Here is a 53,973-nt window from a genome sequence, read left to right on the forward strand (position 1 = left end):
GAGCCAACAATAGCAACTGCCTCGGAAGTTTCCATCCAGTGGAAGCAACGCGCCAATTCGCCGATTGAGGCGCACCTCTCAGTGCGAGGGCAACTTTTCGCAATACTACAACAAGGCATTGCACCCGGGTGGTCACGCCTCGCCGTCAAGGATGGCCCGCTGGCGAAAGTGCTTGAGATTGACATGCCCAGATTTTACTAACACCAATTGAAGACATTCCATGGATCATGAACGGGAGTTTCTCCATGGAAACCTCATTGGAGTTTCTCACAACCAGGAAGCCTGCCGTCGATCCGCTGGCTTATCTGACCGCCACGCTCACTGCCATCGTCAACAGCCACAGGCAGAGCCAGATCGACGTGCTGATGCCGTGGAATTATTCGCGGCGGATAAACGGCTGAAGTCTGCTTTCGGTCCAAACCAAACTACGCTATGCACCTTCGTATTCAGAGTATGCTTGTACCGATGCCAAAGACGGCCGTCCTCCCATCATAAAAAAATCAAGGTAGGTCTTGTTTGGAAGCCTAAGCAGAACCACTGACTCCGATGCATTCGCGACTGCTTCTTCCGTGTAGGCTATAGAAGCTTTTTCAAGAAGGGCCTTCGCCTCGTCAACTGACAAGCCAGGTTCAAACCCATCGAATCTGATGACGCGTCGTGAAGCATATTTCATCTTCCCGAGCTTTGGGACTGGCACCCCGCCTGACGCCATCCACATCCGGATACCAACACGACGAACTTCTACTTGCTCTCCCCGAACCCAAAGCTCGACTTGTAGGTTGTCGTGATAGTCGAACAGGCTGTCAAATGTAACCGCGTCGCCGCTAAAGTCCCACCAACTTGGGGGGCCAAGGGCGCGTCCAACGGAGTAAAACGTGGCATCCGGACGAACCACCTGAGACGGCGATCTTTTGAGCAGAGCGAGTATCGAAAACGACGGGAGCGAATGGTTCCTGATCATCGGGCTTGGATAGCAAACTCCGTTGTCAGCGACAATGTCGCCTTCTGGCGCGTCATGCCGTCAATGTTGGAGCGGTAGCTTTCGGAACGGCCTAACGCGCTTGGTCAATGTGCGAGGAAAACACCGCTTACGGATATCGGCTTACGCTGGGGAACGTTCGTCATCAGTCGCAGTTCGAACAACAGACGCAGCGGCCCTTCCATCCATCAGCACTTCACCGAACCCTGCTGCGTTCAACACTACTCCGCAATCCCTCGACTAGGCCCGCTTCGGCGGGCTTCTCTTTGGAGTGTCGTCTATTCCAGATTCCGTTTCAGTGCTTTCAGGAGCGCGTCTAGCTCGGCGTTCGAGCCATGTGCCAGCATGAGGTTGTCGGCAACCTCTATGATAGCCGTCAGCACCTCGGTCTCTTCCCATCCGGCTTTCACCGCAGCCTCGATTATCTCCTGCAGCGGGATCTCGATCGCCATCTGGCAGAACAGGTGGCGGTTCTCGTCGCCAGCCGGGACGGTGGGTGATGGTATGCCGCTCACAGAGGGGAAATAAAGTGCCGCACGGTGTCGGCAACCCGGCAGGCCTCCATTGGCCATTCCGTCGGCGAAGACTACTGCTCCAGCTGATTTCTCAGTCCAAGCTGACTTCCGCATCTACGACGGGCCATCCACTCCCCTATTCTTCTGGAGCACGGACGTCGGCACCTTCCCTTTGCCAAAGATCTTTTCGAGATACAGGCGCTCCCGGATCAAGGTGGCCTCCTTCTCGTACTCCTTGCGCCGTGCTTCGCTTGCTTCTCGCTTCTGGCGCCGCGCCTCTTGAAATGCCGCCTGCTGGATGTCACGCTCCTTGCGCTTCCGATCGCGCGCCACAATTTTAGCAGCCTTCAGAACGTCCTGATCGGTAGTCTCCAGGGGTTGCCGCTTCGACCATTTGACGTTGCCGGTCGCTGTGCGGCTGTCGATAAAAGCTTGAATGTCGGCCAGCCGGTAGCGTCGACTCTCGCGCTTGCCGCCTATCCCCACATTGACGTAGCTGATGTCGCCGTGCAGCGCGAGGGCGTGAAGCTGGGCAGTCGAGATGGCGAGGAGCTCGGCCGCAGCGGATGGCCTGAGAAGTTGGAACGGCTCTGATTGTCGGTTATAGAGCTCATCGATCACTCGCAATGTCGGCCCAGATGAGGATCGTGCCCTTTCCATCCATACCGTTCTGGCATCACAGCTTCTCCCGGCGCGAGAGTATCTCGTCGATCATGTTGCCCGCGTCGTACGGCAGGTCGGAGAAGGCAGCATCTAGGGCTAAACGATCCCAGATGACCCGTCCGTCAATCTTGCGCGGCTTTGGCATCCGCTTGTCAGAGACCATCTCGTCGAACTTCGTGGTGCCGACGCCGACGTAACGCGCGGCTTCCTCGCGGGACATTCCGCGCGGCGGGTAGGACAGGCTGTCGGCCATCTTCCTCATTCGCTTACCTTCGAACATTGGGCGGCAGCTTGCTTTTGCCTGATCTTTTCACGGAACCTCGCTCCCATTCCTGATGAGCTTTCAACCGCTCCGATATTCATGGCGCGGTCCAGATCGTCCCGATACCAAAACTTACGCCTCGTCGTGTCAACCACCCGAGGCTGTGGATATGTCGTACCGACGCGCTCGAGGAAATCCTCAACATGGCGCTCGCCGCAGTAGGCAGCGGCCATGTCTGCCATCATGCGTGGTGGCCAGGTGTCAGGCGGAAAAGTCGGAGGTCGTCGCTTGCTCATGCCGACGTGGTGGCTATCGACGTCACGCGGAAAGGGTTGGCGCGTTCGACTCACGTTGAATGCGTTCTTGAAGCGCGTCGGCGACGGCCTTCAGGAAGTCCTTGCGGCGCTGGTCCAGTGTCACCTCGGCATCAAGCGTCAATGGCCCGCGGATCTTTTCCATGAACCCTGAATGATCGAAGCGATCGGAAGCCACATTCACTTCGACCTCATCCATGAAATGAGCAAGAAGAGGCGCCAGGTCGATGTCAGGATCCTTCTGGAACTGGATTGCCATCTGCTGAGCGAGTTTGCGCATCTGTGTGTATGGGCCGAATTCGACAGTCATCTAAATCTCCTGCGGTCTGACGTGAGGGAATTAGATAGGTACGCTCTTCTCCCGCGGCGATAAGTCATTTCGCGATCAGTAACGAGAAGCCCCTTATCGCTAGTGGCAGACCAGGAGCCGACGGCTAACGAGGCGGTAGCCAGGCAGGACCGAGCTTGTCGAAACCAGACGGTCGCTCGAACGCGGGCTTTCCAACCGGTTTCACAACGGGTGGGCAGTCACATGTAAACCGATTTCCATGTCCATCGATCAGATAGCCTTTACAGTCTGGACATATCACGCCGTCTCCGATCGCCTCGGACCATATCGCTCGCCCTCACCCTGCCCGAGCAACGTGCCACGATGCAGGCGGGAGTCAAACTAGAGGGCAAAATCGTCTGGAAGCTTTCCGCTTGAGTCGTCGTCTCCCCAGCTTTCACTTCCGTACCTCAGTCCGTTCCGCGTTGCGGCCGGCGCCTCTGTGACGACGGGGAGAACAGTCATCACGAGGGTTCGCATATCAATCTGGACAACCGATCCGGTCGCTTTCGCAGCACGGAAGATGCGCTCGATGTCAGCCTGGCGGAAAGCGGCGCGCGTCATCAATGGCCCTCTGGATCTCGCTTCAGCCCTTTGAACGCAATCTTGCCGGCTTCTGTCAACCAAACTGCGGCAGGCGCCGGGCTACCGTTAGTGTCGGGCTTGAAATCAATAAGGCCTCGGAGCCAGAGCCGGTGCGCAGTGTTGTGACCGAATTCCGTGAACAGGTCCACGTCCATCGGGTCATCGATGCCGTGGTCGCCAAGTTCCGCCAGCACTTTGCGTTCGCGTTTTCCTAACGGCGTCTTCACAAACAGCTTTTCCCACTCCTCATGGTTCTCGGATCGAAGTGTCCGCATATTAGGTTTCACTTGTACCTCAGCGGGTACCGCGACATTCCGAGGCTTTCTGCCGCCTGATCGATCTTGCTGTGCCCTCTTGGCATCCCACTAAGCCCAAGCCGCTTCCCCCTCCTCTCGGGTGGGCTTAGCTTTAATGGCTGAGATGATCGGAGGATCGAATGGTGACACTGTGATCGAGCCATCGCGCTCCAATCGCACCGAGACGCCCTTCTCCAGCGCAATGTCGGCGGCCATCCGGATCGCCGGCTTACTCCATGCGAATCGCTGTTCCATTACGCCGTCATCGTCCAGTCCTGACCATCCTCACTTTCGACGGGCCAATCTAGCATTGCTGCCTCGATTTCAGCGACTAGCCATATCTTCCGGGGATTCCATTTGCGTGGGGAGGGAGCGAACCGTCAGCGACCATCTTGTCGACCGTGTTGGGAGACACGCTTATAGCCAGAGCTACCTCGCTACGGTTAAGCCCTATCCGCGGGACGGCCCTATGATCTGATCTCATCGTGAACTTCGACGCTCCGTCTGTGTCGGTCATCAACGGTGCCGATTATAGTTCAGCGCCAGCAACAGAATCGCCAGCGCCGCGTAAAAAGCCAAATGGATTTTCGGCCAGTTCATTATTCGAAGTCCGGGCAATCGCCGTGCTGGTACAGGATCACCGGCGGCCCATATTCCCCGATCGCCGGATCAGCTTCCCGGCTCCATGCGACGACGCCCGCATATTGATCTGCCATCAACCGCGCCTCGCGCTTTGCCCGCTCTTCCGTGTCCACCTGGCGCGGATCGAATGCCGGCACCAAATCCCCCTCATCGTTCCTTTGAAACGCTGCCAGCACGATCAGCTTCGCTTTCGTGGACATAGGCTCACCTTTTCCCCTTCCGCGCCGTCGCTTTCCGCGCGCCCCGTCGCACGTTAAATGCGAGATCCAAGGCAAGATTCATATGTTCTAGCACAAGGGCGGCGTTCTCCGGAGACGGATCTTTCCGGTAGCCATCATGGATGTCGTCCCAGCGGATGCCCTCGGCAGCATCGATCCGAGCCTGTCGCCTGGCGAGGGCACGGACGAATTCTAACAGCGCTGGGTCCGGAACCTTCTCGTTCGTCATCGCTCGTCCTCAAAAGCCGCACCCGCGTGGCGTTCCGCGAAAGCGAATCGGGTGTGTCAGAGCATGTCGCATGTTGCAATCCATGTTGCACGGATTCGCCGTGAACGCAGGGGATTTGCTGTAAATCAACGAAACCTGCCGGAAGGCAAACGCGACATGATTTTCGCAATTTCGGCAGGTAAATCGTTGAATTTGCTGGTGATCCCAGATGGATTCGAACCATCGGCCTCAGGATTAGGAATCCTGCGCTCTATCCTGCTGAGCTATGGGACCACGTGAGGAATTCCATACAAAAGGCGAGGCGTTTAGCCAAGCCTTTTCCTCTCCTTCATTCCGTCAACCGCTGTTCGGCGAGCCGAACCCAGTATGAAATGCCGTAGGAAATCGCTTCGTCGTCGAAATCGTAATGCGGATTGTGGAGCGCTGCCGTATCGCCGTTGCCGATGAAGATGAAGGCGCCGGGGCGGCGTTTCAGCATGAAAGCGAAATCTTCGCCGGCCATGGTCGGCTCGACATTGGTGTCGACATTCGAGGCGCCCACCACTTCCGTCGCGACGCCGATCGCATGCTCCGTTTCGAGGTCATGATTGAAGGTAACCGGGCACTGGCGGTAATAATCGATCTCCGCCTCGGCGCCGTGGGCACTGACGATACCCTCGACGATCTGGCGGATGCGGTTTTCGGCAAGGTCGCGGGTCGCCTCGCTGAGCGTCCGGACCGTGCCCCAGAGCGTCGCCTGGTCGGGAATGATGTTATAGGCCGTGCCGGCGTCGAAGCGGGTCACCGAAATGACGACCGAATGGACCGGGTCTGCGTTGCGGGCGGCGATCGCCTGCAGGCTGCCGACGAGCTGCGAGCCGATAAAGATCGGGTCGATGGTCTTGTGCGGCTGGGCGGCATGGCCGCCTCGGCCTTTGATGGTGATGGTGAAGCGGTCGGGTGCTGCCATGATGCCGCCCTTGCGGATGGCGAACTGGCCGAGCGGAATGCCGGGCATGTTGTGCATGCCGTAGACTTCCTCGATGCCGAAACGCTCCATCATGCCGTCGTCGACCATCGCCAGCGCGCCGGCGCCGCCCTCTTCGGCCGGCTGGAAGATCAGCGCCACGGTGCCGTTGAAATTGCGGGTTTCCGCGAGGTATTTCGCCGCACCGAGGAGCATCGACGTGTGGCCGTCGTGGCCGCAGGCGTGCATCTTGCCGGGGACCTTCGAAGCCCAGGGTTTGCCGGTGATTTCGGTGAGCGGCAGGGCGTCCATGTCGGCGCGGAGCCCGATCGTGCGGCCACCTGGGCCTTTGCCGCGAATGATGCCGACGACGCCGGTGCGGCCGATGCCGGGCACCACTTCGTCGACGCCGAATTCCTTCAGCTTCTGTTCCACGAAGGAGGCGGTGTTCTCGACCTCGTAAAGAATCTCAGGATTTTCATGAAGATATCGTCGCCACTCGCTGACTTCGCCCTGAAGTTCGGCGGCTCGGTTCAAAATCGGCATAATGTTCCCTGTTGCTGGCTGGTCACGCGGTTATGACAAGTCCTCCCGGCCGGAGTGTGCCTGTCATGATTGACGTAATCAATCTTCTTTGCCATTGCTTGGCCACATACGCCGCATATGCGCCGCACTCGTTAAAGCCGTAACAACGAGGGAAACCCTTGCCGACTTCAAGCCTCCGATCCGTGTCTGCCACCCGGTTGATTTCTGCCGTGACGGCCATTGGGCTTTTCGTATCCGCGGGCAGCGCAGCCGCCAATCCGAAGATCGTTGTCGATGCGAAGACCGGCAAGGTGATTGCCCATGAGGACGCCTTCCTGAAATGGTATCCGGCGTCGCTGACCAAGCTGATGACCGCTTACGTTGCCTTCAAGGCCCTGAAGAGCGGCAAGCTCTCGCTCGAGACGCCGGTGGTGATGAGCAAGTGGGCGACCGACCAGCCGGCGAGCAAGATGTATTTCACGCCCGGCACGACGATGACGATGGACAACGCGCTGAAGATGATGCTCGTGAAATCGGCCAACGACATGGCGGTTGCGGTAGCCGAGGCCGTCGGGGGCACTCAGGAGCAGTTCGTGGCGATGATGAATGCCCAGGCCAAGGCGCTCGGCATGACTTCGACCCAGTACATCAATCCGCACGGCCTGCCGGGCAGGGGCCAGTTCTCGACCGCCCGCGACCTGGCGCTGCTGACGCTGAGGCTCAAGCAGGATTTCCCGGAATACCAAAGCTATTTCTCGCTTGAGGGCATCGATACCGGCTCCAAGCAATATCCCAATTTCAACACGCTGATCGGCCGGTTCGACGGCGCCGACGGCATGAAGACCGGCTTCATCTGTGCCTCCGGGTTCAACCAGATCGGCTCCGCGACGCGGGATGGCCGCTCGGTGATTTCCGTGGTGCTGGGTTCGGACAGCCTCGCCGGCCGAGCCGACGACACCGCCAACCTGCTGCAACAGGGACTGACCTCGACGACGGCCGGGGGCGTGGCGCTGCCGGCGCTCGCGCCTTATGGCGACACGGCTGAGGTCAACGACGTCAGCGCCGAGATCTGCAATCCGAAGGCCGCAAAAGTGCGCAGCGAAACGCGTGACGATGCAGGCCGCACCATCCAGCATTCGCCCTATATCCATGAAATGGCACGGCCGCCGGTCTATACGCTGCTCGCCCTGCTTTCCGGCGGCGAGGCTCCGCCACCGCCGCCGAAGGGCGCCAAGAAGGCAGCGGTTGCCGCCAATGCCCTCAATGTGCCGATCCCGCAGCCACGTCCGACATTCTGAACGAGAATAGATCATGTCCTCTGCCCGCAGCCGGATTCCCGTCTCCATCCTCACCGGGTTTCTCGGCGCAGGAAAATCGACCCTGCTGAACCGCATCCTGAAGGATCCGGGCACCAGCGATACGGCCGTGATTATCAACGAGTTCGGCGAGGTCGGGATCGACAACTTCCTGGTCGAAGCGTCCGGCGATGCGCTGCTGGAGATTGCCAATGGCTGCCTCTGCTGCACGGTGCGCGGCGAACTGGTGGATTCGCTCGCTTCGATCATGGATGGCATCCAGACCGGCCGTCTGAGGCCGATCCGCCGCATCGTCATCGAAACGACGGGCCTTGCGGATCCTGCGCCGGTCATGCAGTCGGTGATGGGCAATCCGGTTATCGCCCAGAATTTCGAGCTCGACGGCGTCATCACCGTGGTCGATGCGGTGAACGGCGTCTCCACGCTCGACCGTCATCAGGAGGCGGTGAAGCAGGTGGCGGTGGCCGACCGGCTGATCATCTCCAAACAGTCAATGGCGGACGCTTCCCAGTTGGCGGCGCTGAAAAGCCGGCTCGCCGCGCTCAATCCGCGGGCGCTGGTCGTCGATGGAGACAGCGGGGAGGCCGGCACGGCTGCCATTCTGGTGAACGGCCTCTACGACCCGGCCACGAAGATCGCCGACGTGGATCGCTGGCTGCACGACGAGATGGCGAATGACACCGAAGAGCATCATCATCACGATCATGGTCACGACCACCACGATGATCATCACCATGGCCACGAGCACCACGGGCATGGCCATCACCACCATCATCATGACGTGAACCGCCACGGCGACGACATCCGCTCCTTCTCGATCATCCACGAGAGGCCGATCGATCCGATGGCGATCGAGATGTTCATCGACCTGCTGCGCTCGGCGCATGGTGAGAAGCTGCTCCGGATGAAGGCGATCGTGGCACTATCGGATAATCCGGATCGTCCGCTGGTGCTGCATGGGGTGCAGAGCGTCTTCCATCCGCCGCAGCGCCTGCCGAAATGGCCCGACGGCTCCGACCGGCGCACCCGCATGGTGCTGATCACGCAAGGGTTGGAAGAAGCTTTCGTCTCGGATCTTTTTGCGGCATTTACGGGCCAGCCCCGCGTCGACCGACCGGATCGCGCGGCGCTGGAGGACAATCCGCTCGCCGTTCCCGGCCTTCGGATGTAGGCCCGCTCAACCCTTGCGGATCAGAAACCGGTGCCCCGTCTCGGTCTTTTCCGAGCGGATCAGTTCGTGGCCTTCCTGATTGCAGAAATGTGGAATGTCGATGCCGGCGAGAGGATCGGTGGTTTCGATCGCAAGTTCCGTGCCGCTTGGCATGTCTTTCAGCCGGCGCCGCGTCTTCAGCACGGGCAGAGGACACTTCAGGCCTCTCAGATCGTAGAGGCCTGCGGTCTCAAAGCTCATTCCTGGCTCCAGAACTTCCAGAACGGCTTTTTCTTTTCCTCGCTGATCGGCGGTGCCGCATAGGCGAGCGGGTTCTGAGCCGGGATCGGAACCGTGGCGGTCGTGCCCTGCGCCGTGGTGACAGTGGGGACTGTGCCGGTGCTCTGTGCGCCCGCTGCCGGCAGGCGGTCCTGCTTCATGCGGTCGGCGGCGGAACCGGCACGGAAGGTGACGGGCGAGGCGGAGGCAAGCACGGTATTGGCCGGCTTGTTCTGGGAGGCCATCCGCTTTTCCATCATCTGCTGGAATTCCGACTGGCTCAGCAGCTTGCCGGCTTCGAGCGAGGTTCCGGTCGGCGCATAGGCGATATCGCGGCCCTTGCGCTTGTCGGCGACGACTGCCTTGCGCTCGGCTTCGGTCGGCTCGTACCAGACCTTACCGTCGAACTTCTCCAGCGCCTTCGCGTAAGTCACCTGATAGGTCTTTTCGTAGGAGGTGAGCGCAGCCGAGAGGGCCGGCGGAGTGGACATGGGTGGGCAGGCTGCGGCGGGAGCGAAGGTGCCGTTGCTATCGGCCTGCTGGTTGAAGACATACTTCTTGTCGCAGACGTTGACTTCCGGCGGACGCTTGGTGACCTCGAAATGATCGTAGCCGGTCTTCAGCATTTTCCAGAAGTCGAAATTCTGGCTGTCGCGGTGGCGCGCCATGTTTTCGGCGGTCATGCGGAAGGGAAGCGCCTGCAACTGCACCGAGGTCTGGCCGCCCTTGAAGGCGTCACGCGCGAAGGCGTAGATTTCCAGGACCTGTTCGTCGGTCATCGAATAGCAGCCGGAGGACGAACAGGCGCCGTGGATCATCAGGTTCGATCCGCTGCGGCCGTTTGCGGCATCGTAGCGGTTCGGGAAGCCGGTGTTGATGGCGAGGTAATATTTGGAATTCGGGTTCAGGTGCGCCGGCGTCAGGTTATAGAAGCCTTCCGGAGCCTGCCGGTCGCCTTCCTTGACCTTGGGGCCGAGCTTCCCGGACCAGGCGCAGATGTCGTAGCTCTTGATCACCTCGAAGCGGTTGTCGGCCCTCGCCTTCCAGACCTCCAGCTTGCCCTCTTCCTTGAGGATGCGGATCATGATCGGCGAATTGCGCGGCATGTCCTTCTTCTGCATCTCGGCGAGAATGCTCGAAGGCAGGGGCTGCTCGACCTTGTTCTTGACGCTCTTCAGGTCGACGCTCGCGGAATCGAGCGTATCGTTGCAGCCCGTCAGGGCTGTTGCCACGAGGAGGGCGAAAGCGATGTGTTTCAGGCGCATCGAGACGGACCACATAGACTTGGAACGACGAACGAATTCGGTACAGGGCTTCTAGGAATAAAGCGGTAATCTTTACATATTCTTAACCGCTTGCGCCGGCCTGTCCAGCAAAACCGCCCAGGCCCCAATGTTATCAGCAATATGGCCAAATTTGGCTATTTGAGCGGCGGACAGCCGGAGATCACAGATTACGGCCGATATCGAGGAATTTCTGCCGGCGTGCAGCCCGCACTTCCTCGCCCGAAAGCCTGCCGAGATCTTCCAGCGCCGAAGCGATGACTTTGCCCGTCGCGGTGATGACGGCCTCGGGCTCGCGATGCGCCCCGCCGACCGGCTCCGGGATGATGTCGTCGATGATGCCGAGACCCTTCAGGTCTTCGGCGGTGATCTTCATGTTGGTCGCAGCCTCGCGGGCGCGGGTCGAATCGCGCCAGAGGATCGATGCCGCGCCTTCCGGGGAGATGACCGAATAGATCGAATGTTCGAGCATATAGACGCGGTTGCCGGTGGCAATCGCGATCGCGCCGCCGGAGCCGCCTTCGCCGATCACGACCGAAACCATCGGCACCTTCAGGCCCAAGCACATTTCAGTCGAGCGCGCGATGGCCTCTGCCTGGCCGCGTTCCTCGGCGCCGACGCCGGGATAGGCGCCTGCAGTGTCGATGAGGGTGATGACCGGCAGGTGGAAACGATCGGCCATTTCCATGACGCGGATTGCCTTGCGATAGCCTTCCGGACGCGCGCTGCCGAAATTGTGCTTGAGACGCGTCTTGGTGTCATGGCCCTTTTCCTGGCCGATGACCGCGACGGGCATGCCGTTGAAGCGGGCGAGGCCGGCCTGGATGGCGGCGTCCTCGCCGAAATTGCGGTCGCCGGCGAGCGGCGTGAAATCGGTGAACAAGTGGGCGGAGTAATCGAGGAAATGCGGTCGCTGCGGATGGCGCGCGACCTGCGTTTTCTCCCAGGCGCCAAGCTTGGAATAGATTTCCCTTGTGGCTTCCCTGACCCGGGTCTCCAACCTGCCGATTTCCTCGGACGTATCGATGCTTTCGTCCTCGGAGGCGAGCTTTTTGAGCTCGTGAATCTTGCCTTCGAGGTCCGAGATTGGCTTTTCGAAATCGAGATAAGTCTGCATGAGAGCCGGTTTCCGGTTGTTTTATCTCAGGAACACGGAGTTCCCATTTTGTGTTTGGGGCCTCTAATCCCGGTTTTTGGCCTGTTTTGCAAGAGGGTGGTGTGTTTGAACCAGCTCTCGCAGCCTTTCTTCCAGTACATGCGTGTAGATTTGAGTGGTGGAAATGTCGGAATGGCCGAGCAGTTCCTGCACAACGCGAAGGTCTGCCCCGTTCTGGAGGAGGTGGCTTGCGAAGGCATGGCGCATCACATGGGGAGATATCGCGGCAGCCCTAAGTCCGGCGCGCGCCGCCAGACCCTTGAGGTCGCGGGCAAACACCTGCCTCGGCAGATAGCCCCCTTTGCCGGCCGAAGGAAACAGCCACGGGCTGTCGCCGATCTTTGCGAGTGCCAGCCGCCGGACCTCGCCATAGGATGCGACGGCCGCGATCGCCGAACGGGAAAGCGGCACGAGGCGCTCCTTGTTGCCCTTGCCGCGGATGATCAGGAAACGGCCCTCCTGGTCGAGAACCTTGATCGGCAGCGATACCAGTTCGCTGACGCGCATGCCGGTCGCGTAGAGCAGTTCGAGCAGCGCCAGCATTCTGAGACGCCCGAGCTGGTCCGGCCCGGGTTCGCCGGCCTCCTTGGCAGCGAGGTCAAGCAGGCGCGTCACCTCGTCCTCGCTCATGATCTTCGGCAGCGAACGGCCTTTTTTCGGCGCGTCCAGGATCGCGGTCGGGTCATCGCCGCGCAGGCCCTCGGCATAGAGGAATTTGTAGAACTGCCGCATCGCCGACAGTTTTCTTGCCTGGGACGAAGCGGCAAAACCCTGGGCGCCGAGATGGGCGAGATAGGCGGAGAGACTGGCGCTTTCAGTCGTCAGGGCCGAGGTGTTTCTTGCAATGAGGAAGGACTGAAGATCTTCGAGGTCGCGTTCGTAAGAGGTGAGCGTGTTGCCGGCGGCTCCCCGCTCGGCGCTCATCATTTCGAGAAAGGCTTCGATATGAGCTCGGGAAAGATCGGCCATGTTCCCTGCCGTTATTGTTTCGGCGCTGCCGGGTTCAACCTCTCGGAAGGAATGCGCACCGTCACATCGCGCTCGTGCGGGTCCACCAGCATGACGAGAGCCACCATGCTTCCATAAACGATGCCTGCGATCGCCGCCAGCACGAAGAGGAAACGGAAAAGGGTGGGCATTCACGACTCCTAGGGTTGCGTCGCAATATATCGATAAAGGTTTACATATCGGCAAGAACAAACAATCCCCCGCATTCTTTGAGGGTCGCGACGGCTTGACGCTGCCGATGCATTTGTCGATACCGTTTTCTCGAAACGGACTTAACGATGACAGAAGCCGCAACCTCCGCCGCACCCGCCCTCAGCGAAAAGGCGCGCGCCGTTCTCGGCAAGCGCAACCTGATCTTCGTCGGGCTTATGGGGGCGGGCAAATCGGCGATCGGCCGGCTGGTGGCGCAGAGCCTTTCGATTCCCTTCATCGATACGGATGCGGAGATCGAGAAGGTTTCCCGCATGACCATCAGCGAACTTTTTGCGGCTTACGGCGAAACGGAGTTCCGGGCATTGGAAACCAGGGTCATCGAGCGGCTGCTGAGGGGCGGCCCGCGCGTGGTTTCGACCGGCGGCGGCGCCTTCATCAATGAGAACACCCGCCACCAGATCAAGATCGGCGGCATTTCTATTTGGCTGAAAGCAGACCTCGACGTTTTGTGGGAACGGGTGAACAAACGCGACCACCGGCCGTTGCTGAAGACCGAGAACCCCAAGCAGACGCTCGAAAATCTGATGATCCAGCGTTATCCGATCTATGCCGAGGCCGATGTAACGGTGCGGTCCGAAAATGTCCGCAAGGACGTAGTGGTCAACGAGGTGCTCTCCGCGGTGGCCAATCTGTCCGGCGAAGATGAATTGCCCAGCGAAGGTGAATTGCAATGAACATGTCTTCCCGATCCGAGGGCCGTAACGCGGAGCGTTTGGTGCACGTGCCGCTCGGCGAACGGGCCTATGACATCCTGATCGGCCCCGGCCTGATCACGCGTGCCGGCGGCGAGATCACCGCGCGGCTGAAGGGCCGCAAGGCAGCCATCGTCACCGACGAGCACGTCGCGCCGCTTTATCTCGAAGCGCTGATGGACAGCCTGCAGACGGACGGGATCGAAGCCGTGTCGCTGACGCTTCCGGCCGGCGAAAAGACCAAGAGTTTCGAACATCTGGCAACGGTCACCGACATGGTGCTGTCGGCCCGTATCGAACGCAACGACGCGGTGATAGCGCTCGGCGGCGGCGTGATCGGCGATCTTGCCGGTTTTGCGGCCGGCATCGTGCGGCGCGGCGTACGCTTCGTGCAGATCCCGACCTCGCTTCTGGCGCAGGTCGATTCGTCGGTCGGCGGCAAGACCGGTATCAACACCCGCCACGGCAAGAACCTGCTCGGCGTCTTCCATCAGCCGGACCTCGTTCTCGCCGATACCGCGGTGCTTGATTCGCTCTCCCAGCGCGAATTCCGGGCCGGTTATGCGGAAGTAGCGAAATACGGACTGATCGACCAGCCGGATTTCTTCGCGTGGCTCGAAAAGAACTGGAAAGCCGTATTTGCCGGCGGTCCGGAGCGGATGGAGGCGATTGCGATCAGCTGCCAGGCGAAATCCGACGTGGTGGTCGAGGACGAGCGCGAGACCGGCCGGCGGGCGTTGCTCAATCTCGGCCACACGTTCGGCCATGCGCTGGAAGCGGCGACCGAATATGACAGCCGCCGCCTGGTGCACGGCGAGGGCGTGGCGATCGGCATGGTGCTGGCACATCAGTTCTCGGCGCGCCTGAACCTTGCAAGCCCGGACGACGCGGCGCGGGTGACGGCCCATCTCAAGGCCGTCGGCCTGCCGGCGTCGATGAGCGATATTCCCGGAAAACTGCCGCCGACCGAAAAGCTGCTCGATGCAATTGCGCAGGACAAGAAAGTGATGAGCGGCAAGCTCACCTTCATCCTCACCCATGGCATCGGCCAGTCCTTCATCGCCAACGACGTGCCGTCGTCCGAAGTCTTGAGTTTCCTGGAGGAAAAGCGGCCGAAATGACGTCCAAACAGGGCCTCAAGTCGCGTGCTGTCAACGCGGTGATCCGCGGGTTTCTTCGCGCGCTCGGCGTTTCCCTGTCGGAACAGACCCTGGCGCTTTCCAGCCATGACGATCTGCACGCCGCTCTCGATATCGTTCATCGCGACGGAAATTTCGAAAAGCAGGACCGTGACCGGCTGAACGGCCTCTTCGAACTCGAGGAGCTCGAAGTCTCCGACGTGATGCGGCACCGCACGGTTATGCGGGCGGTCAATGCCGACGACCCGCCGGAAGTGGCGGTGCGCACCGTGCTTGAAAGCCCCTATACGCGCATGCCGCTCTGGCGCAATTCGACCGAGAATATCATCGGTGTCGTCCACGCCAAGGATCTGCTGCGGGCGCTCGCCGAGCCGAATGTCGAGCCGGAAAACCTCGACATCGTCAAGATCGCCCAAAAACCATGGTTCGTGCCCGACAGCACCAGCCTCAAGGACCAGCTCAGCGCCTTCCTGCGACGCAAGGGGCATTTCGCGGTCGTCGTCGACGAATATGGCGAGGTACAGGGCATCGTCACGCTCGAAGACATTCTTGAAGAGATCGTCGGCGACATTGCCGACGAACACGATATCGAGATCCAAGGCGTGCGCCAGGAGGCGGACGGTTCGATCGTCGTCGGCGGTTCCGTGCCGATCCGCGATCTGAACCGCGCACTCGACTGGAGCCTGCCGGATGAGGAGGCGACGACGATCGCCGGCCTCGTCATCCACGAATCGAAGCTGATCCCGGAGGAGCGGCAGGCGTTTACGTTCTATGGCAAGCGCTTCACGGTCATGAAGCGCGAGAAAAACCGCATTACGCGGCTGCGCATCCGTCCGGTGGGAGATGCGGCGCTGCCGGCGGAGTAGTCTTTCGTTTTGCGAAAGGCTTTCAAACGCTGAATTGCCGGCTTTCCGCCCTAGGCAGACTTCGGCAACGTTGATGATTTGGCTTGCCACCCTGTCGAAATCAGCAGGTCTTCGCGCTCATTGACCGGCATGGCGCGAATCCGCTGCCGCGCCGTGAGACGTATTGCGGCAAATCCGGCTATGGATAGAACCACTTTGCTGGCAATTCCGAAGATCGTCATGGTCAGGGCCCAGGTTGCCACGTCTTTGCTCACCGCCAGATAAGCATTCAACATGGCGGAGATAAACATGAGACCTGCCCACGCGAAACCCACATAAGTCGCGATATCGGAGGCGACAGCCCTTGCAATCGGAGGCAGGTAGCGGTTCATCCAGCCGGGCCTCAGCATCACAATGCCGATGATCGCGTAAATCGCGCTTGGCTTGAACAGGACAAAGCGCGGGTCGTCCGTCAACACCGTTGCGGTGCCTGACGCGATTACTAGGAAAAGGCTGACCCATTCCATGACGTCGATCGGCTTCCGCCGGGCAAACTGCACCGCGATCTGAATAAGTCCAAGCAACATTCCGAGGCAAGCCGAAAGAACGGCATTATGGGTCAGGGAGAACAGGACGAGAAAGAGCAGGCTTGAGGCCAGATCGCTGAGCAACAATCTGATCGTTTGCAGGAAAGCTTTCATTGGCTGCTGGCCCTTGTGACGACTGCTGCAGAAAATGTCGCCTGTTGGCGCAGCGCCTCATTCCCCAATGCAGATCTCAAATATCCTTTTGCTTCAGAAGGAGCAATGTCAGCTTCTGGGCGTCAATCGACCGCTGCCTCGTCAGCTATCGGGAAGCGGTGCAGGTCGGCCAAAGCGATATCCCACAATGCGTGATGCCCGTACCTTGGCCTCTCGCTCCGCCATCCCTATCTAAGCCCTGTCACCAGCGCGTCGGCTCACCCGGTGCCGAGGCTTCCACCGCGAGTGCGTGGAGGCCGGCGTCGAGTTCCGGCTTCAGCAGGGCATTCACCGTCCGATGCCGGTCGAGCCGGCTCATTCCGGAAAATTTTTTCGAAACGATGCGGACCCGCATATGGGTTTCGCCGGTTCCGGTGATGTCGGGTTGATGGCCGGCGTGCTGATGGCTTTCATCGATAACGACCAGCCGTTCCGGTTCGAGATTGTCGGTGAGCGTGATTTCGATTCGGGATTTGACGGACATCGCGGTCTCCGTTGCGACGCAAAAGGGCATCTCACAAACCAGTAAGAAAGGACTTTGTCAATTCTTGCCGCGCCCTCTTCGTCGCCCCATAATGAGGGCCTTATGAAACTAGATTCCAAATATTTCGACCGCATCCGGACGCGCAAGAACAGGCAGCAGGAAGCTGTGCCTGAAGCGCCCACTTGCCAATGGGACGGGTGCGACAAACCCGGCGTCCATCGTGCACCCGTTGGCCGCAACGCGGAAGGCCAGTTCTTTCTGTTCTGTTTCGAACACGTCAGGGAATACAACAAGGGCTACAACTATTTCTCCGGCCTTTCGGACAGCGAGATCGCCCGTTACCAGAAGGAGGCGATCACCGGCCATCGTCCGACCTGGACCGTCGGCGTCAACAAGGCCGCCAAGGATGCCCCGCTTCATTCGACGGCGCGTTCGGGGGCTGCCGGTGCCACCGGCGCCCAGCAGCGCTTCAGGGATCCGTTCGGCTTCGTGTCCAGTGCGCGGGCGGCCGGCCCCCGTTTCCAGACGCAGGGGCGCAAGCTGAAGACCTTGGAAGCCAAAGCCTTCGATACGATGGAGTTGGCGGCCAATGCGTCGGCTGCGGAGATCAAGACCCGCTACAAGGAACTGGTCAAGAAACACCATCCGGATGCGAATGGCGGCGACCGCGGTTCGGAAGAACGTTTTCGTGCCGTCATTCAAGCATATCAGTTGTTGAAGCAGGCGGGTTTCTGCTAAGCCGTAAAAATTATGGCAGTAAGGATGACGGCCGGGCGGCGGCTCGCGCCTTGGAGAGACGATGAGTAAGATTGATCTAGATATTTCAAACCTTCCCGATACCCCCGTTTCGGTCAGGGAAGTCTTCGGCATCGACAGCGATATCAGGGTTCCGGCATATAGCAGCGGCGACCCCTACGTACCGGATCTCGACCCGGACTACTTGTTCGACCGCGATACGACGCTCGCCATTCTCGCCGGCTTTGCACATAACCGACGCGTCATGGTGTCCGGCTTCCACGGCACCGGCAAGTCCACCCATATCGAGCAGGTCGCAGCTCGCCTCAACTGGCCGTGCGTGCGTATCAACCTCGACAGCCATGTCAGCCGTATCGATCTCGTCGGCAAGGACGCGATCGTCCTGAAGGATGGCAAGCAGGTCACCGAATTCAAGGACGGCATCCTGCCCTGGGCCTACCAGCACAATGTCGCGCTCGTCTTCGACGAATACGATGCCGGCCGCCCGGACGTCATGTTCGTCATCCAGCGCGTTCTGGAATCCTCCGGCCGCCTGACCCTGCTCGACCAGAGCCGTGTCATCCGTCCTCACCCGGCATTCCGCATCTTCGCGACCGCCAACACGGTCGGCCTCGGCGATACGACCGGCCTTTATCACGGCACGCAGCAGATCAACCAGGCGCAGATGGACCGCTGGTCGATCGTGACGACGCTGAACTATCTGCCGCACCAGAAGGAAGTCGACATCGTCGCCGCCAAGGTCAAGTCCTTCGGTCGCACGGCCGAGGGTCGCGAGACGGTGTCGAAGATGGTGCGCGTCGCGGATCTTACCCGTTCGGCCTTCATCAACGGCGATCTCTCGACCGTGATGAGCCCGCGTACCGTCATCACCTGGGCGGAAAACGCCGAGATCTTCGGTGACATTGCGTTTGCTTTCCGCATCACCTTCCTCAACAAGTGCGACGAACTGGAACGCACGCTGGTCGCCGAACAGTACCAGCGCGCCTTCGGCGTCGAGCTGAAGGAAAGTGCCGCCAACATCGTTCTCGGAGCCTAAGCGGAGACGAGATCATGGCAGGTCGCGGAGACAATTCGAAAGCCAAATCCGGCGGTCCGGTCGATACCGAACCGTTGCGGCGGGCAATTACCGGCTGCGTGCGTTCCATCGCCGGTGACGCGGAAGTCGAGGTCACGTTCGCCAACGAGCGTCCGGGCCTTGCCGGCGAGCGCATCCGCCTGCCGGAAATCTCCAAGCGACCGACGGCACACGAGCTCGCGGTGACCCGCGGGCTCGGCGATTCCATGGCGCTGCGGATCGCCTGCCACGATACCAACGTGCATGCCAGCATGTCGCCGCAGAGTGCCGATGCCCGCGTCGTCTTCGATGCCGTCGAGCAGGCGCGCGTCGAGTCGATCGGTGCATTGCGGATGGCCGGCATGGCGTCGAACCTCAGTTCGATGCATGCGGAAAAATACTCGAAGGCGAATTTCTCTGGCGTCGAACGGCAGGAAGACGCGCCGATCGGCGAAGCGGTTGCCATGCTAGTGCGCGAGAAGCTCACCGGCATCAAGCCGCCGCCGAGTGCCGGCAAGGTGCTCGATCTCTGGCGTCCGTTCATCGAGGACAAGGCGGCTGGCGATCTCGACAACCTCCGCAACGTGATCGAGGACCAGCAGGCGTTCGCCAAGCTGGTGCGGCACATGCTCACCTCCATGCAGATGGCGGAGGAATTTGCCGACGACGATGCCGAGCCGGAGGAGATGGAGAACCCGGACCAGGAAGACCAGCCGCGCAGCAACGAGACCGAGAACGACGAGGTCGAGGAAGAGGCCGGCTCCGACGCTGCACCTGCCGAGCAGAGCGACGCTTCCGACGAGGAAATGGACGACGGCGAGATGGACGGCGCGGAAATGTCCGACGACGACATGTCGGACGACAGCGACGAACATTCCGAGACGCCCGGCGAAACCCGCCGGCCCAACAGCCCGTTCGACGATTTCAACGAGAAGGTCGACTACAAGATCTTCACCCAGGAATTCGACGAGGAAATCACGGCCGAAGAGCTTTGCGACGAAGCGGAACTCGACCGGCTGCGGGCCTTCCTCGACAAGCAGCTTGCTCATCTTCAGGGCGCCGTCGGCCGGCTTGCCAACCGCCTGCAGCGCCGCCTGATGGCGCAGCAGAACCGCTCCTGGGACTTCGACCTGGAAGAGGGGTATCTCGATCCGGCCCGGCTGGTGCGCCTGATCATCGATCCGATGCAGCCGCTCTCCTTCAAGAAGGAGCGGGATACGCAGTTCCGCGATACGGTCGTGACGCTGGTCATCGACAATTCCGGCTCGATGCGCGGCCGGCCGATCACGGTTGCCGCCACCTGCGCCGATATCCTCGCCCGCACGCTGGAGCGCTGCGGCGTCAAGGTCGAGATCCTCGGCTTCACCACCAAGGCCTGGAAGGGCGGGCAGGCGCGCGAAAAGTGGCTGGCGAGCGGCAAGCCGCCGACGCCCGGCCGCCTCAACGACCTGCGCCATATCGTCTACAAGTCGGCGGATGCGCCGTGGCGCCGCTCTCGCCGCAATCTCGGCCTGATGATGCGCGAAGGCCTGCTCAAGGAAAACATCGACGGCGAAGCGTTGATGTGGGCGCATAACCGCCTGATCGCCCGCCGCGAGCAGCGCAAGATCCTGATGATGATCTCGGATGGCGCGCCGGTCGACGATTCGACGCTGTCGGTCAACCCAGGCAATTATCTCGAGCGGCATCTTCGCGCCGTGATCGAGCAGATCGAGACGCGCTCGCCGGTGGAGCTGCTGGCAATCGGCATCGGCCATGATGTGACGCGCTACTATCGCAAGGCCGTGACCATCGTTGATGCGGACGAGCTTGCCGGGGCAATGACCGAGCAGCTTGCCGAACTGTTTGCGGAAAACGGCAGGCAGCAGGGCCGCATGCGACGGGCCAGCTGAGGTCCGCCGCTTGAAACTTTCCCGCCTCGTCGTCTGGGCCGGCATTTTTGGCGTCATCGCTTTCCCGGTGGCGCCTGCCACCGAAAATATCTCGGTCAGGGCGCGCGCGATCACCGAATTCAAGCGCGGTTCGGCGGAAACACGCTTTGGACCTCTCGAATTTCTCGGTGGAATCGAATTTTCATCGTCCGATAGCCGGCTGCAGTCGCTGTCGAGCATCCGCTTTCGCGCCGATGGCGAAAGGTTCGTGTCGGTGCTCGATACCGGTTCCTGGCTGACCGGCCGCATCGAGCGGGATGCCAAGGGGCGCCTCGCCTACCTCGCCGATCTCGCCATCAATCCGATCCTCATCCGTGGCGGCCGGGTCGGTTCGAAATACACTTCGGACGCCGAGGGCCTGGCGCTGAGGGACGGCCAGGCGATCGTCAGCTTTGAGCAACTGCATCGCGTCGATGCCTATCCCGATCCGGGGTTCGAGATCTCAGGTCCCCTTAAGAGCCTCGATCTGCCGATCCCCCGCCACGAGTTCCGGATGAATGCGGGCATGGAGACGGTGGCGGTCTCGCCCCAGGCCAGTCCGCTCAAGGGATCGCCCATCGTGGTCACCGAGCATAGCCTCGATGACCAGGGGAACCTTTTCGCCGCCATCCTGGAAGGGCCGCTCAAGGGCGTGTTCACGGTAGTGCGGCACGATCCGTTCGACGCGACCGATGGCGCCTTCCTGCCGAACGGCGATTTCCTGCTGCTCGAACGTCGGTTCAGCTTCCTCGGCGGCCTCGGCATGCGCATCCGCCTCATCAAGGGCGGCAGCATCCGTCCCGGCGCTGTCGTCGACGGCGAAGTGCTCGTCGATGCCGACATGGGTTTTGCCATCGACAACATGGAAGGGCTTGACGTTATCACCGGGCCCGAGGGCAAGCCGCACCTCATCCTGATTTCGGATGACAACGGCAATCTGCTGCAGCGTAACGTGATGCTGGAATTCCGCCTGACGCAGTGATGCCAGGCGGAATGCCTAGGTTGAGCTCAGCGGGCCGGGGCGACCTGCGGCATCGGCTTCAGCACGTTCATCAGTGCGCCATAGGGCAGGAGCAGGACGACGCCGACCAGGACCTTGACCACGAGGTCGCCGAGCGCCCAGGAGATCCAGCGCGGGGCCTCGGTGGCAAGGGCGCCGAGGATCGGTGCGGACTGGATGGCGAAATCCTCGTTCGGGCCGATGAAGGCGAAGAGCGGGGCGAAAGCCAGCGAGAAGAACAGGATCGTATCGATTACCGTGCCGATCAGCGATGCCGCCAGCGGCGCCTTCCACCAGGTCTTGCGGCGCAGTTCATTGAACACCGAGATGTCGAGAAGCTGGCCGATCAGGAAGGCTGTGCCGGATGCGATGGCGATGCGCGGAACGGAAATCCAGAAGGACAGCGCGACGCCGACGACGAAACCGACAAGTACGACGCGTCGCGCAATCGAGGGACCGAACTGGCGATTGGTGAGGTCAGTGATCAGGAATGCGACGGGATAGGTGAACGCGCCCCAGGTAAGGAGATCGCCAAGGGCGATGCCCCAGAGCGTTCCCGTGACCGGAAACTGCACCAGGAAATTCGAGGCGCCGACGATGGCCGCCATCAGCAGGGCATAGATGAAAGTATAGCGTGAGCTCAGCATTTTTTTATCCTGGGTGATGCCACCAGTTGGAGTTTTATGAAGGGCAAGAGAAAAGGCCTGGCCGGCATTACCCGTTCAAGCCTTGTTCAAAGCCGGATGATTTGTCGTCAGACCGATTAGGCCGCGGCAGCGACTTCGGCGGTCTTCTTGACGATCTGGCGGCGCAGCAGGCGGGCGCGCATCGACAGTTCGGTCTCGTCGGACTTCAACAGGAAGGCATCGAGGCCGCCACGATGTTCGACGGAGCGCAGAGCGTGCGCCGAAACGCGCAGGCGATAACGCTGGCCGAGAGCGTCGGAGATCAACGTGACCTGGCACAGGTTCGGCAGGAACCGACGGCGGGTCTTGTTGTTGGCGTGGCTTACGTTGTTGCCGGTCAGAACGCCCTTACCGGTCAGTTCGCACACACGAGACATGGATACACCTTTGTTCTTCTGCAATCGGATGGTACTTCCGGACAATGCCCGGTGCGCCGATCCAACTGGTCCTGAGTGGAAAGTTGCGGTTCTATAGTCAGTGGGGCTCGTCGCGTCAAGCCAAAACCTTGGCCTAACCCTAAGAGAATCCGCTGCCAGTGCCCTGACGCCGCTATTTTCTTGCCATGATGCACCGTCTATATGTCTCCAGGAAGACGCTTTTCGGCGTCCTCATCGGTCAGGGCAGAATCATGAACCTTCACGGCTGTTTCGTCAGTGCCTTCGTGCTCGTCTTCGGGTTCACGACCGTTCCGCTCGGCTCGGCGGAAATCCGGCATGTCAGCGAATACGATATTTCGCTCGGGATACTGCCGATCGCAAAGGCGTCATTCGCGAGCGAATTCAACAGCAGCGATTACAAGATCACCGGCACGTTCAAATCGGCCGGGATCGTCAACATCATCAGCCGCATCTCCGCCGAGACCAGCGTCAGCGGGCGAATGCAGGCCGACAAGCTGCAGGCCGATCGCTACAACCTCGTCTACAGCGCCGGCCGGCGCACGCGTGTCTACGACGTCGAGTACCGCAACGGCAATGTCACCGAGACGACTGTCAAGCCCGAGCCGACCCGCAATCCGGAAACCTGGATTCCCGTGACGGACAAGGACCTGCACGCGGTTCTCGACCCGTTGAGTGGCCTCATCTTCCCGGGCGACGCCAAGGTCTGCCCCAGTCGGCTGCCGATCTACGACGGCGAGTCGCGCATGGACCTGGTGTTGACGCCGAAGGGCACCAGGCCGTTTTCGACTGACGGTTTCAAGGGTGAGGCGATCGTCTGTTCGATCCGCTACCTTCCGAGGTCGGGCTTCAAGCGCGGGCGCAGCGATATCGAATACTTGCGCAAGACGCCGATGGAAATCTGGTTTGCCAAAGCGCAATCGGTAAATGTATATGCTCCAGTCTACGCCGTCATCCCGACAAGGATGGGGCAGGTTTACGTGACGGCCGTCAAATATGGCGGTTGAATAAGGCGCCCGCCCGGGCGCCCAAGGGGGCAGGGGTGAAAATCCGGGGAACGTTGATCGGTTTTACGGCGATCCTGATGTGGTCGCTGCTGGCCCTGATGACGGCCGCATCCGGAAAAGTGCCGCCTTTCCAGATGAGCGCGATGACGTTCGCGATCGGCAGCCTGCCGGGCATCGTGCTTTTTATTGTCAGGCCCGAGCGTATCGCGCTCCTGAAGCAGCCGCCGAAGGTTTGGATCACCGGCATCGGCGGCCTATTCGGTTATCATTTTCTGTATTTCACGGCGCTCCGCAACGCACCGGCCGTCGAGGCGGGGCTGATCGCCTATCTCTGGCCGCTGTTCATCGTCGTCGGTTCGGCCCTGCTGCCGGGAGAAAGGCTGCGCTGGTATCACGTGGCTGGTGCTGTCGCCGGGCTTTGCGGCACGATCGCCATCGTTTCCCGCAACGGCCTTGCCTTCGACGACGCCTATCTCATGGGTTATGGCGCCGCCTTTCTCTGCGCCTTCACCTGGTCGGGCTATTCGCTGCTGACGCGGCGCTTCGACCGGGTTTCGACCGATGTCGTCACCGGTTTCTGCCTCGGCACCTCGCTGCTGTCGCTGATCTGCCATCTGGCGCTTGAGACAACCGTCTGGCCGGCTAATGGCGGCGAGTGGGCGGCGGTCGTTGGGCTTGGTCTGCTGCCGGTCGGCGCGGCCTTCTATGCCTGGGACTACGGTGTCAAGAGTGGGGATATCCAGATCATCGGCGCGGCCAGTTATGCAGCGCCGCTGCTGTCGACGCTGATCCTGGTCGCATCGGGTTTTGCCGAAGCGAACTGGAACATCCTGTTGGCCTGCCTGCTGATCACCGGAGGGGCGGTGCTGGCGGCTCGGGATATGTTCCGGCCGAAGCCAATTGCGGAAGCCGCGGCCGAATAGGCGTTCCTGAAAGGGTCGGGGACGTGGGGGAAGAGATGTATCTGTCGTTATGGGCGGTGCTTGCCGTCTCGATCGCGCTTGCGATCCATTATTTCCGCTGGCTGAAAAGGCCGGCGGGCCATCTTCGCGCGGTGCTGAAGACCGTACCGGTCCTGCTGCTCGTGCTCTATGCGGGTCTTTCCGGCGCGCCGGCGCTGTTCGTCGCAGCGCTGGCGCTCGGTGCACTCGGAGACGCCTGGCTCGCCTACGAGGGAGAGGCAGCCTTCGTCGCCGGGCTCGCTGCCTTCCTCGCTTCGCATATTGCCTATGCGGCGCTGTTCTGGCCGTCGATAGAACCGAGCCTGCTGGTCGCCTCCGCATGGCGTTATACGGCGGCATGGATATTCGTGGTGCTGACGGGCATGACGTTTTTCATGCTGTGGCGCCCTGCCGGACGGCTCGCCATCCCCGTCGCCGCCTATGGGGTCGCGATCCTCGCCATGGCACTTTCGGCGCTGGCGGTGAAGCCGATCCTGCCGGCGGCCGGTGCTGCGCTGTTCGTCATGTCCGACACTGCACTGGCGGTCCAGAAATTCCTGGTCAAGCCGGATGCGCCTGTCATGGCGAGGCTGAAGCCGTTCGTGTGGGGCACTTACTTCACGGCACAGCTGATCTTTACGTTGGCAATTGCCGGCCTGCCGTTGTCTTAGACCGACGGTTCCCATCCGGGCGGAGCCATCTCGAAGCTCGAAAACTGAAAGCCTGGCGCGACCGTGCAGCCCACCAGCGTGAAGCGGCCAAGCGGTTCCGCAGCCTGCCAGGCGTTCGCAGGGACCACGGCCTGCGGCCGTTCGCCCCTGGCGAGATCGGTGCCGAGCCTCACCTCTTCGACCGTCTCGCCCTCGGAAATCCGCAGTCGCAACGGATCGCCGGCATAGAAATGCCAGACCTCCGCCGCATCGCGAACCCGATGCCAGTGGGAGCGTTCGCCGGCTTCCAACAGATAATAGATCGCCGTCGAATGGCCGCGTGAGCCACCCTCAGCGTCACGAAACGTCTCGACGTACCAGCCGCCTTCCGGATGCCGCTGCATGCCGAGCGTGGCGATGATCTCTTCCGGCGTCATTCAGAAGTTGTCCTTGCGCTTGCGGATCTCGGCAAACACTTCCTCGTTGGATTTGCCCTCCATCAGGAGGTTGCGGCGGATGGCCGGGTCCGATGCGCGCAGGAAGGGATTGGTTTCCTTTTCCAGCCCGATCGTCGTCGGAATGGTGAACCGGCCGGCCGCGCGCTGCGCCTCGATCTCGCTTGCGCGCGCCTGCAGACGCCCGTTGTCCGGATCGACGCTCAGCGCGAACTTCGCGTTCGAGAGCGTATATTCATGACCGAAATAGACGGCAGTCTCGTCCGGCAGAACGGCGAGCTTCTGCAGCGAGTGCCACATGTCGGCGGCCGGGCGTTCGAACAGCCGGCCGCAGCCGAGCGCAAACAGCGTGTCTGCCGCAAACAGGATCTTGTCGTCCGGGAAATGGTAGCAGATATGGCCGGCGGTGTGGCCCGGCGTCTCAATGACGCAGACGAGATGTTCGCCGAACTGGAATTCGTCGCCATCCGCCATGGTCTTGTCGAGGCCGGGGATCGCCACGGCCTCGTTAAACGGGCCGATGATCTCCAGCCCGAGCTTTTCCTTGAGCGCCAGGTTGGCTTCTACGTGGTCGCCATGGTGGTGAGTGGTGAAGATGTGGGTGATCTTCCAGCCGCGCCGGGCCGCCGCTTCGAGGATCGGCTTTTCCTCCGGCGCATCGATCGAGGCCGTAAGACCGCTTTCCGGATCGTGCACGAGAACGCCGTAATTATCGCTGCGGCATGAAAAAACTTCGAGTTCCAGTGGTCTCATAACATAACCCCATTGCTGAAAGTGTTTTGCGTCACAATGTAGAGACTGGTCCCTTGAAGTCCAACCACCGTCTGGTACCAAATCACGCATGCACACGGATATCGTCGATCTTCGCGAATTCTATCACTCGCCCCTCGGCCATCTCGCCGAGCAGTCGATCACGTTCGCGCTGTCTTCGCTCTGGGCGCGGCTGCCGGAGGAGCGGCTGGTGGGCCTTGGTTATGCCGTGCCGTATCTCGACCGTTTCCGCGCCGATACGGAACGCACTTTCGCCTTCATGCCGGCGGGGCAGGGGGCGGTGAACTGGCCGGTCAGCGAGCTTTCCTCGACCGCTCTCGTCTTCGACGAGGAACTGCCGCTGCCGGACTCTTCCGTCGACCGCGTGCTGATGGTGCATTCGCTGGAATTTGCCGAAAATCCGCGGGAGACCTTGAAGGAACTCTGGCGGGTGCTGGCGCCCGGCGGGCGGCTGGTCATCGTCGTGCCCAACCGGCGCGGCGTCTGGGCGCGCATGGAACACACGCCGTTCGGCTCCGGCCGGCCTTACTCGCGTGGGCAGCTCACCTCGCTGCTGCGCGAGACCAATTTCACGCCCGGGGCCAGCGCCGAGGCGCTGTTCTTCCCGCCGTCGAAAATCCGCGCCGTGCTGAAGCTGCGCCAGGCCTTTGAGCGCATGGGCCGGCGTTTCTGGCCGGTTTTTTCGGGGGTCATCGTGCTGGAGGCCCAGAAGCGGCTCTACCAGGGCCTGCCGGTCGCGGCGCGCGCCTCCCGGCGCGTCTTCGTGCCCGTGCTGGCCCCTCAAGGCGTGCCTACGACGCGGACGCGGTGAGGACCGCCCCTCATCCGACTGCATTCTCCGGCCCGTCGCTTTGGCTCAGAGCGTTCGTCATTCGAAACGATTGACTGGATCGTTTCGTCAGCTGCGCCGACCGTTCCTCACCCCTCGACAAAGGCGTTTTTCGGCTTTAATCCCACTGGATCACACCCGCCATTCAGGCTTTCCAAAAAGGTTGATCCGATGAGCATCGTCACGAGTGAGCCCGTTCCGCGTCCCGGCATCCTGGATATCGCCGCCTATGTGCCCGGCAAGGAACATGCTCCGGGCGTTGCGCGGGTCTTCAAGCTTTCGTCCAACGAGACGCCGCTCGGCGCCAGCCCGAAGGCGATCGACGCTTTCAAACAGGCGGCCGGCCATCTCGAACTTTATCCGGACGGTCAGGCAATGGCGCTGCGCGAGGCGATCGCCTCGGTGCACGGGCTCAACGTCGCAAACATCATGTGCGGCAACGGTTCCGACGAGCTGCTGGGCCTGCTCTGCCACGTCTATCTCGGTGCCGGCGATGAGGCCATCATCACCCAGCATGGGTTTCTCGTCTACAAGATCCAGATCATGGGCGCCGGCGCCACGGTCGTCGAGGTGAAGGAGAAGGATTGCACCGTCGACGTCGATGCGATCCTTGCCGCCGTCACCGACAAGACGAAGATGGTGTTCATCGCCAATCCCGGCAATCCGACTGGTACATACGTCCCGGTCGCGGATATCCGCCGCCTGCAGGCCGGGCTGCCGAAGAGCGTCATCCTCGTGCTCGACGCTGCCTATGCGGAATACGTGCGCAAGAACGATTACGAGGCCGGCCTCGAACTGGTGTCGTCCAACAGGAACGTCGTGATGACCCCCACCTTCTCCAAGGTCTACGGGCTTGCGGCGCTGCGCATCGGCTGGATGTACGGCCCGGCCGGCATCCTCGACGCGCTGAACCGGGTGCGCGGCCCGTTCAACATGAACGCCCCGGCGATTGCCGCGGGTGCGGCCGCGATCCGCGACCAGGCTTTTGTCGAAAAAGCGGTCGAGCACAACAATCTCTGGCAGGGCAAGCTTACCCACGCGCTGGAGGCGATCGGCCTCAAGGTGACGCCTTCGGTCGCCAATTTCGTGCTCATCCATTTCCCGGACGTCGACGGCAAGCGCGCGCCGGAAGCGGATGCCTTCCTCACCAGCCGCGGTTACATCCTGCGCGCCGTCAAAGGTTACGGTTTCCCGAACGCCCTGCGCATGACGGTCGGCTCGGAAGAGGCCAATCGCGGCGTCATCGAGACGCTCGGCGAATTCATGGGTAAAAGCGCATGAGCACGCCGCTTTTCGACCGGATCGCGCTGATCGGCATCGGCCTGATCGGCTCCTCGATCGCACGGGACGTCAAGGAACAGGGTTTGGCCGGCGAGGTGGTGATTTCCACGCGCAGCGCCGAAACCCTGAAACGTGCCGAAGAGCTGACGCTCGGCACGCACTACGTCTCCTCGGCTGCTGATGCGGTGAAGGATGCCGATCTGGTCATCGTCTCGGTGCCGGTCGGTGCATCGGAGGCGGTTGCAAAGCAGATCGCCGGCAGCTTGAAGCCCGGCGCGATTGTTACCGATGTCGGCTCCACCAAGGCCTCCGTCATCGCGCAGATGGCGCCGCATATGCCGGAAGGCGTGCATTTCATTCCGGGCCATCCGCTGGCGGGCACCGAAAAATCCGGCCCGGATGCCGGTTTTGTCGGTCTGTTCCGGGACCGCTGGTGCATCTTTACGCCGCTCCCAGATACGGATCAAGGCGCACTCGATAAGCTGAAGTCCTTCTGGATGGCGCTCGGCTCGCGCATCGACGAAATGGACCCGCAGCACCACGACAAGGTTCTGGCGATCGTCTCCCACCTGCCGCATATCATCGCCTACAACATCGTCGGCACGGCGGACGATCTCGAAACGGTGACCGACGCGGAAGTGATCAAATATTCCGCCTCCGGTTTTCGCGATTTCACCCGCCTTGCGGCGTCCGATCCCACCATGTGGAGGGACGTCTGCCTGCACAACAAGGATGCGATCCTGGAAATGCTGGCGCGTTTTTCGGAAGATCTTGCCTATCTGCAGCGGGCGATCCGCTGGGGCGAAGGCGACAAGCTGTTCGAGCTCTTCACCCGCACCCGCGCCATCCGCCGCTCCATCGTCCAGGCCGGCCAGGATGTCGACGCTCCGGATTTCGGCCGCCATTCACTCGACGCCAAAAAGTGACCAGGGTCAGATCGGCGGAATTTCGCCGATCTGGATGAAGCCGCCGGCGAACACCTTGCCGCGGTTGATGGTGAGGTCGAGCGACGCGCTCTTGCCGCGGCCGAGCGCGGACAGCATGTTGGCGGCGCTCTTCAGCGTCGGGGCGATCTGCGGAAAGGCCTGGCTGAGGCTGTCCCGCCAGGCATCGATCCGCTCGATCCGGAGCTTCAGCTTGCCAGACAGATAACCCTGTTCATCGAAGGAAAACGGACCGGAAACGGTGATCAGCTTGCCGTCGCCGAGATCGGCCGAAAGGCTGCGCATCTGGCCCTGTGTACCGTAGAGAGCGGTTCCATTCGGATCGGTTCCGTCGATCATGCCGGCGCGGCCGGTCAGGGTCAGGTCGAGATTGGTCGTAAACCGGGGCAGAAGCTGCGGCAGGTCTTTCATCACCACATCGGTGTTTTGCAGCGTCATGGCCGCGTCGAGGTCGTTGCCGTTCTGGCGCAGATGGATTTCGGTGTGCCCGGCGCTGATATTGAAGGCCTGGCCGGTTGCCGACGATAGGATGTTCGTCTTCGCATTCTCGATCACCGTCGAGGTGCGCTCCACTCCGCGAAACCGGGTGATGAGGCTCGACTGGAAATTTTCCCAGGTGGTCGAAACCGAAAGCCCATGGCCGGTGCGGATCTCGATCGGTGAATCGAGTTCCCAGACGATATGGCCGGGATTGTAAACCTGGGCGGCGGACCGCAGCGCGCCGAACGTGGCGGAAATGCCGTTGGTGCGGTCGTCGACCGAGACCTTCGAGCAGAACAGGCCGATCCGGAAGGGATAGCCACGATAGTCCGCGTCGGCGCATTCGGCCGAGATGCCGCGGCTTTCCTGGCTGCCGAGCAGGGCCAGCGTCCGCTCCTTCAGCGTCGAGGCGCCATAGAACCAGCCTGCGGTGTAGAGCGCGATTACCAGCACCACGCCGGAGGCGAGTAGCCACAATTTGCCGCTGACGCCAGTTCGGCTTGACGCTGCCATGATGTTCTCCAATGGTGCTGAAAACTTGGGGCCGGATGCTTCAATTGGAATGGTGTGGCGCGGGATATGGACGAATTTTGGGTGTTTGGCTACGGGTCTCTGATGTGGAATCCCGGTTTTACGTTTGAGGAAAGACTGCCCGCACGTGCTTTCGGCTTCCGCCGCTCCCTCTGCGTCTGGTCTTACGTGCATCGCGGCACGCCCGATCGTCCGGGGCTCGTCCTCGGTCTCGACCGCGGCGGCTCATGCCGCGGCGTCGCCTTCCGGGTGAGCGAGGAGAACCGTGAGGACGTGCTCGATTATCTGCGCCGGCGTGAACTCGTTACGAATGTCTATCTGGAAAAGATTCTGCCCGTCTCGCTCGGTGACGGGCGGCAGGTGAAGGCAGTCGGCTATATCGTCGATCGCCACCATGTCCAATATGCTGGCGCGCTGGAAATCGAACAGGCGGCAGAGATCGTCGGCGTCTCCTCCGGCCAGTCGGGCCCCAACGATACCTATGTGTTCAACACATTGGCCCATCTGAAAGATATGGGTATCCGCGATCACTGGCTGGAAGGCGTTGGCGGGGCCGTGACGGCCGGATTTCAGGCCGCCGTCTGAGCTTTCAGCTCCGCAAGCCGCTTCACCGCTGACGGCGGCAGCGGCAGGTACGGATTGGCGGCCACGGTTTCGACCAGCAGCCTGTCGCTTTCCCGTTCCAGGGTTTCGACCAGATGGGCGTAAAATGCATCCGGATCCATGCCCGGTGCGATCGGCGGCAGGATGCGAACCTTGAAATGGCCGGGATATTTGATGAGCTTGCGGCGGCCCCAGAACAGGCCCCAATGGGCGACGATCGGCACGACGGGCACCCCGACGTCGCGATAGATGCGGGCGATGCCGTAGCGGTATTGCGGCTCGGCCCCCGGCGGTCGGCGCGTGCCTTCCGGGTAGATGATGAGCTGGCGGTTGTTGGCCATCTCCTCCTTCGTCCGGTTCATGACATCGACCATCACCTTGCCGCGGGCGCCGCGGTTGACCGGGATCATCTTCTGCTTGGCGGCATACCAGCCGAACAGCGGGATCCACATCAACTCGCGCTTGAGGATATAGACCGGGTCCCGCTGCCAGGGCAGCAGCGCCACGGTATCCCAGGCGGATTGATGCTTGGGGGCAAAGATGCAGCCCCCCTCGGGCACGTTTTCCAGCCCTTCGATCTCGAACGTGGCGCCGACGATCTTTGCCATCAGCCAGTTGCAGGAGGCGGCCCAGGCTTTGGGGATGCGGTAGGCCGCCTTGCGCGGCATCAGGAAATAGATCGGGCTCAGCACGATCATCCGGACGATCAGGTTTGTGTAGAAGGCGATGTTGAAAAGAACCGAACGCACCAGCAGCATGGAAGCTTCCTCTTGGACAGGCGTTGCCTACACGAGATCGGGCGGGGAAAAAAGCGTCGGCTCGTCATCCGGAGGGAAAAGTGTCAGGGCGCGGGCTTTGAGGCGGTTTTCGGCGGGTCTTCGTTGCGCAGTCCGCTGCCGCGCTCGATGCCGAACAAGTCGCGGCAGGTAGCGAGCACGACCTTGCCGTATTCCGAAAGCATGGTGCGCAACACGTCCGGCTCGGCGAACCAGGCTTTTCGGGTGAGATCGGAACTGACCACCGGATAGGCAATGAACTCGGTTACCGGGTCGGCACGCCGCAATTCGTGCAGGCTGCGCAGCATGTGATAATTGTTGGTGACGACCAGCACGGACCTGTATCCGTGGTCGTGGATCCAGCGGGTGATTTCGTTGGCATTGCCGATCGTATCGATCGCATCGTAGCCGATATCGACGCAACAGGCGAAGAGGTCGGGCGAGGCCTGCGTGACCTTGCGGATCTGGGTCGGGCTGGTGGACGGGTGCGCTCCCGAGATCAGCAGGCGCTGGCCGGCGCCATCCCGCAAAAGTCCGAGCGCCTGTTCGATGCGCAGATAGCCGCCGGTCAATACGACGATCGCATCGGCCTTGACGCCGTCAGGCGCCTTCAGTGACGTCACCGCATTTGCAAACCACAAAAACCCGCCAAAAAGCAGCGCCAGCCCGAGCACGCAGGCCATGATGATGCGCCGGGCGGCCCATCGCAGCCGGCTGTTGCGCGAAAACACTCTCCCGAGCCACCGCCGCGGGTGGCTATCCGCTTCATTTTCGGGTGTGGTCGGAGCCGGTGTCATGATTGTCCATAGCCGGAGATTCGTGGCGAGAACAGGGCCAACCTACAGAGGGACGGCAACCGATTCAAGAAGCTGATAACCCGTCGGAACGCGATGGATCGGATCGGATCAGGTCGATCTCGTCGATGGTGCGCATGACCGTGAACCGGGCCGTGAGCGTCGTCAGCAGCGCGATCACGATCATCGTGGCGAAGATGCCAAGATAACCGCCGGCGCCTATCGTGAAGGAACCGAACAAAGCTGTCGCCTGGTCGCTTTCGGGCGTCGCGAGCGAATTCGCCTGCCACATGTTGGCAATGGCGAACATAGCGGCTGCGAGCGCACCGCCGGCGGCGGAACCCTTGATGCTGATCTTCAGGAAATGTTTCTGGAATTCGCCGGCCACGAACGAGCTTTCGGCGCCGACGAAATGCAGCACCTCGACGATATGGCGATTGCCGGAGAGCGCCCCGCGGGTGGCAAAGATCACCGTCAGGATCATCGCCGTGAAGACGAGGATGAGGACGCCCATGCCGATCAGCACCGTCGTATGAGCCATCGACACCAGGCGATCCACCCAGGTGCGATGATCGTCGAGGAAAGCCTGCGGGATTTCCGTTTTCAGGAGATCGCGCATTCCGGCGAAATCGGGTGGGTTCTGTTCGTCAATGGTGACGATGACGAGGCGCGGTATAGGCAGGTCGTCGAAGTTCAATCCGGTGCCGAGCCACGGCTCCAGAAGCCTTGCGGTCGCGCTTTCGTCCATGATCGTACCTTCGCGGGTGCCGACGAAGGTGAGCGCCAGGTCGCGGGCCTTCTTCAAAGCGGCATCCATGTCGAGCCCGTCATCGGGCTTGATCTGGATGGTGATCTCGCGGGAAATCTGGCTTTGCCAGCTCGATGCCGTGGCCCTCACCATGCTCACCGCGCCGAGCGTCAGGCAGGCAAGGAAGGCCATGATGGCGATCACCACCATCAGCGCATTGCCCTGGATGTTGGAGGGCGGCAGGATCGGCGCAGTCGGGCGCACCCGCATCTCGACGCGGCGCGCCTGCTTCTGGCCTGCCGGTTGAGCCTGCTGCTCGTTTTCGGGCCTCTGCGATTGGGCGCTCTTCGGCGCTTTCGGGCGGCTCAGCTCATTCATAGATGTCGAGCCGCCCTTCGGTGAGGATCATCCGCCTTGCATCCACCTGGTCCATCAGCGCCAGATCGTGGGTGGCAATGACGACGGCGGTGCCGAGCCGGTTGAGTTCCAGGAAGAGATTGAGGAGCCGGCGCGCCATCGGCGGATCGACGTTGCCGGTCGGTTCGTCGGCGAGCAGGATTTCCGGCTGGTCCATCAGGGCACGGGCGATTGCCGCACGCTGCTTCTCACCACCCGAGAGAACGGCGGGCAGCACGTTGATACGCTCTCCGAGCCCGACCCATTTCAGAAGTTCGATCACGTCGTTGCGGTAGGAGCTTTCGTCCTTGCCGCGCACGCGCAGCGGCAGCGCGACGTTCTCATAGGTAGTCAGGTGGTCAAGCAGGCGGAAATCCTGGAAGACGATGCCGACCCGCCGGCGCAGCATCGGCAGTTCGGCGCGGGGGATCTGCGATAGGTCACGGCCGAACATATGGATGATGCCGCGGGTCGGGTGCAGCGACATGAACAGCAGGCGCAGGAGCGTGGTCTTCCCAGCGCCCGATGGGCCCGTGAGGAACTGGAACGAGCGCTTGGGGATGTCGAAGGTCATATCCCGCAGGATCTCCGGCCCCATCCCATAGCGCAGACCAACGTTTTCGAAATGAATCAACGGATGACCCAGTCCTCGCTCTTTCGACTCTCTGGTGCCCGTCTATCTCTTAACGACCCGGGTAAACGAACGGTAAATCACGCGCGGAAAAGGGCTAATTTCAGGCCGTATTTGCGAAGCGTTAACCATTTCAATTTACGACTGAGGAGGATTCGATTCAATGCCCGCGATCCCGAACAACGGGGAAAACGGGCCGAAGAGGGCCCCATGAGCACGTTTAGCAGCCATCAGGGCAAAACAGTCATCCAGATGGACATCCTGCCGCCGGAACCTTCCGCGCGCACGACCCGGATAAACCCGCGGCGCGGCGAGGTGGTCGACGCCCAGTTCGTTCCGGTTCGCGAGACCTTCCGCCGGGGACCGGCGCCGCGCTCGCACAATGACAATCGCACCAGGCGGCCTGAAACCACGGTCGCTGCCGCGTCGTTCGCGGAACGGGTTCTCGCCGGAACTGAGCGTGGCCTGATGCGTCTTTCCGCCGATTTCTTCTCGGCAGTCGTGGCCGTCGTCTTCGTTACCGTTTTCAGCCTCGCGGGCGGCTTCACGTTCCTGTTCGCCGGTTCGGCGACGGCAGGAGCCGGGCCGACGCTCGACATCACCCATGTGACGATGACGCCGCAGGATGCCAACGGCATGCGCGTGCTCTTGATCAACGGCATCGTCGAGAACCGCAGCGGCGACAACCGGGCCATGCCGCAGATCCGCGCCGATCTGATGTCGGGCCAGACACTCATTGCGACGACGCTGATCTCGCCGCCGGTCTCGTCGATCGAAGGCCGCCAGAGCCGAGGCTTTTCGGCGCGCGTGCCCCACCCCGGTGGAAAACTGCCCGATCTGCGGCTTTCCTTTGCGGACCGCGGCGCCTAGAGCTTTCTCTTTTCCGGCGGATTGTGGTATCGCGGTTTTTTACGGACACGCAGGAGAACCTCATGCCCGTCGTACGCGGCAAAATCATCGAGCCGCTTTATACCGCCGAACAGATCGCCGAGCGCAACCATGCGATCGCGGCGCAGATCGCCACCGGTCCGACCAAGGACCTGCTGGTCATTGCTATCCTCAAGGGCTCGTTCATCTTCGCCGCCGATCTGTTGCGGGCGCTGCATGATGTGGGTCTTGCGCCGGAAGTCGAGTTCGTCACGCTGTCGAGCTACGGCGCCGGAACCGTTTCGCAAGGGGTGCGGATCGTCAAGGACATCGACAGCGACGTGAAGGATCGCGACGTGTTGTTGATCGACGATATCCTCGAATCCGGCCGTACGCTGAAATTCGCCAAGGAAATGCTCTATGAGCGCGGCGCCCGTAATGTTTCCGTCGCCGTGCTGCTCGACAAACGCGTCAAGCGCCAGGAGGATCTGGAGGCGGATTACGTCGGTTTCGAATGCCCGGACTATTTCGTCGTTGGTTACGGCATGGACGTCGCCTATGCCTTTCGCGAGCTGCCTTTCGTCGGCGTCGTGACCGGAGACGCCTGACCGATTTGCTTGGCTTGGGGAGACGAGGTGTTAACCATGTCGGCCTGCAATGGGCCGGCGTTTACTCCTCGACAAGAAAACTCTGTTGATTTGCTCCCAGATAACAAAACACGGGAGCGATCACCGCAATGGCAAAAATCCTGATTACCGAGGACGAGGATTCGCTTCGCATGTTCGTTGCGCGGGCGCTTCGTCTCGATGGTCATGAGACCCATGAAGCGGGTGACGGCGCGGAAGGTCTTGAAAAGCTGAGCGAGGGCACCTTCGATCTGCTGCTCTCCGACATCCGCATGCCGGTCATGGACGGCATCGAACTGGTGCACCAGGCTTCCGCAAAATTCCCCGATCTGAAAATCCTGCTGATGACCGGTTATGCCGAGCAGCGGGAGCGTGCCGACGATCTTGCGGCCAAGGTGATCGATGTGGTGCAGAAGCCGTTCGCGCTTCCCGATATCCGCCGTGCCGTCGCCTCGGCGCTGGCAGCCGCAAACTCCCGCGCCGCCTGATAAATCTTTAGGCCGGCTTTAGGTCAGCGAATATCCAGAAGCCGTTCCAGGTATTGCCGCTCCGCTTCGCCGGAAAGAGCATTGCCGAGCTTTTCGCGGATCGCTTCGAGGATTTGGCGGGCGCGCTGGACATCGATTTCATCAGGCACCTTCACCTGATCGCCGAAATCCGGGCCCGACGTGGCACGCGGCCTGCCGAGTGGGTCGCGGCCGTTCTGGCCGCCTTGCGAGGTCATGTTTTCGCCCGGGCCGCCACGATCCTGGCCTTGGCCCTGGCCCTGCTGCTGCATGGCCTGCATCATCTGCTGCATCATGTTCTGGGCGCCCTGGCGAAGTGCGTTGAGCGCGTTGCCCTGGCCTTGCACGGCCTGCTCGCCCTGGCCATCGCCCAGCGCCTTGCCGGCATTGCCCATCTCGTTCTGCGCCTTGCCGAAACCTTCGCCGGGTTGCATGCCGAGGCCTTTCAGCGCCTGCTGCAGCTCTTCCAGCTTCTTGCCAAGGCCTTCCTGCTGGGCGCGGAGGTTCTTCAGCGCTTCACGCAGCTGCTCGGCGGTCATCTGGTCGGTGTTCTGCTGACCCTGTTGGCCCTGTTGACCTTGCTGCTGCTGACCCTGCTGCTGTTGTTGGCCTTCCTGGCCGGGCCGTTCGCTCGGGTCGCCGCGCTGCATGCGGTCGCGGAGCGCCTGGTCCAGCTTGAAGGTCTGGTCCATCAGCCGCTGCTGTTCCTGCATGATTTCGCCGAGTTTGTCGATCTGCTGGCGCATCTGGCCGTTCTGCTGCTGCTGGCCCTGCTGACCCCGCTGCGGCCGACCGGCCTGCAGGTTGTTCATCATCCGCTGTAATTCGTTGAGCATCTGCTGGGCGGCGTCGCGATTGCCGGACCGGGCGAGGTTTTCGATCTGGTCCATCATGTTCTGCAGGTCGCGCTGGCGGATGACGTTCTGGGACTGCATATTGTTGGGCGCCTGCGGAGCGTTCTGCATCCGCTGCGCAAGCTCGTTCATGAACTGCTGCATAGCTTCGCGCAGTTCCTGCATCAGCCGGGCGACCTCCTGGTCGGACGCCTTGTTCTGCAGCGCTTCGGCAAGGTTGCGCTGCGCGTCGCGCAGACGGCGTTCGGCCTGCGACAGGTCACCATCCTCGATGCCGAGCGCAATTTCCCAGAGATATTCGGCCGTATCCTTCAGCTGCTCCTCGTTGCGGGCGAGCTTCATGCGCTCGAGCGCCGACCTGATCAGCAGGAAGTGGCTGAGGTTGGGAATGGTCTCGTCGGGACGGATCGCCAGCGCTTCGTTGAGCTCGATGGCGCGGGGCATCTGGCGGGTATCGAGCGCGAAGACCTGGCGCTCTTCGGCGACGGCCGCCGCCAGCGGTTCGGAGAAGCCGCGCGAGGGCAGCACCATTTCATGGGTCGGGCTGCGGCCGGTCTGGCCGGCGCCATCCTTGGCGATCAGGGTGATCTTGACGCGCTTGCCGGCGAGCGGATGCTCGATCAGGCTTCGGCTCGTCAGGCTCTTGACCTCGCGGCTGTTCTGCCGCGGCAGGTCGAGCCGGTAGTCCGGCAGCGGATAAAGCGGGGTCGCGCCCGGAGCCGGCTTGTCGACCGGTTCGATCAGAGCATGAGCTTCGCGGATGCCGTAATCGTCCTTGCCGGTGAAGCCGATTTCCAGCGCGCCGTTGACGGAACGTTTCGGCTGTCCGTCGAAAGCGATTTCCGGCGGCCGGTCCGGGATCACGTCAAAGGCCCAGGTTTGGCCATTGACGGTCAGGCTGCCGCTTTCGGCGACGTTGAGCGCATAAGTGCGGGGCGGCCGCTGCTGGTTGGGCTGCTGCGGTGCGGCGGGTTGAGCCGATGTCCGTGAGGCGGGTACCTGTCCGGCTGTCTGCTGCCCGGGGGGCTGCTTTTGTTGCTGCGCCGCGTCCTCGGCTGCCTTCTTGGCCTCCTCGGTGATCAGCGTCGATGGTTGTCCTCCAGCCTTCGGAGCAAAGACCACGGCCTCGCCGCCTTCGCCGCCGGTGACGCGCACCGTCAGGGCCGAATTCTGCGGAATGGAGACGGCGGCGACGGTCGTGGTCGCCTCGCGGCCGGTCAGGAACACCGGCGCACGGCCGGTATAGGAGGGCGGCGTCAGCCAGGCGTCGATGCGCAGGTCCGGATTGATGCTCGGCGCCGGCGGTGCGGGTCGGAAGGCATCGGCGGGAGAACCGCCGCCGTTCGAGAAGGAATAACCGAGCGCGACGACGAAGACGAGAGCAGGAATGGCGCGCAGCGCGAACCGGTCGTGCCGGGCGATATCGGGCTGCGGCAGGCCGGCATCGAGCGCTGCGATACGCTCGGCCATGCGGATCTGATGTTCTTTCCAGAGAGCACGGGAGAAGGGCGTTTCGAAAGCCGGCTGGTCGTCCTGCACGCCGACCGGCTGGTGGGGCAGGTTGTTGCGGACTTCCAGAAGCCGGTCGGCATCAGCCACCGCCGGCCAACGCAGGCGGCTTAACGGCAGCAGAGCATAGACGAAGGCAAAGGCGAAGCCGCCGACCAGGACCCAGCGCACCCAGTCCGGCGCGATCCGGAAAATCCCGAACCAGGCCACCGACAGGAAAAGCGCCGCAATCCCGAGGGGCGCGAGCAGCAGCGGCAAAATCCGTTCGAAAAACAACACGATCCGTGCGAAGGACCGTTTCAGTGCGACGCGACGCGCAAGCACGGGATACAATTCGAAGGCACCTTTGCGGATGAAGCTCATGCGATCCGTCTCCAGTCGTGGCGGCGCAAATCAAGCTTCCAAGATAACGATGTTTGTGGCGAAGACGAGGGCAGGGGGCAATCCGCCCCCATATTTTCCAAGCTTTCCCGTAAAAGTGAACGGCGCGTAAATGTTCACGCAAGCCATGCAGGCACGGAGTCGAGGCCGATGAGTTCTTCGTAGCTGCCGCGCGGCCGCACCACATGGAACTCCGATCCCTTCACCAGAACCTCCGGCACCAGCAGCCGGGTGTTGTATGTTCCTGCCTGCACGGCGCCATAAGCGCCGGCCGAGGAGACGGCGATCAGGTCGCCGGGCTTGGGTTCGGCCATCTCGCGGTCGAGCGCCAGGTAGTCGCCGGTTTCGCAGACCGGGCCGACGACGTCGCCCTTGATGCGCGGCGCATCGGCGGCGGGCACGACGACCGGACGGATCATGTGGTAGGCGTCATAGAGCGTCGGACGGATCAGGTCGTTCATCGCGCCATCGACAATCACGAAGGACTTTTCGCCGCCGTCCTTCACGTAGATGACTTCGGTGACCAGGATACCGGCATTGCCGACGATCAGCCGGCCGGGCTCGGTAATGATCTTGCACTCCAGCGACCGCAGCTGGCGCTTCACCGTTTCCGCATAGGCATCGGGAAGCGGTGGCGGGTTGTTGTCCTCGCGATAGGGAATGCCAAGGCCGCCGCCGATATCGACGTGATCGATCCGGTGGCCGTCGGTGCGAAGCGTCTCGACCAGTTCGCGCAACAGCCGGAAGGCGTGATCGAAGGGCTGCAGTTCGGTTATCTGGCTGCCGATATGCATGTCGATGCCGGTGACGTCGATGCCGCCAAGCGTCGCTGCGTGTTCATAAACTGCGCGGGCGCGCTCGTAAGCGATGCCGAACTTGTTTTCCTTCTTGCCGGTCGAGATCTTGGCATGGGTGCCGGCATCGACATCCGGGTTGATACGGAAGGAGACATGCGCCCTCTTTCCAGCTTTCAGGGCGCGCAGGTTCAGGACTTCCAGCTCAGGCTCGGATTCGACATTGAAACAGTAGATGCCGGCTTGCAGCGCCAGATCCATTTCCTGCACCGTCTTGCCGACGCCGGAAAACATGATCCGGTTTGCCGGAATGCCGGCTGCAAGCGCGCGACGCAGCTCTCCGCCGGAGACGACATCGACGCCGGCGCCGAGCCGGCCGAGCGTTTTCAGCACCGCCTGGTTGGAATTCGCCTTCATGGCATAACAGACCATCGCGTCCACATCGGAGAATGCCTTGGCGAAAACCCTGTAGTGACGTTCCAGGGTGGCCGTCGAATAGACGTAGAAGGGGGTCCCGACCGCCTTGGCGATTTCCGGGATCGGCACGTTCTCGGCGTGCAGCACGCCGTCGATGTAATGAAAATGATTCACAGCAAAACTCGGAAAATTACAGGAGCGGGTCGAGCAGGAAAGGCCGGTCGGCAACCGGCTCGGTTTTCTGTTTATCCGGTTTGCCGCTCTTGCGGATGTTCTGCTGCTCCACCGGCGTGCTCGGGCGGTCGAGGCTGCCCTTGCGGCCGCAGCCGACGACAACGATGCCGGCGAGGCTCAGCACAAAGGCGATGCGGGCGATTTTTACCAGGGACTTCGACATTCTATTCCTTCTCCGGCACGGCTGCGGAACTTTCATAGCGAAGTTCCGCGCGCTTGTGCAGTCACTATCCGGCATCACTTCTCAGCGTTCGTTCCGGCTGACGTCAATTCCGACCGCGCCACCAGGCGATCTGTTTGCGCACTTCATCAGGTGCGGTGCCGCCGAAACTGGTGCGGCTGGCGACCGAGGCGTCGACGGAGAGGACGTTGAAGACCTTGTCGGTGATATCAGGATTGATCGACTGCAGTTCTTCCAGCGACAGTTCGGAAAGGTCGCATCCCTTCTCTTCGGCAAGTGCCACGGCGCGGCCGGTCACATGATGGGCGTCGCGGAAGGGAAGGCCGACTTCACGCACCAGCCAGTCGGCAAGGTCGGTCGCAGTCGAATAACCGGCGCCCGCTGCGGCGCGCATCTTGTCGGCACGGATCGTCATGTCGCGCATCATGCCGGTCATCGCGGCGATCGCCAGTTCCAGGTTCTCGGCGCAATCGAAGACCTGTTCCTTGTCTTCCTGCATGTCCTTGGAATAGGCGAGCGGCAGGCCCTTCATGACGGTCAGCAGCGCCACCAGCGAACCGTTGATGCGGCCGGTCTTGGCACGCACCAGTTCGGCGGCATCCGGGTTCTTCTTCTGCGGCATGATCGATGAGCCGGTCGAGAAGGCATCCGACAGGCGCACGAAGCCGAATTGCGGCGTCGACCAGATGACGATCTCTTCGGCGAGGCGCGACAGGTGTATGGCGCAGATCGCCGCGACCGACAAAAATTCAAGCGCGAAATCGCGGTCGGACACGGTATCGATCGAGTTGCGGGTCGGCTCGCGGAAACCGAGGGCCTTGGCCGTCATGTGGCGGTCGATCGGATAGGGCGTGCCGGCGAGTGCGGCGGCGCCGATCGGGCTTTCGTCGAGATGGTCGATCGCGTGGCGCACGCGGGCGCGGTCACGGCCGAACATTTCCACATAGGCCATGCAGTGATGGCCGAAGGTGACCGGCTGGGCGGTCTGCAGATGGGTGAAGCCGGGCATGACCGTGTCGGCGTGTTCCTCGGCGCGGTCGAGAAAGGCTGCTATCAGGCGGGTCAGCATCGCTTCCGTCTTGATGAGCTCTTCCTTGACCCAGAGGCGGAAATCGAGCGCCACCTGGTCGTTGCGCGAGCGGGCGGTGTGCAGGCGTCCGGCGGCGGGGCCGATCAGCACTGCCAGCCGCGCCTCGATGTTCATATGGATGTCTTCGAGCTGCCTAGAAAATTCGAACTTGCCGGTTTCGATCTCTGACATGATTGTGTTCAGGCCGGAGACGATCTTGTCTTTATCTTCGCCCGAAATAATGCCCTTTTCCGCGAGCATCGTCGCATGCGCTATTGAGCCGCGGATATCCTGGGCGAACAGCTTCTTGTCGAAACCGATCGAGGCATTTATCTCCTCCATGATCGCGTCCGGCCCTGAAGCGAAGCGTCCGCCCCACATCTGGTTGGAGGATACTGCGTCCTTCGTGCCGTCAGCCATGATGTCTAGTCCTGGAGTAATTGATGACGACCAAAAGACCTTTCGGCCTTCCGTCCGCCAGATTGATCGTGATTGCCGCCGTTGCGGGAATACTTGCCGGTGCCGTGGCGGTATACGTGACGAATGTGGGGTCTGGCAATGGCGAGACCGGGCTCTCCGCCCAATCCTCCGGCGCCTGCGCGGGCGCTGTCGAGACGGTGAAGTCGGTTTCGCAATTATCCAAGGGCCAGGTCGCCGCCATGGTCGCCGCCCAACCGCCGCGGCCGCTCGATCTCGCCTTCAAGGGGCCGGACGGCCGGGACCTCAAGACCGCCGATTTCGCCGGCAAGACCGTGTTGCTCAATCTCTGGGCCACCTGGTGCGGCCCGTGCCGGGAAGAGATGCCGGCGCTGAATGCGCTGCAGAAAGGCATGGGGGCTAAGGACTTCGAGGTCGTGGCGGTCAATATCGATACCGGCAGCGACGAAAAGCCCAAGGCTTTCCTCGCCGAATACGGCGTCGATACGCTCGGTTATTACCGCGACAGTTCGATGGGCGTCTTCAATTCGTTGAAGAAGGAAGGCCTCGCCTTCGGCCTGCCGGTAACCTTGGTGATGGACAAGAAGGGCTGCCTGATCTCGGCGATGAACGGGCCGGCCGCCTGGGACAGCCCGGATGCCAAGGCGCTGATCACGGCGGCGAAGGGGTTGTAACCCGGACAATTTTCGCGGATGGACGACGGCAGGTATTTCGTTATTCTGCTTTTGGTTGTGATGACGAAAGCAGACGCGCACTGCCATGCTCCTCGGAGAGGATAGGCCGCTTCGACCCGGCGAGGGCCTCGTCATTCAACCGGAGGAGTGATCTATGTGGTCCAGGCCATTTAGCATCACGGTCACCATACGGAAAACCCGCACGAACTGGCAAGTAACCGTGCGGGTGTTATTCCGGAGGTGATCTAGAGGGGCGGGCGAAAGCTCGCCTCTCACTCCCTCACTATAGTTCGGAATGGCATACCTGACAAGGCAATGGCTCGCATCGCCTACCGCGTCGGTACCGGCACTTCGCCGCGATAATCGTAGAATCCGCGGCCGGCTTTGCGGCCCAGCCAGCCGGCTTCGACATATTTTACCAGAAGTGGGCAGGGGCGGTATTTGCTGTCCGCCAGGCCGTCGTGCAGGACCTGCATGATCGACAGGCAGGTATCGAGGCCGATGAAATCGGCGAGCTGCAGCGGGCCCATCGGATGATTGGCGCCAAGCTTCATGGCGGTGTCGATCGCCTCGACCGAGCCGACGCCTTCATAAAGCGTGTAGATCGCTTCGTTGATCATCGGCAGCAGGATGCGGTTGACGATGAAGGCCGGAAAGTCCTCAGCAACGGTCGCGGTTTTTTCAAGCGCGACGACGTAGTCCTTGGCGGCCCGGAAGGTCGGCTCGTCGGTGGCGATGCCGCGCACCAGTTCCACGAGCTTCATCACCGGCACCGGATTCATGAAATGTATACCCATGAAGCGCTCCGGACGGTCGGTGGCGGAAGCGAGGCGGGTAATGGAAAGCGACGAGGTGTTGGTGGCGAGTAGCGCTTCGGGTTTAAGGACCGGACAGACCTGGGCGTAGATCTTGCGCTTGACGCTTTCGTCTTCCGTCGCGGCCTCGATCACCAGGTCCATCGGTGCCAGATCGTTGAGGTCGGAAGAGCCGGAAATCAGCGCAAGGGCCGCTTTCCGCTCGTCATCGCCGAGTTTGCCGTTGGAGACCTGGCGGGCAAGATTGCCGTTGATGGTTGCGAGCGCTGCTTCGATCCGGTCCTTGGACACATCGTACATCTGCACCTTGTATCCGGCGAGAGCCGAAACATGCGCAATACCGCAGCCCATCTGGCCTGCTCCGATGATGCCGATGCTTTTTATGACCAAACCCATGGTTTCGCTCCCTGGGCGTTTACGCCATCTCAAGCGTACGCCTATTTCATAGAAATGCCGGACTGCATGTATGCAGTCCGGCAGATTGTTATTCTGCTGCTTGTCGTTTTGCCAGCATTTTTCGCGCTTGCGAAATGAACAAAGGCTCAAAGCGCCTTTTCGAGCTGGGGCAGGATTTCGAAAAGATCGCCAACGATGCCGTAGTCGGCGACCTGGAAGATCGGGGCTTCCTCGTCCTTGTTGATGGCGACGATGACCTTCGAATCCTTCATGCCGGCGAGATGCTGGATCGCACCGGAAATGCCGACGGCGATATAGAGCGCCGGTGCGACCACCTTACCGGTCTGGCCAACCTGCCAGTCATTGGGTGCGTAACCCGCGTCGACCGCTGCGCGCGATGCGCCGACGGCTGCGCCGAGCTTGTCGGCGACCGGCAGGATGACTTCCTTGAACTTTTCCGACGAGCCGAGCGCACGACCGCCGGAGATGATGATTTTGGCAGACGTCAGTTCCGGACGTTCAGAAGACGAAAGAGCATCCGAGACGAAGCTCGAAACGCCTGGGTTGGCTGCAGCCGAAATGTTTTCGACCGAGGCGGAACCGCCGTCGCCAGCCGCCTGAAAGGAGGCGGTGCGCACCGTGATGACCTTCTTGGCGTCGGTCGACTGGACGGTCTGGATAGCGTTGCCGGCATAGATCGGCCGCTTGAACGTGTCGGCCGAAACGACCTCGACGATCTCCGAGACCTGCATGACGTCGAGCAGGGCTGCGACGCGCGGCATGACGTTCTTGGCGGATGCCGTCGCAGCGGCGATGATCGTATCGTAGGAACCGGCCAGCGAAACGATCAGAGCGGAAAGCGGCTCGGCGAGATTGTTGGCGAGACCCGCGTCGTCGGCGAGCAGCACCTTGGAAACGCCGGCAAGTTTTGCAGCGGCATCGGCAGCGGCTTTGGCGCCGGAACCGGCGACCAGCACGTGCACCTCGCCGCCGATCTTGGAGGCGGCCGAGAGCGCCTTGGCGGTCTGGTCGTTGAGGGTCGCATTGTCGTGTTCTGCCAGAAGAAGAATGGCCATGTTGATGTTCTCCCTTTCCTTACAGAACGCCGGCGGTCTTCAAGGCGCCAACCAATTCCTCGACCGTCTTCACCTTGATGCCCGCCTTGCGGCCGCCCGGTTCTTCCGTCTTCAGGACCTTGAGCCGCGGCGCGGTATCGACGCCGAAATCTGACGGAGTCTTCTTGTCGAGCGGCTTCTTCTTGGCCTTCATGATGTTCGGCAGTGAAGCGTAACGCGGTTCGTTGAGGCGAAGGTCGGTGGTAACGACGGCCGGAAGCTTGACTTCGATCGTCTGCAGGCCGCCATCGACTTCGCGGGTGACCTTGGCGGAACCGTCTGCGAGCTCGATCTTCGAGGCGAAGGTCGCCTGGGCGGAGCCGAGCAGGGCTGCTAGCATCTGGCCGGTCTGGTTCGAATCGTCATCGATCGCCTGTTTGCCGACGATGATCAGGCCCGGCTGTTCGGCATCGACGATGCCTTTCAGTATCTTGGCCACGGCAAGCGGCTCGACCACGTCGTCGGTCTCGACCAGGATCGCCCGGTCGGCGCCCATGGCGAGTGCGGTGCGCAGGGTTTCTTCGGCCTTGGCCGGGCCGATCGACACGACCACCACTTCTTCAGCCTTGCCGGCTTCCTTCAGACGCAGAGCCTCCTCGACGGAGATTTCGTCGAAGGGATTCATCGACATCTTCACATTGGCGAGCTCGACACCCGTACCGTCCGGCTTTACCCGAATCTTGACGTTGTAATCGACCACGCGCTTGACTGGCACCAGGATCTTCATGGGGTCCTTCCTTGACTATCTCCAGCCGCAAATTGCGACATTTGCTGCTTCCTCATTTGTCAGTTGGCGACATGGATACGCATTTTTCGCGCGATTACAACGCGGATTTGCCTCCAGGCATTGCCGTTTTCTCATAGTTCTATTCGGTTACTGCGGCGATCTGCGGAGCGCCAGGTTTTCGCTCGACGGCTTTCGGGGTGACGATGTCGCGGTCGAACAGTGGCACGCCCTTGCGGCGCATGAACAGCACGAGGATGGCGCCGGCAATGATACCGCCCACATGCGCACCCCAGGAGACCATGCCATCGAGATCGAGCGCCAGCATGGCGAACTGCTGGACGATCCAGAGCGCCAAGGGAATGAAGGCCGGCAGCGGCAGCGGGATACGGAAGAGAACCAGCACCCAGACCCGCACGCGCGGATGCAGCAGGAAATAGGCGGCAACGACGCCGGAGATCGCCCCGGATGCGCCGATCAGCGGACCTTCCGAACTCGATGCCACGAAACCGTGGAGAGCGGCGCCCGCCGCTGCGCAGGCGAGGTAGAAGATCAGGAACTTCACATGCCCTAGCGCATCCTCGACATTGTCGCCGAACACCCAGAGGAACAGCATGTTCGAGGCGAGATGCCAGAAATCCATGTGCAGAAAGGCATAGGTGACGAAGGTCAGATCGTCCGGCACGATCACCAGCGACGGATCGAGCGTTGCGTAATTGAAAATCACTGCCGGAATGAAGCCGAGCCCGAGGGAGGCGTGTTCGGCCACTTCAGGCGCGGAAAAATTGGTGAACAGCCATATCAGCACATTAAGAGCGATGATGCTGATCGTGACATATTGCACGCGGATGTATTTGAGTTCGACGGCATCGTGCAGCGGGATGAACATGCTGTGGCTCCTGCGCCGTTGCGGTTACCGGTTCTTGCCAGGAACCCAGAGTATATCGGCTTTGCCGCCGTCATTGGCAAAACGCGCAGCGACGAACAGAAAGTCGGAAAGCCGGTTGATATATTTYAGCGCCGCAGCGCCGACGGTCTCGCTTCGGGACAGCTCGACCATCAGCCGTTCAGCACGACGCGACACGGTGCGGGCAAGATGAAGATGAGCGGCGGCGGCCGATCCGCCCGGCAGCACGAAGGAGGTCAGCGGATCGAGATGGGCGTTCAGCGCATCGATCTCCGTTTCCAGCCGCGTCGCCTGGGCGTCGACGATCCGAAGCGGTTCGTAGTCCAGCTTTTCGCCGGCATCGGGCGTCGCAAGATCGGCGCCGAGATCGAAGAGGTCGTTCTGGATGCGGAACAGCATGGCATCGAGTTCGATCATGCTTGACGTGTGGAGGCGGACGAGCCCGATCGTCGAATTCGTCTCGTCGACCGTGCCATAGGCTTCGACGCGCAGGTCATGCTTGTCGCGGCGCGGACCCGAGACCAGCGCCGTGGTGCCGTTATCGCCGGTGCGCGTGTAGATCTTGTTGAGCTTTACCATCCGCCATCATCAGAATCAGGTCGGGCGACCGCCGCCCGTAATCCAGAGAGTGAGCATGATGAGGACGATTGCAACTGCCTGCAAGAGAATACGCAGTTGCATCAGCTTGTTGGATTTGTTGGGATCGGTGCCCTTCAACATGTTGAACAGCCCGCGGATCAGGACGAGCACGACGAGGCCCATGACGATCAGAGCAAGGACGGTGGTAAAAGTGGACATTGTCGGATTGCTGCCTTTCAATCCAGCCGGCGCATCAATTTATAGAAGAGCGAGGCCGGGAGTATTCTTTTCAGGAAAGCGCCCTGTTTGGCGGGCGTTGTTACCAGATAATGTGGCCTCGGACGAGATGCGGTCAAGGCATGCGTCAAGACGTCATAGACGGCTTCGGGCCCAAGTTTATGGCGGTTGGCCTGCCCCTGTCCATCGAGGCGCCTGAGCTGCCGCTGATACTGCTTCGCATGGACGGAACCTTCGAGGTCGACATGCTCCCGGATCTTGGCGAGCGCGTTGGCGGTGAAGCGAGAGGTGATCGGTCCGGGCTCGATGAGGCTTACTCCGATGCCGCTGCCTTCGAGTTCCATGCGCATGGTGACCGTCAGCCCTTCGAGCGCGTATTTCGAGGCTGTGTAAGCGCCTCGATAACGATAGGGCAGCAGGCCCAGTATCGATGAGCAGTTGACGATCCGGCCATAACCCTGAGCCCGCATGACCGGGATGACCCGCCGCGTCAGCTCGTGCCAGCCGAAGAAATTGGTCTCGAACTGCTCGCGCAGCACATCGGTCGCCAGATCCTCCACCGCGCCCGCCTGGCCGTAGGCGCCGTTGTTGAAGAGCGCATCGAGCTGCCCGTCGATGCGCTCGATCACTGTTGCGACCAGGGCGGCGATCGTATCCGGCTTGGTGTAATCCATCAAAAGGGCTTCGATGCCGCCCGCCTCGAGGGCTGCGAGATCGGCTTGCCTGCGCACCGTTGCAAAGACCCGCCAGCCATCGGCCTTCAGGGCACGCGCGCAATGGGCGCCGATGCCGGAGGAACAGCCGGTAACGATGATCGTTCTATTTTCGGCCATTCGGTGAGGCTCCCTGTACAATCGAAAGAGTTCCTCCCATATTTCCCACCACGTCACAACGGAGTTGCAATTGCCCGAAGAAAACCGCCCCGTCCGGTGGTATCGCCTCGCCTTCAAGGTGCTTTGGGACGCCTATTGGCATTTCTCGGATGACGATGGCTGGGCGATGGCCAGCCATGTCGCGCTGTCCGGCCTTCTGGCGCTGTTTCCGTTCCTGATCTTCGGCACGGCGCTTGCGGGCTTTCTGGGGGCCGGCGACTTCTCGCAGACGACGGTCCACCTGCTCTTCGATACCTGGCCGGCGGATATCGCACAGCCCATCGCCTCCGAGCTGCAGCGGGTCCTCGAAATCCCGCGCGGCGGCCTTTTGACGATCTCGGTGCTGGCGGCTGCCTATTTCGCGTCGAACGGCGTTGAAGCCCTGCGCATTTCGCTCAACCGAGCTTATCGCGTCACCGAGACCCGGCCCTGGTACGTGACGCGCCTGGCGAGCCTCGGTTATGTCGTTATCCTGGTGGTGATCTTTGCGGTCCTCAGCATTCTGCTGCTTGCCGTTCCCGTGGCGCTGCGTTTTGCCGAGACCCGCTTTTATTTTCCGTGGCTGATCAGTGACCTCACGACGGCGGCAAACTGGGGGCTCTATGGCACCGCCCTATTATTGCTGATCGGCCTGCTCGCTTCCCACAAGTGGCTGCCGGCCGGCCACCGCCGGCTGATCGACATCATTCCCGGCGTGACGTTGACGATCGTGGTCTGGACGTGTTTCGGGCTCGGCTTTGCCGCCTATCTGTCGACCTTCGCCAATTATACCGCCACCTATGCCGGTCTGGCGTCGATCATGATCGTGCTGATCTTCCTTTATATGGTAGGCGTCATCTTCATGCTCGGCGCCGAGTTCAATGCCGCACTGATGAAATACAAAATCTATTCGGTCTTCTCGCGCCGCCGGAAGGCGCATCGCGAGCGGGAGAAAATCCGCTCAGAGGCCGACGAAGCGGCGAATATCGCCGCCCGAGAGGCCCTGGTCGCGAAGCGCCGCGAGCCCGGTTGAGCCCTCGCTTTTCGACAGTTTCCTGCCATCTGGCCCCATGATCAGCCGGTGGTGATGATAGGCCGGCTGCGGCAGTTCCAGCAGTTCCTGCAGCAGGCGGTGCACGGCCGTCGCTTCGAAGAGATCGAGCCCGCGCACCACATGGGTGATGCTCTGCGCCGCATCGTCCACTGTCACCGACAGATGGTAGCTCGACGGCGCATCCGAACGGGACAGGACCACATCGCCCCAGACCGACGGATCGGCGGGGATCTCGCCGCGCGCTCCGTCGCCAGTCTCTACCCAGATCAGCGGTGCCCGGATAAGGGCGAGCGCTTTTCCCATGTCGAGGCGAAAGGCATGCCGGACGCCCTCTGCGATCAGCCTTCGCCGCTCGGTCTCACTGCGATATCTGTCTTGGTCGGGATAAAGCGGCGAACCATCCGGATCGCGCGGCCAGTTCTTCCCGTCTGCCTCGTAGGCAGCGACCCTGGCTTTTACCTCGCCGCGGCTCAGGAAGGCCGGATAGACGAGATCCATCTCGGTCAATCGGTCGAGCGCCGCGTGGTAGGCGTCGAAATGTTCGGATTGTCGCCGCACCGGCTCTTCCCATCGAAGCCCCAGCCAGGCGAGATCGTGATAGATCGCCGCCTCGAACTCCGGCGTGCAGCGCGCAGGATCGATATCCTCGATGCGCAGCAGAAAACGGCCCCCGCCGGCTGCTGCCATATCATGGTTGAGCAGTGCCGACAGCGCGTGGCCGAGATGCAGAAATCCGTTCGGACTTGGCGCGAAACGATAGACCGGTTTATCTGGAGGCGGAGCGGGCATGATTTCTTCTGCCATGCTTTTTGAAAAACGGCCATGGGGAGGCAACCAGTGGGGAGGCAGGCGGTGGCGATCATCCGCGATCATTCCGACATTCAGGCGGGGCTCGAGGCGCTGGTGGCGCTCGATCCGAGACTTGCCGATGTCGTCGAGGCTTGCGGCCCGGTGCCGCTCAGGCTGAACGAGCCGGGCTTTTCCGGCCTTGCGTCGATCGTCGTATCGCAGATGGTGTCGAGGGCGAGTGCCGAGGCGATCTGGCGGAGGATAATGGCCGCCGGCCCGGTTACCGCTGAAGGGTATCGGGCCTTGGATCCCACTATCATCGCCACGTTCGGCCTCTCGCGGGCAAAGGCGGCGACGCTTCTTCATTTGTCCACAGCAATTTCGGAAGGTCATTTCGATCTCGCATCCGTCTGCGCGCTGGAAACCGACGAGGCGATCCGGCAGATGACCATGCTGCCCGGAATTGGCCCGTGGACGGCGGAAGTCTACCTGATGTTCTGCGGCGGACATGCGGATATCTTCCCGGCCGGCGACGTGGCGCTGCAGGCTGCCGTTGCCGACGCATTCGGGCTTGAAACACGGCCGTCCGCCAAAAACCTGGCGGTGATGGCTAAGGCCTGGGGGCCGTGGAGGTCCGTCGCAGCGCGGCTTTTCTGGGCTTATTACGCGGCAAAAATGCGCCGCGATGTCACACCTCTGGCCTGAAGCCGCGTCCGAGTATCCCACTGCATTTATTGGGCTTCACAATCCTGTAACAACGGACCTAATATAGAAAGTACAGATGCCGAATCGGGTAGGAGCGTCATTTGACGATTGCAGTCTCCCCGCAGGCCCTGCCGGCGCTCGTTCTGAACGCTGACTACCGGCCGCTGAGTTATTATCCCTTGTCGCTTTGGTCCTGGCAGGACGCGATCAAGGCGGTTTTTCTTGACCGTGTGAACATCATCGCGGAATACGACCACTCGGTCTGCTCGCCGAGCTTCTCGATGAAGCTGCCGAGCGTCGTCAGCCTCAAGACCTATGTCCAGCCGACCCGCAATCCCGCGTTCACCCGGTTCAACGTCTTCCTGCGCGACCGTTTCGAATGCCAGTATTGCGGAGAACACGACGACTTGACCTTCGACCACGTCATCCCGCGCGCTCATGGCGGCGAGACCACCTGGGAGAATGTCGTGGCCGCCTGTTCACCCTGCAATCTGAGGAAAGGCAGCAAGCTGCCGAAGCAGGCCGCCATGTTCCCGCACCAGAAGCCCTACCAGCCGACGGTGCAGGATCTGCATAATAACGGTCGTCTGTTCCCGCCGAACTATCTGCACGAAAGCTGGATGGACTATCTCTACTGGGATACGGAACTGCAGCCGTGAGACGGAGAGGATCGAGCCGGTATTAGAGGGGATGAAGGTCGATTTGGGGCAGCCTGCGCGAGAAACCGACCTGATCAGTGAGGGCGCGCTGCGTTTTGAAGTTCAGCGGGTGGCAAATTCGCTACCGGCTGGCGACTTCGTCGGGCGACTGGGTGTTGAGCAGCGTATCGATCCGCTTGCGTTCTTCTTCGAACCGGGCGAGCGCCTTGCCGTTCAGCGAATTGCCGCCGGGCAGGCGGACTTTCATCGCATCGACCTTGGTACCGTTGACGATCAATTCGTAATGAAGGTGGGTGCCGGTCGACTGGCCGGTGGAGCCGACGTAACCGATGACCTGGCCCTGGGTGATCTTGGCGCCTTCGCGAACCCCCGGCGCGATCGCGCTCTGGTGATTATAGGAGGAGACATAGCCATTGGCGTGGCGGATGAGGGTCTGGTTCCCGTAGCCGCCGGAGTCCCAGCCGGCCTTTTCGACGACGCCGTTGCCGGTAGCGATGATCGGCGTGCCGCGCGGGGCTGCCCAGTCGGTGCCGGTATGCATGAGGGCTTTCCCGAGAATCGGATGGCCGCGCATGCCGAAACCGGAGGTCATGCGGCCGTTCGGAAGCGGGTTGCGCAGCAGGAACTGGCGGATGCTCTTGCCGTCCTCGTCGAAATAATCGACCGAATTGTCGTCCGAATTCTGAAAGCGGTAGAAACGGCTCGTTGTGTCGCCAAAGCGGGCGTTGACGTAAAGCAGTTCGGAATCCTTGTTGGCCTGACCCTTTTCGTCGGCGACCGAGAAGAAGGCCTCGATCTTGTCCGTCGGCTTTAGCTGGGCCTGCAGGTCGACATTGCTGGCAAGCAATTTCACCAGCGTCCCCGTCATTTCCTTGCTCATGCCGTAGGAAAGGGCTGCCCGGTAGATGCCGTCGTAGACGCGCGGCAGTTCGCGGCCGGCGACGACCTGTGCGGGCTGTTCGCTGAAGGCCGAGGCGACCGCGTCCAGCATCGGCGGCTCCTGGCCATCCACGAAGCGGCCGTGGTCGTCGAGGGCGACCGTTACCCGGTGATCGCCGCGCCGGTAGAGGCTGGCGCGCACGACCAGAACCATGTCGCCTTCCTGAATAACCCCGATGCGCAGCACGTCGCCGACGGAAAGATTGGCTTCGCCGAGGCGGGATTGCAGGTAGCCGGAAATTTCCCGCGCCTTGCCTTCCGGATAACCGACCTCGGCCATCGCCTGGCTGACCGTTTCGACCTTGCGCACGGGAATGATGTCGTCGGCATATTCGCGCGTATGGGAGTTGATCGCCTCAGGTGTTGAAACCGAGATGTTTTCCTCGACGACGCGGGCCGAAAGGCCGGCGGTGATATCGAGACCGCCGCCGTCATCCTTTGAGGAGAAGCGCTGCGGGTCGACATAATAGAGAGCCGAAAGCTGGCCACCGCCGTCGGTGAGCACCGAGCCGTTGGAACGGACGTTCTCCTCGACCTCCTCCAGCGTCATCGCCGGCGCGAAGGCATACATGCTGCCCTTAATGGGGAAGGCCACGGTCTGGAGACTGACCTCGGATTCGACGTTCGACCCGTAGATGACGCCGGCGCGCGCTGCAGGCGGCGGCGGGGTCTCGCTTGAGGAGAAGATCGTCATCGGATCGAAGTTCGGGTAATCTTCCTGCGCCACGTGGTTTGCGGCAAGGTTCATCTTCACATGCGCGAACGGCTTGCGGCGGACGACTTCCTTATTGCCCTCGTGCACGACCGTCGAGACTTCCATCACCTTCCGGTCGGTCGGCATGGCAACGATATTGCCGCCGAGCAGCCGCTTGCCGCGTGACGCTGCATCAGCATCGTTTGTCGGGATGGCGGCGGAGGCTTCGGCAGGGATGGCAAGCTGCTGCCGGCCGTCGAGGGCGGCAAACAAAGCAACGCCCATCAGAATGGAAGAGGTAATGCCGGTCAGGAAGGTGCCGGACAGCCAACGCAACGAAATCTCACGTCGATCCGGAGCGCGACGGCCGTCGGCGAGGATCGGCGGTTCGTTGCCGAGCGAGCGGATCATGCTGCGGGCCGTCATCATGCCAATTAAAGCCAGTCCCTGATACTCGTTATTGCCGTAGGCAGCTTTTATACTGCCTGCGGGACCTTGGGCCAAACATGTGCCC

The 53,973-nt window shown here is 61.5% G+C and carries 60 protein-coding genes, 1 tRNA gene and 3 pseudogenes; 25 read left to right on the forward strand and 39 right to left on the reverse strand.

All coding sequences use genetic code 11. The features are described 5' to 3' along the window. Both AC1D3C_RS27970 and AC1D3C_RS27975 read left to right on the forward strand, forming a co-directional pair. Window positions 1-201, forward strand: a pseudogene (locus AC1D3C_RS27970) (hypothetical protein); the annotation flags it as partial. Between the two features lie 68 nt (window positions 202-269). Beyond that, window positions 270-401 (forward strand): annotated as a pseudogene (locus AC1D3C_RS27975) (transposase domain-containing protein); the annotation flags it as partial. Window positions 402-1,257: 856 nt separating this feature from the next. Here the strand turns inward: AC1D3C_RS27975 and AC1D3C_RS27980 are convergent. The 10 genes from AC1D3C_RS27980 to AC1D3C_RS28025 form a co-directional block, all read right to left on the reverse strand. Further along, a complete protein-coding gene (locus AC1D3C_RS27980; protein ID WP_477485166.1) occupies window positions 1,258-1,608 on the reverse strand; it encodes a hypothetical protein in 351 nt (116 codons plus the stop codon). Continuing rightward, entirely contained in the window at window positions 1,609-2,115 is a 507-nt protein-coding gene (locus AC1D3C_RS27985) for a hypothetical protein (RefSeq protein WP_477485167.1), read from the reverse strand. A 55-nt stretch (window positions 2,116-2,170) separates the two neighbouring features. After that, window positions 2,171-2,419, reverse strand: a complete 249-nt coding sequence (locus AC1D3C_RS27990; protein WP_477485168.1) for a helix-turn-helix transcriptional regulator — start codon at window positions 2,417-2,419, stop codon at window positions 2,171-2,173. Then, the gene (locus AC1D3C_RS27995; RefSeq protein WP_477485169.1) at window positions 2,416-2,652 is read right to left on the reverse strand and encodes a hypothetical protein; all 237 of its coding nucleotides are present in this window, start codon (window positions 2,650-2,652) and stop codon (window positions 2,416-2,418) included. Before AC1D3C_RS27995 ends, AC1D3C_RS27990 begins: the two co-directional genes overlap by 4 nt. Window positions 2,653-2,737: 85 nt before the next feature. Continuing rightward, the gene (locus tag AC1D3C_RS28000; protein ID WP_477485170.1) at window positions 2,738-3,043 is read right to left on the reverse strand and encodes a hypothetical protein; all 306 of its coding nucleotides are present in this window, start codon (window positions 3,041-3,043) and stop codon (window positions 2,738-2,740) included. Between the two features lie 581 nt (window positions 3,044-3,624). Further along, entirely contained in the window at window positions 3,625-3,921 is a 297-nt protein-coding gene (locus tag AC1D3C_RS28005) for a hypothetical protein (protein WP_477485171.1), read from the reverse strand. 620 nt (window positions 3,922-4,541) lie between these two features. After that, a complete protein-coding gene (locus tag AC1D3C_RS28010) occupies window positions 4,542-4,784 on the reverse strand; it encodes a hypothetical protein (RefSeq protein WP_477485172.1) in 243 nt (80 codons plus the stop codon). Between the two features lie 4 nt (window positions 4,785-4,788). After that, window positions 4,789-5,031: a hypothetical protein gene (locus tag AC1D3C_RS28015; protein ID WP_477485173.1), complete on the reverse strand. Its 243-nt coding sequence runs from the start codon at window positions 5,029-5,031 to the stop codon at window positions 4,789-4,791. A gap of 196 nt (window positions 5,032-5,227) precedes the next feature. Continuing rightward, a tRNA-Arg gene (locus AC1D3C_RS28020) sits at window positions 5,228-5,304 on the reverse strand. A gap of 55 nt (window positions 5,305-5,359) precedes the next feature. Next, window positions 5,360-6,523, reverse strand: coding sequence for a M20 aminoacylase family protein (locus tag AC1D3C_RS28025; protein ID WP_477485174.1), 1,164 nt, complete (start codon window positions 6,521-6,523; stop codon window positions 5,360-5,362). A 158-nt stretch (window positions 6,524-6,681) separates the two neighbouring features. Between AC1D3C_RS28025 and AC1D3C_RS28030 the strand changes: the two genes are divergently transcribed. Both AC1D3C_RS28030 and AC1D3C_RS28035 read left to right on the forward strand, forming a co-directional pair. Further along, a complete protein-coding gene (locus AC1D3C_RS28030) occupies window positions 6,682-7,800 on the forward strand; it encodes a D-alanyl-D-alanine carboxypeptidase family protein (RefSeq protein WP_477485175.1) in 1,119 nt (372 codons plus the stop codon). A 13-nt stretch (window positions 7,801-7,813) separates the two neighbouring features. Next, window positions 7,814-8,989, forward strand: a complete 1,176-nt coding sequence (locus AC1D3C_RS28035) for a CobW family GTP-binding protein (protein WP_477485176.1) — start codon at window positions 7,814-7,816, stop codon at window positions 8,987-8,989. A gap of 6 nt (window positions 8,990-8,995) precedes the next feature. Here the strand turns inward: AC1D3C_RS28035 and AC1D3C_RS28040 are convergent, their stop codons facing one another. From AC1D3C_RS28040 to AC1D3C_RS28060, 5 genes are all read right to left on the reverse strand, one after another. After that, complete coding sequence (locus tag AC1D3C_RS28040) at window positions 8,996-9,229, reverse strand: sulfurtransferase TusA family protein (RefSeq protein WP_477485177.1); 234 nt, start codon at window positions 9,227-9,229, stop codon at window positions 8,996-8,998. Continuing rightward, window positions 9,226-10,512 (reverse strand): L,D-transpeptidase family protein, encoded by a 1,287-nt coding sequence (locus tag AC1D3C_RS28045; protein WP_477485178.1) that lies wholly within the window; start codon window positions 10,510-10,512, stop codon window positions 9,226-9,228. Before AC1D3C_RS28045 ends, AC1D3C_RS28040 begins: the two co-directional genes overlap by 4 nt. Window positions 10,513-10,693: 181 nt before the next feature. Beyond that, the gene (locus tag AC1D3C_RS28050; protein ID WP_038546395.1) at window positions 10,694-11,647 is read right to left on the reverse strand and encodes an acetyl-CoA carboxylase carboxyltransferase subunit alpha; all 954 of its coding nucleotides are present in this window, start codon (window positions 11,645-11,647) and stop codon (window positions 10,694-10,696) included. Window positions 11,648-11,710: 63 nt separating this feature from the next. Continuing rightward, the gene (xerD, locus tag AC1D3C_RS28055; RefSeq protein ID WP_477485179.1) at window positions 11,711-12,655 is read right to left on the reverse strand and encodes a site-specific tyrosine recombinase XerD; all 945 of its coding nucleotides are present in this window, start codon (window positions 12,653-12,655) and stop codon (window positions 11,711-11,713) included. A gap of 11 nt (window positions 12,656-12,666) precedes the next feature. After that, window positions 12,667-12,825, reverse strand: coding sequence for a hypothetical protein (locus tag AC1D3C_RS28060; RefSeq protein ID WP_038546390.1), 159 nt, complete (start codon window positions 12,823-12,825; stop codon window positions 12,667-12,669). Window positions 12,826-12,972: 147 nt separating this feature from the next. Here AC1D3C_RS28060 and AC1D3C_RS28065 point away from each other — a divergent pair, with 147 nt between their 5' ends. From AC1D3C_RS28065 to AC1D3C_RS28075, 3 genes and pseudogenes are all read left to right on the forward strand, one after another. Continuing rightward, complete coding sequence (locus AC1D3C_RS28065) at window positions 12,973-13,581, forward strand: shikimate kinase (protein WP_477485180.1); 609 nt, start codon at window positions 12,973-12,975, stop codon at window positions 13,579-13,581. Next, window positions 13,578-14,720, forward strand: a complete 1,143-nt coding sequence (aroB, locus tag AC1D3C_RS28070) for a 3-dehydroquinate synthase (protein WP_477485181.1) — start codon at window positions 13,578-13,580, stop codon at window positions 14,718-14,720. Before AC1D3C_RS28065 ends, aroB begins: the two co-directional genes overlap by 4 nt. An 11-nt stretch (window positions 14,721-14,731) precedes the next feature. Continuing rightward, window positions 14,732-15,604, forward strand: a pseudogene (locus AC1D3C_RS28075) (HlyC/CorC family transporter); the annotation flags it as partial. A 50-nt stretch (window positions 15,605-15,654) separates the two neighbouring features. Here the strand turns inward: AC1D3C_RS28075 and AC1D3C_RS28080 are convergent. Further along, window positions 15,655-16,284, reverse strand: a complete 630-nt coding sequence (locus tag AC1D3C_RS28080) for an inner membrane-spanning protein YciB (RefSeq protein ID WP_477485182.1) — start codon at window positions 16,282-16,284, stop codon at window positions 15,655-15,657. Between the two features lie 241 nt (window positions 16,285-16,525). After that, on the reverse strand, window positions 16,526-16,807 hold the full coding sequence (locus AC1D3C_RS28085) for a BolA family protein (protein ID WP_007753730.1): 282 nt from the start codon (window positions 16,805-16,807) through the stop codon (window positions 16,526-16,528). Between the two features lie 102 nt (window positions 16,808-16,909). Here AC1D3C_RS28085 and AC1D3C_RS28090 point away from each other — a divergent pair, with 102 nt between their 5' ends. From AC1D3C_RS28090 to AC1D3C_RS28105, 4 genes are all read left to right on the forward strand, one after another. Continuing rightward, the gene (locus tag AC1D3C_RS28090) at window positions 16,910-17,545 is read left to right on the forward strand and encodes a J domain-containing protein (RefSeq protein WP_038546382.1); all 636 of its coding nucleotides are present in this window, start codon (window positions 16,910-16,912) and stop codon (window positions 17,543-17,545) included. A 61-nt stretch (window positions 17,546-17,606) separates the two neighbouring features. Next, window positions 17,607-18,599: a cobaltochelatase subunit CobS gene (cobS, locus tag AC1D3C_RS28095; protein WP_477485183.1), complete on the forward strand. Its 993-nt coding sequence runs from the start codon at window positions 17,607-17,609 to the stop codon at window positions 18,597-18,599. Between the two features lie 14 nt (window positions 18,600-18,613). Further along, window positions 18,614-20,509, forward strand: coding sequence for a cobaltochelatase subunit CobT (cobT, locus tag AC1D3C_RS28100; RefSeq protein ID WP_477485184.1), 1,896 nt, complete (start codon window positions 18,614-18,616; stop codon window positions 20,507-20,509). A 10-nt stretch (window positions 20,510-20,519) separates the two neighbouring features. After that, window positions 20,520-21,509, forward strand: a complete 990-nt coding sequence (locus tag AC1D3C_RS28105) for an esterase-like activity of phytase family protein (protein ID WP_477485185.1) — start codon at window positions 20,520-20,522, stop codon at window positions 21,507-21,509. 26 nt (window positions 21,510-21,535) lie between these two features. Here the strand turns inward: AC1D3C_RS28105 and AC1D3C_RS28110 are convergent, their stop codons facing one another. After that, complete coding sequence (locus tag AC1D3C_RS28110; RefSeq protein ID WP_477485186.1) at window positions 21,536-22,174, reverse strand: queuosine precursor transporter; 639 nt, start codon at window positions 22,172-22,174, stop codon at window positions 21,536-21,538. A 116-nt stretch (window positions 22,175-22,290) separates the two neighbouring features. Then, on the reverse strand, window positions 22,291-22,590 hold the full coding sequence (gene rpmB, locus AC1D3C_RS28115; protein WP_151044732.1) for a 50S ribosomal protein L28: 300 nt from the start codon (window positions 22,588-22,590) through the stop codon (window positions 22,291-22,293). Window positions 22,591-22,841: 251 nt separating this feature from the next. Here rpmB and AC1D3C_RS28120 point away from each other — a divergent pair, with 251 nt between their 5' ends. From AC1D3C_RS28120 to AC1D3C_RS28130, 3 genes are read left to right on the forward strand one after another with little or no spacing between them, the layout of a single operon-like run. Next, the gene (locus AC1D3C_RS28120; RefSeq protein WP_051900201.1) at window positions 22,842-23,615 is read left to right on the forward strand and encodes a DUF3108 domain-containing protein; all 774 of its coding nucleotides are present in this window, start codon (window positions 22,842-22,844) and stop codon (window positions 23,613-23,615) included. Between the two features lie 35 nt (window positions 23,616-23,650). Further along, window positions 23,651-24,538, forward strand: coding sequence for an aromatic amino acid exporter YddG (gene yddG / locus AC1D3C_RS28125; RefSeq protein ID WP_247136362.1), 888 nt, complete (start codon window positions 23,651-23,653; stop codon window positions 24,536-24,538). 35 nt (window positions 24,539-24,573) lie between these two features. Beyond that, window positions 24,574-25,227: a lysoplasmalogenase gene (locus tag AC1D3C_RS28130; RefSeq protein ID WP_477485187.1), complete on the forward strand. Its 654-nt coding sequence runs from the start codon at window positions 24,574-24,576 to the stop codon at window positions 25,225-25,227. Here the strand turns inward: AC1D3C_RS28130 and AC1D3C_RS28135 are convergent. Further along, the gene (locus AC1D3C_RS28135; RefSeq protein WP_477485188.1) at window positions 25,224-25,643 is read right to left on the reverse strand and encodes a cupin domain-containing protein; all 420 of its coding nucleotides are present in this window, start codon (window positions 25,641-25,643) and stop codon (window positions 25,224-25,226) included. The two genes, AC1D3C_RS28130 and AC1D3C_RS28135, sit on opposite strands and share 4 nt — an antisense overlap. Beyond that, window positions 25,644-26,414, reverse strand: a complete 771-nt coding sequence (gloB, locus tag AC1D3C_RS28140; protein WP_477485189.1) for a hydroxyacylglutathione hydrolase — start codon at window positions 26,412-26,414, stop codon at window positions 25,644-25,646. A gap of 88 nt (window positions 26,415-26,502) precedes the next feature. On the opposite strand from gloB, the gene AC1D3C_RS28145 reads away from it, so the two are divergent. From AC1D3C_RS28145 to AC1D3C_RS28155, 3 genes are all read left to right on the forward strand, one after another. Further along, window positions 26,503-27,243, forward strand: coding sequence for a class I SAM-dependent methyltransferase (locus AC1D3C_RS28145; protein WP_247035182.1), 741 nt, complete (start codon window positions 26,503-26,505; stop codon window positions 27,241-27,243). Between the two features lie 189 nt (window positions 27,244-27,432). Next, window positions 27,433-28,542, forward strand: coding sequence for a histidinol-phosphate transaminase (hisC, locus tag AC1D3C_RS28150; protein ID WP_477485190.1), 1,110 nt, complete (start codon window positions 27,433-27,435; stop codon window positions 28,540-28,542). After that, a complete protein-coding gene (locus AC1D3C_RS28155; RefSeq protein ID WP_247035179.1) occupies window positions 28,539-29,468 on the forward strand; it encodes a prephenate/arogenate dehydrogenase family protein in 930 nt (309 codons plus the stop codon). Before hisC ends, AC1D3C_RS28155 begins: the two co-directional genes overlap by 4 nt. Window positions 29,469-29,474: 6 nt before the next feature. Here the strand turns inward: AC1D3C_RS28155 and AC1D3C_RS28160 are convergent, their stop codons facing one another. Then, the gene (locus AC1D3C_RS28160) at window positions 29,475-30,479 is read right to left on the reverse strand and encodes a DUF2125 domain-containing protein (RefSeq protein WP_038546345.1); all 1,005 of its coding nucleotides are present in this window, start codon (window positions 30,477-30,479) and stop codon (window positions 29,475-29,477) included. Between the two features lie 66 nt (window positions 30,480-30,545). Between AC1D3C_RS28160 and AC1D3C_RS28165 the strand changes: the two genes are divergently transcribed. Beyond that, window positions 30,546-31,082 carry a gamma-glutamylcyclotransferase gene (locus tag AC1D3C_RS28165; protein WP_477485191.1) on the forward strand — a complete coding sequence of 179 codons (537 nt, stop codon included), beginning with the start codon at window positions 30,546-30,548 and terminating at the stop codon, window positions 31,080-31,082. Here AC1D3C_RS28165 and AC1D3C_RS28170 read toward each other — a convergent pair. From AC1D3C_RS28170 to ftsE, 4 genes are all read right to left on the reverse strand, one after another. After that, window positions 31,067-31,858, reverse strand: coding sequence for a lysophospholipid acyltransferase family protein (locus AC1D3C_RS28170; RefSeq protein WP_477485192.1), 792 nt, complete (start codon window positions 31,856-31,858; stop codon window positions 31,067-31,069). The two genes, AC1D3C_RS28165 and AC1D3C_RS28170, sit on opposite strands and share 16 nt — an antisense overlap. A gap of 83 nt (window positions 31,859-31,941) precedes the next feature. Then, window positions 31,942-32,673, reverse strand: coding sequence for a YdcF family protein (locus AC1D3C_RS28175; protein WP_477485193.1), 732 nt, complete (start codon window positions 32,671-32,673; stop codon window positions 31,942-31,944). Between the two features lie 64 nt (window positions 32,674-32,737). After that, a complete protein-coding gene (locus AC1D3C_RS28180) occupies window positions 32,738-33,688 on the reverse strand; it encodes a cell division protein FtsX (protein WP_477485205.1) in 951 nt (316 codons plus the stop codon). A 100-nt stretch (window positions 33,689-33,788) separates the two neighbouring features. After that, window positions 33,789-34,448 (reverse strand): cell division ATP-binding protein FtsE, encoded by a 660-nt coding sequence (ftsE, locus tag AC1D3C_RS28185; protein ID WP_046605317.1) that lies wholly within the window; start codon window positions 34,446-34,448, stop codon window positions 33,789-33,791. Window positions 34,449-34,655: 207 nt separating this feature from the next. On the opposite strand from ftsE, the gene AC1D3C_RS28190 reads away from it, so the two are divergent. From AC1D3C_RS28190 to AC1D3C_RS28200, 3 genes are all read left to right on the forward strand, one after another. Continuing rightward, window positions 34,656-35,315, forward strand: coding sequence for a hypothetical protein (locus AC1D3C_RS28190; RefSeq protein WP_477485194.1), 660 nt, complete (start codon window positions 34,656-34,658; stop codon window positions 35,313-35,315). Window positions 35,316-35,377: 62 nt separating this feature from the next. After that, window positions 35,378-35,920 (forward strand): hypoxanthine phosphoribosyltransferase, encoded by a 543-nt coding sequence (gene hpt / locus AC1D3C_RS28195; RefSeq protein WP_038546323.1) that lies wholly within the window; start codon window positions 35,378-35,380, stop codon window positions 35,918-35,920. A gap of 128 nt (window positions 35,921-36,048) precedes the next feature. Further along, window positions 36,049-36,426, forward strand: a complete 378-nt coding sequence (locus AC1D3C_RS28200) for a response regulator (protein WP_151044711.1) — start codon at window positions 36,049-36,051, stop codon at window positions 36,424-36,426. A gap of 23 nt (window positions 36,427-36,449) precedes the next feature. Here AC1D3C_RS28200 and AC1D3C_RS28205 read toward each other — a convergent pair whose 3' ends face one another. From AC1D3C_RS28205 to argH, 4 genes are all read right to left on the reverse strand, one after another. After that, window positions 36,450-39,170 carry a TIGR02302 family protein gene (locus AC1D3C_RS28205; protein WP_477485195.1) on the reverse strand — a complete coding sequence of 907 codons (2,721 nt, stop codon included), beginning with the start codon at window positions 39,168-39,170 and terminating at the stop codon, window positions 36,450-36,452. A 134-nt stretch (window positions 39,171-39,304) separates the two neighbouring features. Continuing rightward, window positions 39,305-40,573, reverse strand: a complete 1,269-nt coding sequence (gene lysA / locus AC1D3C_RS28210) for a diaminopimelate decarboxylase (RefSeq protein WP_477485196.1) — start codon at window positions 40,571-40,573, stop codon at window positions 39,305-39,307. Between the two features lie 16 nt (window positions 40,574-40,589). Then, window positions 40,590-40,796, reverse strand: a complete 207-nt coding sequence (gene lptM, locus AC1D3C_RS28215) for an LPS translocon maturation chaperone LptM (RefSeq protein ID WP_247137984.1) — start codon at window positions 40,794-40,796, stop codon at window positions 40,590-40,592. A gap of 103 nt (window positions 40,797-40,899) precedes the next feature. Next, window positions 40,900-42,303: an argininosuccinate lyase gene (argH, locus tag AC1D3C_RS28220; RefSeq protein WP_477485197.1), complete on the reverse strand. Its 1,404-nt coding sequence runs from the start codon at window positions 42,301-42,303 to the stop codon at window positions 40,900-40,902. A 23-nt stretch (window positions 42,304-42,326) separates the two neighbouring features. On the opposite strand from argH, the gene tlpA reads away from it, so the two are divergent. Then, entirely contained in the window at window positions 42,327-42,995 is a 669-nt protein-coding gene (tlpA, locus tag AC1D3C_RS28225; protein WP_477485198.1) for a thiol:disulfide interchange protein TlpA, read from the forward strand. Between the two features lie 329 nt (window positions 42,996-43,324). On the opposite strand, the gene AC1D3C_RS28230 is transcribed toward tlpA, so the two are convergent. The 7 genes from AC1D3C_RS28230 to AC1D3C_RS28260 all read right to left on the reverse strand — a co-directional run bounded on the left by AC1D3C_RS28230 (window position 43,325) and on the right by AC1D3C_RS28260 (window position 48,601). Then, window positions 43,325-44,206, reverse strand: a complete 882-nt coding sequence (locus AC1D3C_RS28230) for a 3-hydroxybutyryl-CoA dehydrogenase (RefSeq protein ID WP_247035153.1) — start codon at window positions 44,204-44,206, stop codon at window positions 43,325-43,327. A 146-nt stretch (window positions 44,207-44,352) separates the two neighbouring features. Continuing rightward, window positions 44,353-45,282 (reverse strand): electron transfer flavoprotein subunit alpha/FixB family protein, encoded by a 930-nt coding sequence (locus AC1D3C_RS28235; protein WP_477485199.1) that lies wholly within the window; start codon window positions 45,280-45,282, stop codon window positions 44,353-44,355. Window positions 45,283-45,301: 19 nt separating this feature from the next. Then, complete coding sequence (locus AC1D3C_RS28240; RefSeq protein WP_046665014.1) at window positions 45,302-46,048, reverse strand: electron transfer flavoprotein subunit beta/FixA family protein; 747 nt, start codon at window positions 46,046-46,048, stop codon at window positions 45,302-45,304. Window positions 46,049-46,187: 139 nt separating this feature from the next. After that, window positions 46,188-46,934: a rhomboid family intramembrane serine protease gene (locus AC1D3C_RS28245; RefSeq protein WP_477485200.1), complete on the reverse strand. Its 747-nt coding sequence runs from the start codon at window positions 46,932-46,934 to the stop codon at window positions 46,188-46,190. 24 nt (window positions 46,935-46,958) lie between these two features. Beyond that, window positions 46,959-47,531 (reverse strand): cob(I)yrinic acid a,c-diamide adenosyltransferase, encoded by a 573-nt coding sequence (locus AC1D3C_RS28250; protein ID WP_477485201.1) that lies wholly within the window; start codon window positions 47,529-47,531, stop codon window positions 46,959-46,961. A gap of 15 nt (window positions 47,532-47,546) precedes the next feature. Beyond that, window positions 47,547-47,750: a twin transmembrane helix small protein gene (locus AC1D3C_RS28255; RefSeq protein ID WP_247137989.1), complete on the reverse strand. Its 204-nt coding sequence runs from the start codon at window positions 47,748-47,750 to the stop codon at window positions 47,547-47,549. 17 nt (window positions 47,751-47,767) lie between these two features. After that, window positions 47,768-48,601, reverse strand: coding sequence for an SDR family oxidoreductase (locus AC1D3C_RS28260; RefSeq protein ID WP_477485202.1), 834 nt, complete (start codon window positions 48,599-48,601; stop codon window positions 47,768-47,770). A 70-nt stretch (window positions 48,602-48,671) separates the two neighbouring features. Between AC1D3C_RS28260 and AC1D3C_RS28265 the strand changes: the two genes are divergently transcribed. Next, window positions 48,672-49,652 carry a YhjD/YihY/BrkB family envelope integrity protein gene (locus AC1D3C_RS28265; protein ID WP_046600828.1) on the forward strand — a complete coding sequence of 327 codons (981 nt, stop codon included), beginning with the start codon at window positions 48,672-48,674 and terminating at the stop codon, window positions 49,650-49,652. Here the strand turns inward: AC1D3C_RS28265 and gluQRS are convergent. Continuing rightward, window positions 49,581-50,477, reverse strand: coding sequence for a tRNA glutamyl-Q(34) synthetase GluQRS (gluQRS, locus tag AC1D3C_RS28270; RefSeq protein ID WP_477485203.1), 897 nt, complete (start codon window positions 50,475-50,477; stop codon window positions 49,581-49,583). The two genes, AC1D3C_RS28265 and gluQRS, sit on opposite strands and share 72 nt — an antisense overlap. A gap of 18 nt (window positions 50,478-50,495) precedes the next feature. Here gluQRS and AC1D3C_RS28275 point away from each other — a divergent pair, with 18 nt between their 5' ends. Both AC1D3C_RS28275 and AC1D3C_RS28280 read left to right on the forward strand, forming a co-directional pair. Beyond that, on the forward strand, window positions 50,496-51,167 hold the full coding sequence (locus AC1D3C_RS28275; protein ID WP_477485204.1) for a DNA-3-methyladenine glycosylase family protein: 672 nt from the start codon (window positions 50,496-50,498) through the stop codon (window positions 51,165-51,167). 101 nt (window positions 51,168-51,268) lie between these two features. Then, window positions 51,269-51,826 (forward strand): HNH endonuclease, encoded by a 558-nt coding sequence (locus AC1D3C_RS28280; RefSeq protein WP_007767848.1) that lies wholly within the window; start codon window positions 51,269-51,271, stop codon window positions 51,824-51,826. Window positions 51,827-51,947: 121 nt separating this feature from the next. On the opposite strand, the gene AC1D3C_RS28285 is transcribed toward AC1D3C_RS28280, so the two are convergent. Continuing rightward, the gene (locus tag AC1D3C_RS28285; protein ID WP_038546282.1) at window positions 51,948-53,888 is read right to left on the reverse strand and encodes a M23 family metallopeptidase; all 1,941 of its coding nucleotides are present in this window, start codon (window positions 53,886-53,888) and stop codon (window positions 51,948-51,950) included. Window positions 53,889-53,973 lie beyond the last annotated feature (85 nt).

The sequence above is a fragment of the Neorhizobium sp. P1_A6 genome (genome assembly GCF_056406795.1).

What these genes read in the sequence shown, in the direction of transcription:
- AC1D3C_RS27980 (WP_477485166.1), bottom strand. Translation starts at nt 1,608, where the DNA reads ATGCGGAAGTCAGCTTGGACTGAGAAATCAGCTGGAGCAGTAGTCTTC.
- AC1D3C_RS27990 (WP_477485168.1), bottom strand. Translation starts at nt 2,419, where the DNA reads ATGAGGAAGATGGCCGACAGCCTGTCCTACCCGCCGCGCGGAATGTCC.
- AC1D3C_RS27995 (WP_477485169.1), bottom strand. Translation starts at nt 2,652, where the DNA reads ATGGCCGCTGCCTACTGCGGCGAGCGCCATGTTGAGGATTTCCTCGAG.
- AC1D3C_RS28000 (WP_477485170.1), bottom strand. Translation starts at nt 3,043, where the DNA reads ATGACTGTCGAATTCGGCCCATACACACAGATGCGCAAACTCGCTCAG.
- AC1D3C_RS28005 (WP_477485171.1), bottom strand. Translation starts at nt 3,921, where the DNA reads ATGCGGACACTTCGATCCGAGAACCATGAGGAGTGGGAAAAGCTGTTT.
- AC1D3C_RS28010 (WP_477485172.1), bottom strand. Translation starts at nt 4,784, where the DNA reads ATGTCCACGAAAGCGAAGCTGATCGTGCTGGCAGCGTTTCAAAGGAAC.
- AC1D3C_RS28015 (WP_477485173.1), bottom strand. Translation starts at nt 5,031, where the DNA reads ATGACGAACGAGAAGGTTCCGGACCCAGCGCTGTTAGAATTCGTCCGT.
- AC1D3C_RS28025 (WP_477485174.1), bottom strand. Translation starts at nt 6,523, where the DNA reads ATGCCGATTTTGAACCGAGCCGCCGAACTTCAGGGCGAAGTCAGCGAG.
- AC1D3C_RS28035 (WP_477485176.1), top strand. Translation starts at nt 7,814, where the DNA reads ATGTCCTCTGCCCGCAGCCGGATTCCCGTCTCCATCCTCACCGGGTTT.
- AC1D3C_RS28040 (WP_477485177.1), bottom strand. Translation starts at nt 9,229, where the DNA reads ATGAGCTTTGAGACCGCAGGCCTCTACGATCTGAGAGGCCTGAAGTGT.
- AC1D3C_RS28045 (WP_477485178.1), bottom strand. Translation starts at nt 10,512, where the DNA reads ATGCGCCTGAAACACATCGCTTTCGCCCTCCTCGTGGCAACAGCCCTG.
- AC1D3C_RS28050 (WP_038546395.1), bottom strand. Translation starts at nt 11,647, where the DNA reads ATGCAGACTTATCTCGATTTCGAAAAGCCAATCTCGGACCTCGAAGGC.
- xerD (WP_477485179.1), bottom strand. Translation starts at nt 12,655, where the DNA reads ATGGCCGATCTTTCCCGAGCTCATATCGAAGCCTTTCTCGAAATGATG.
- AC1D3C_RS28060 (WP_038546390.1), bottom strand. Translation starts at nt 12,825, where the DNA reads ATGCCCACCCTTTTCCGTTTCCTCTTCGTGCTGGCGGCGATCGCAGGC.
- AC1D3C_RS28065 (WP_477485180.1), top strand. Translation starts at nt 12,973, where the DNA reads ATGACAGAAGCCGCAACCTCCGCCGCACCCGCCCTCAGCGAAAAGGCG.
- aroB (WP_477485181.1), top strand. Translation starts at nt 13,578, where the DNA reads ATGAACATGTCTTCCCGATCCGAGGGCCGTAACGCGGAGCGTTTGGTG.
- AC1D3C_RS28080 (WP_477485182.1), bottom strand. Translation starts at nt 16,284, where the DNA reads ATGAAAGCTTTCCTGCAAACGATCAGATTGTTGCTCAGCGATCTGGCC.
- AC1D3C_RS28085 (WP_007753730.1), bottom strand. Translation starts at nt 16,807, where the DNA reads ATGTCCGTCAAATCCCGAATCGAAATCACGCTCACCGACAATCTCGAA.
- AC1D3C_RS28090 (WP_038546382.1), top strand. Translation starts at nt 16,910, where the DNA reads ATGAAACTAGATTCCAAATATTTCGACCGCATCCGGACGCGCAAGAAC.
- cobS (WP_477485183.1), top strand. Translation starts at nt 17,607, where the DNA reads ATGAGTAAGATTGATCTAGATATTTCAAACCTTCCCGATACCCCCGTT.
- cobT (WP_477485184.1), top strand. Translation starts at nt 18,614, where the DNA reads ATGGCAGGTCGCGGAGACAATTCGAAAGCCAAATCCGGCGGTCCGGTC.
- AC1D3C_RS28110 (WP_477485186.1), bottom strand. Translation starts at nt 22,174, where the DNA reads ATGCTGAGCTCACGCTATACTTTCATCTATGCCCTGCTGATGGCGGCC.
- rpmB (WP_151044732.1), bottom strand. Translation starts at nt 22,590, where the DNA reads ATGTCTCGTGTGTGCGAACTGACCGGTAAGGGCGTTCTGACCGGCAAC.
- AC1D3C_RS28120 (WP_051900201.1), top strand. Translation starts at nt 22,842, where the DNA reads ATGAACCTTCACGGCTGTTTCGTCAGTGCCTTCGTGCTCGTCTTCGGG.
- AC1D3C_RS28130 (WP_477485187.1), top strand. Translation starts at nt 24,574, where the DNA reads ATGTATCTGTCGTTATGGGCGGTGCTTGCCGTCTCGATCGCGCTTGCG.
- AC1D3C_RS28135 (WP_477485188.1), bottom strand. Translation starts at nt 25,643, where the DNA reads ATGACGCCGGAAGAGATCATCGCCACGCTCGGCATGCAGCGGCATCCG.
- gloB (WP_477485189.1), bottom strand. Translation starts at nt 26,414, where the DNA reads ATGAGACCACTGGAACTCGAAGTTTTTTCATGCCGCAGCGATAATTAC.
- AC1D3C_RS28145 (WP_247035182.1), top strand. Translation starts at nt 26,503, where the DNA reads ATGCACACGGATATCGTCGATCTTCGCGAATTCTATCACTCGCCCCTC.
- hisC (WP_477485190.1), top strand. Translation starts at nt 27,433, where the DNA reads ATGAGCATCGTCACGAGTGAGCCCGTTCCGCGTCCCGGCATCCTGGAT.
- AC1D3C_RS28155 (WP_247035179.1), top strand. Translation starts at nt 28,539, where the DNA reads ATGAGCACGCCGCTTTTCGACCGGATCGCGCTGATCGGCATCGGCCTG.
- AC1D3C_RS28160 (WP_038546345.1), bottom strand. Translation starts at nt 30,479, where the DNA reads ATGGCAGCGTCAAGCCGAACTGGCGTCAGCGGCAAATTGTGGCTACTC.
- AC1D3C_RS28165 (WP_477485191.1), top strand. Translation starts at nt 30,546, where the DNA reads ATGGACGAATTTTGGGTGTTTGGCTACGGGTCTCTGATGTGGAATCCC.
- AC1D3C_RS28170 (WP_477485192.1), bottom strand. Translation starts at nt 31,858, where the DNA reads ATGCTGCTGGTGCGTTCGGTTCTTTTCAACATCGCCTTCTACACAAAC.
- AC1D3C_RS28175 (WP_477485193.1), bottom strand. Translation starts at nt 32,673, where the DNA reads ATGACACCGGCTCCGACCACACCCGAAAATGAAGCGGATAGCCACCCG.
- AC1D3C_RS28180 (WP_477485205.1), bottom strand. Translation starts at nt 33,688, where the DNA reads ATGCGGGTGCGCCCGACTGCGCCGATCCTGCCGCCCTCCAACATCCAG.
- AC1D3C_RS28190 (WP_477485194.1), top strand. Translation starts at nt 34,656, where the DNA reads ATGAGCACGTTTAGCAGCCATCAGGGCAAAACAGTCATCCAGATGGAC.
- hpt (WP_038546323.1), top strand. Translation starts at nt 35,378, where the DNA reads ATGCCCGTCGTACGCGGCAAAATCATCGAGCCGCTTTATACCGCCGAA.
- AC1D3C_RS28200 (WP_151044711.1), top strand. Translation starts at nt 36,049, where the DNA reads ATGGCAAAAATCCTGATTACCGAGGACGAGGATTCGCTTCGCATGTTC.
- AC1D3C_RS28205 (WP_477485195.1), bottom strand. Translation starts at nt 39,170, where the DNA reads ATGAGCTTCATCCGCAAAGGTGCCTTCGAATTGTATCCCGTGCTTGCG.
- lptM (WP_247137984.1), bottom strand. Translation starts at nt 40,796, where the DNA reads ATGTCGAAGTCCCTGGTAAAAATCGCCCGCATCGCCTTTGTGCTGAGC.
- argH (WP_477485197.1), bottom strand. Translation starts at nt 42,303, where the DNA reads ATGGCTGACGGCACGAAGGACGCAGTATCCTCCAACCAGATGTGGGGC.
- tlpA (WP_477485198.1), top strand. Translation starts at nt 42,327, where the DNA reads ATGACGACCAAAAGACCTTTCGGCCTTCCGTCCGCCAGATTGATCGTG.
- AC1D3C_RS28230 (WP_247035153.1), bottom strand. Translation starts at nt 44,206, where the DNA reads ATGGGTTTGGTCATAAAAAGCATCGGCATCATCGGAGCAGGCCAGATG.
- AC1D3C_RS28235 (WP_477485199.1), bottom strand. Translation starts at nt 45,282, where the DNA reads ATGGCCATTCTTCTTCTGGCAGAACACGACAATGCGACCCTCAACGAC.
- AC1D3C_RS28240 (WP_046665014.1), bottom strand. Translation starts at nt 46,048, where the DNA reads ATGAAGATCCTGGTGCCAGTCAAGCGCGTGGTCGATTACAACGTCAAG.
- AC1D3C_RS28245 (WP_477485200.1), bottom strand. Translation starts at nt 46,934, where the DNA reads ATGTTCATCCCGCTGCACGATGCCGTCGAACTCAAATACATCCGCGTG.
- AC1D3C_RS28255 (WP_247137989.1), bottom strand. Translation starts at nt 47,750, where the DNA reads ATGTCCACTTTTACCACCGTCCTTGCTCTGATCGTCATGGGCCTCGTC.
- AC1D3C_RS28260 (WP_477485202.1), bottom strand. Translation starts at nt 48,601, where the DNA reads ATGGCCGAAAATAGAACGATCATCGTTACCGGCTGTTCCTCCGGCATC.
- gluQRS (WP_477485203.1), bottom strand. Translation starts at nt 50,477, where the DNA reads ATGGCAGAAGAAATCATGCCCGCTCCGCCTCCAGATAAACCGGTCTAT.
- AC1D3C_RS28275 (WP_477485204.1), top strand. Translation starts at nt 50,496, where the DNA reads ATGGGGAGGCAACCAGTGGGGAGGCAGGCGGTGGCGATCATCCGCGAT.
- AC1D3C_RS28285 (WP_038546282.1), bottom strand. Translation starts at nt 53,888, where the DNA reads ATGATGACGGCCCGCAGCATGATCCGCTCGCTCGGCAACGAACCGCCG.